At 40.0% G+C, this 57,671-nt stretch carries 61 protein-coding genes and 1 pseudogene (2 of these 62 running past the window's edge); 59 read left to right on the top strand and 3 right to left on the bottom strand.

Going from position 1 to position 57,671, the window contains the following annotated elements; genetic code table 11:
• The 11 genes and pseudogenes from ACQKKK_RS12520 to ACQKKK_RS12470 all read left to right on the top strand — a co-directional run.
• Positions 1-272: the 3' portion of a YpbF family protein gene (locus ACQKKK_RS12520; RefSeq protein WP_427616474.1), read on the top strand. The gene continues 187 nt to the left of window position 1, outside the view; only the last 272 of its 459 coding nucleotides appear in the window; the start codon falls outside the window, past its left edge; the stop codon is at positions 270-272.
• 100 nt (positions 273-372) lie between these two features.
• Positions 373-1,188 carry a metallophosphoesterase gene (locus ACQKKK_RS12515; RefSeq protein ID WP_427616473.1) on the top strand — a complete coding sequence of 272 codons (816 nt, stop codon included), beginning with the start codon at positions 373-375 and terminating at the stop codon, positions 1,186-1,188.
• A 98-nt stretch (positions 1,189-1,286) separates the two neighbouring features.
• Positions 1,287-2,180 (top strand): MerR family transcriptional regulator, encoded by an 894-nt coding sequence (locus ACQKKK_RS12510; protein ID WP_427616472.1) that lies wholly within the window; start codon positions 1,287-1,289, stop codon positions 2,178-2,180.
• Between the two features lie 88 nt (positions 2,181-2,268).
• Positions 2,269-2,844, top strand: coding sequence for a genetic competence negative regulator (locus ACQKKK_RS12505; RefSeq protein WP_427616471.1), 576 nt, complete (start codon positions 2,269-2,271; stop codon positions 2,842-2,844).
• A gap of 268 nt (positions 2,845-3,112) precedes the next feature.
• On the top strand, positions 3,113-4,390 hold the full coding sequence (locus tag ACQKKK_RS12500) for a Glu/Leu/Phe/Val family dehydrogenase (RefSeq protein WP_061463901.1): 1,278 nt from the start codon (positions 3,113-3,115) through the stop codon (positions 4,388-4,390).
• A gap of 150 nt (positions 4,391-4,540) precedes the next feature.
• Positions 4,541-5,509, top strand: a complete 969-nt coding sequence (locus tag ACQKKK_RS12495; protein WP_427616470.1) for a YpdA family putative bacillithiol disulfide reductase — start codon at positions 4,541-4,543, stop codon at positions 5,507-5,509.
• Positions 5,510-5,535: 26 nt separating this feature from the next.
• The gene (locus ACQKKK_RS12490) at positions 5,536-6,501 is read left to right on the top strand and encodes an asparaginase (RefSeq protein ID WP_427616469.1); all 966 of its coding nucleotides are present in this window, start codon (positions 5,536-5,538) and stop codon (positions 6,499-6,501) included.
• Between the two features lie 97 nt (positions 6,502-6,598).
• Positions 6,599-7,285 carry a glutamic-type intramembrane protease PrsW gene (gene prsW, locus ACQKKK_RS12485; protein WP_427616468.1) on the top strand — a complete coding sequence of 229 codons (687 nt, stop codon included), beginning with the start codon at positions 6,599-6,601 and terminating at the stop codon, positions 7,283-7,285.
• A gap of 125 nt (positions 7,286-7,410) precedes the next feature.
• Positions 7,411-8,262 (top strand): spore cortex-lytic enzyme, encoded by an 852-nt coding sequence (sleB, locus tag ACQKKK_RS12480; RefSeq protein WP_427616467.1) that lies wholly within the window; start codon positions 7,411-7,413, stop codon positions 8,260-8,262.
• Positions 8,263-8,276: 14 nt separating this feature from the next.
• The gene (gene ypeB, locus ACQKKK_RS12475) at positions 8,277-9,632 is read left to right on the top strand and encodes a germination protein YpeB (protein WP_427616466.1); all 1,356 of its coding nucleotides are present in this window, start codon (positions 8,277-8,279) and stop codon (positions 9,630-9,632) included.
• A gap of 215 nt (positions 9,633-9,847) precedes the next feature.
• A pseudogene (locus ACQKKK_RS12470) lies at positions 9,848-9,964 on the top strand (IS1595-like element ISSpps1 family transposase); the annotation flags it as partial.
• Between the two features lie 130 nt (positions 9,965-10,094).
• Here the strand turns inward: ACQKKK_RS12470 and ACQKKK_RS12465 are convergent.
• The gene (locus tag ACQKKK_RS12465; protein WP_427616465.1) at positions 10,095-10,940 is read right to left on the bottom strand and encodes a hypothetical protein; all 846 of its coding nucleotides are present in this window, start codon (positions 10,938-10,940) and stop codon (positions 10,095-10,097) included.
• Between the two features lie 687 nt (positions 10,941-11,627).
• On the opposite strand from ACQKKK_RS12465, the gene ACQKKK_RS12460 reads away from it, so the two are divergent.
• The 5 genes from ACQKKK_RS12460 to fni all read left to right on the top strand — a co-directional run bounded on the left by ACQKKK_RS12460 (position 11,628) and on the right by fni (position 15,685).
• Entirely contained in the window at positions 11,628-11,813 is a 186-nt protein-coding gene (locus ACQKKK_RS12460) for a DUF5359 family protein (protein ID WP_427616464.1), read from the top strand.
• A gap of 192 nt (positions 11,814-12,005) precedes the next feature.
• On the top strand, positions 12,006-12,680 hold the full coding sequence (gene cmk / locus ACQKKK_RS12455; protein ID WP_427616463.1) for a (d)CMP kinase: 675 nt from the start codon (positions 12,006-12,008) through the stop codon (positions 12,678-12,680).
• Between the two features lie 2 nt (positions 12,681-12,682).
• A complete protein-coding gene (locus tag ACQKKK_RS12450) occupies positions 12,683-13,264 on the top strand; it encodes a lysophospholipid acyltransferase family protein (protein ID WP_427616506.1) in 582 nt (193 codons plus the stop codon).
• Positions 13,265-13,479: 215 nt separating this feature from the next.
• On the top strand, positions 13,480-14,619 hold the full coding sequence (gene rpsA / locus ACQKKK_RS12445) for a 30S ribosomal protein S1 (protein WP_427616462.1): 1,140 nt from the start codon (positions 13,480-13,482) through the stop codon (positions 14,617-14,619).
• Between the two features lie 19 nt (positions 14,620-14,638).
• The gene (gene fni / locus ACQKKK_RS12440; protein ID WP_427616461.1) at positions 14,639-15,685 is read left to right on the top strand and encodes a type 2 isopentenyl-diphosphate Delta-isomerase; all 1,047 of its coding nucleotides are present in this window, start codon (positions 14,639-14,641) and stop codon (positions 15,683-15,685) included.
• A 62-nt stretch (positions 15,686-15,747) separates the two neighbouring features.
• Here fni and ACQKKK_RS12435 read toward each other — a convergent pair whose 3' ends face one another.
• A complete protein-coding gene (locus ACQKKK_RS12435; protein WP_081108853.1) occupies positions 15,748-15,879 on the bottom strand; it encodes a YpzI family protein in 132 nt (43 codons plus the stop codon).
• A gap of 131 nt (positions 15,880-16,010) precedes the next feature.
• Between ACQKKK_RS12435 and ACQKKK_RS12430 the strand changes: the two genes are divergently transcribed.
• From ACQKKK_RS12430 to ACQKKK_RS12265, 34 genes are all read left to right on the top strand, one after another.
• Entirely contained in the window at positions 16,011-16,628 is a 618-nt protein-coding gene (locus tag ACQKKK_RS12430) for a YphA family membrane protein (RefSeq protein WP_427616460.1), read from the top strand.
• Between the two features lie 519 nt (positions 16,629-17,147).
• Positions 17,148-18,458 carry a ribosome biogenesis GTPase Der gene (der, locus tag ACQKKK_RS12425; RefSeq protein WP_427616459.1) on the top strand — a complete coding sequence of 437 codons (1,311 nt, stop codon included), beginning with the start codon at positions 17,148-17,150 and terminating at the stop codon, positions 18,456-18,458.
• A gap of 16 nt (positions 18,459-18,474) precedes the next feature.
• Positions 18,475-19,527: an NAD(P)H-dependent glycerol-3-phosphate dehydrogenase gene (locus tag ACQKKK_RS12420; RefSeq protein ID WP_427616458.1), complete on the top strand. Its 1,053-nt coding sequence runs from the start codon at positions 18,475-18,477 to the stop codon at positions 19,525-19,527.
• Between the two features lie 397 nt (positions 19,528-19,924).
• A complete protein-coding gene (locus ACQKKK_RS12415; RefSeq protein ID WP_427616457.1) occupies positions 19,925-21,262 on the top strand; it encodes an APC family permease in 1,338 nt (445 codons plus the stop codon).
• A gap of 136 nt (positions 21,263-21,398) precedes the next feature.
• A complete protein-coding gene (locus tag ACQKKK_RS12410) occupies positions 21,399-21,674 on the top strand; it encodes a hypothetical protein (protein WP_427616456.1) in 276 nt (91 codons plus the stop codon).
• Between the two features lie 424 nt (positions 21,675-22,098).
• On the top strand, positions 22,099-24,204 hold the full coding sequence (locus ACQKKK_RS12405) for a sigma 54-interacting transcriptional regulator (RefSeq protein WP_427616455.1): 2,106 nt from the start codon (positions 22,099-22,101) through the stop codon (positions 24,202-24,204).
• A 293-nt stretch (positions 24,205-24,497) separates the two neighbouring features.
• Positions 24,498-25,868 (top strand): putrescine aminotransferase, encoded by a 1,371-nt coding sequence (locus tag ACQKKK_RS12400; protein WP_427616454.1) that lies wholly within the window; start codon positions 24,498-24,500, stop codon positions 25,866-25,868.
• A gap of 339 nt (positions 25,869-26,207) precedes the next feature.
• Positions 26,208-26,369, top strand: a complete 162-nt coding sequence (locus tag ACQKKK_RS12395) for a hypothetical protein (protein ID WP_427616453.1) — start codon at positions 26,208-26,210, stop codon at positions 26,367-26,369.
• A 297-nt stretch (positions 26,370-26,666) separates the two neighbouring features.
• On the top strand, positions 26,667-26,864 hold the full coding sequence (locus ACQKKK_RS12390) for a DUF2768 domain-containing protein (protein WP_284470311.1): 198 nt from the start codon (positions 26,667-26,669) through the stop codon (positions 26,862-26,864).
• Between the two features lie 16 nt (positions 26,865-26,880).
• The gene (locus tag ACQKKK_RS12385) at positions 26,881-27,603 is read left to right on the top strand and encodes a hypothetical protein (protein WP_427616505.1); all 723 of its coding nucleotides are present in this window, start codon (positions 26,881-26,883) and stop codon (positions 27,601-27,603) included.
• A 231-nt stretch (positions 27,604-27,834) separates the two neighbouring features.
• Positions 27,835-29,313 carry a stage IV sporulation protein A gene (spoIVA, locus tag ACQKKK_RS12380; RefSeq protein WP_289315825.1) on the top strand — a complete coding sequence of 493 codons (1,479 nt, stop codon included), beginning with the start codon at positions 27,835-27,837 and terminating at the stop codon, positions 29,311-29,313.
• 500 nt (positions 29,314-29,813) lie between these two features.
• Positions 29,814-30,086, top strand: coding sequence for an HU family DNA-binding protein (locus ACQKKK_RS12375; RefSeq protein ID WP_034308023.1), 273 nt, complete (start codon positions 29,814-29,816; stop codon positions 30,084-30,086).
• A 307-nt stretch (positions 30,087-30,393) separates the two neighbouring features.
• Positions 30,394-30,960: a GTP cyclohydrolase I FolE gene (gene folE / locus ACQKKK_RS12370; RefSeq protein ID WP_427616452.1), complete on the top strand. Its 567-nt coding sequence runs from the start codon at positions 30,394-30,396 to the stop codon at positions 30,958-30,960.
• 21 nt (positions 30,961-30,981) lie between these two features.
• Positions 30,982-31,230, top strand: a complete 249-nt coding sequence (gene mtrB / locus ACQKKK_RS12365) for a trp RNA-binding attenuation protein MtrB (RefSeq protein WP_427616451.1) — start codon at positions 30,982-30,984, stop codon at positions 31,228-31,230.
• A 248-nt stretch (positions 31,231-31,478) separates the two neighbouring features.
• Positions 31,479-32,309 carry a heptaprenyl diphosphate synthase component 1 gene (locus ACQKKK_RS12360; RefSeq protein WP_427616450.1) on the top strand — a complete coding sequence of 277 codons (831 nt, stop codon included), beginning with the start codon at positions 31,479-31,481 and terminating at the stop codon, positions 32,307-32,309.
• 3 nt (positions 32,310-32,312) lie between these two features.
• Positions 32,313-33,023 carry a demethylmenaquinone methyltransferase gene (locus tag ACQKKK_RS12355; RefSeq protein ID WP_427616449.1) on the top strand — a complete coding sequence of 237 codons (711 nt, stop codon included), beginning with the start codon at positions 32,313-32,315 and terminating at the stop codon, positions 33,021-33,023.
• A gap of 34 nt (positions 33,024-33,057) precedes the next feature.
• The gene (gene hepT / locus ACQKKK_RS12350) at positions 33,058-34,020 is read left to right on the top strand and encodes a heptaprenyl diphosphate synthase component II (RefSeq protein WP_061463876.1); all 963 of its coding nucleotides are present in this window, start codon (positions 33,058-33,060) and stop codon (positions 34,018-34,020) included.
• A 96-nt stretch (positions 34,021-34,116) separates the two neighbouring features.
• The gene (ndk, locus tag ACQKKK_RS12345; protein ID WP_307270482.1) at positions 34,117-34,563 is read left to right on the top strand and encodes a nucleoside-diphosphate kinase; all 447 of its coding nucleotides are present in this window, start codon (positions 34,117-34,119) and stop codon (positions 34,561-34,563) included.
• A gap of 183 nt (positions 34,564-34,746) precedes the next feature.
• Positions 34,747-35,520, top strand: coding sequence for a CheR family methyltransferase (locus tag ACQKKK_RS12340; protein ID WP_427616448.1), 774 nt, complete (start codon positions 34,747-34,749; stop codon positions 35,518-35,520).
• Positions 35,521-35,774: 254 nt separating this feature from the next.
• The gene (aroC, locus tag ACQKKK_RS12335) at positions 35,775-36,947 is read left to right on the top strand and encodes a chorismate synthase (protein WP_427616447.1); all 1,173 of its coding nucleotides are present in this window, start codon (positions 35,775-35,777) and stop codon (positions 36,945-36,947) included.
• Between the two features lie 3 nt (positions 36,948-36,950).
• Positions 36,951-38,030 carry a 3-dehydroquinate synthase gene (aroB, locus tag ACQKKK_RS12330; RefSeq protein WP_427616446.1) on the top strand — a complete coding sequence of 360 codons (1,080 nt, stop codon included), beginning with the start codon at positions 36,951-36,953 and terminating at the stop codon, positions 38,028-38,030.
• Positions 38,031-38,055: 25 nt separating this feature from the next.
• Positions 38,056-38,424 carry a chorismate mutase gene (gene aroH / locus ACQKKK_RS12325; RefSeq protein ID WP_427616445.1) on the top strand — a complete coding sequence of 123 codons (369 nt, stop codon included), beginning with the start codon at positions 38,056-38,058 and terminating at the stop codon, positions 38,422-38,424.
• Positions 38,425-38,469: 45 nt separating this feature from the next.
• The gene (gene hisC / locus ACQKKK_RS12320; protein WP_427616444.1) at positions 38,470-39,582 is read left to right on the top strand and encodes a histidinol-phosphate transaminase; all 1,113 of its coding nucleotides are present in this window, start codon (positions 38,470-38,472) and stop codon (positions 39,580-39,582) included.
• A gap of 48 nt (positions 39,583-39,630) precedes the next feature.
• Complete coding sequence (locus ACQKKK_RS12315) at positions 39,631-40,734, top strand: prephenate dehydrogenase (protein WP_427616443.1); 1,104 nt, start codon at positions 39,631-39,633, stop codon at positions 40,732-40,734.
• Positions 40,735-40,756: 22 nt separating this feature from the next.
• Positions 40,757-42,043, top strand: coding sequence for a 3-phosphoshikimate 1-carboxyvinyltransferase (aroA, locus tag ACQKKK_RS12310; RefSeq protein ID WP_427616442.1), 1,287 nt, complete (start codon positions 40,757-40,759; stop codon positions 42,041-42,043).
• A gap of 367 nt (positions 42,044-42,410) precedes the next feature.
• A complete protein-coding gene (locus ACQKKK_RS12305) occupies positions 42,411-43,682 on the top strand; it encodes a tetratricopeptide repeat protein (RefSeq protein WP_427616441.1) in 1,272 nt (423 codons plus the stop codon).
• Between the two features lie 41 nt (positions 43,683-43,723).
• Positions 43,724-44,275: a ReoY family proteolytic degradation factor gene (locus ACQKKK_RS12300; RefSeq protein WP_427616440.1), complete on the top strand. Its 552-nt coding sequence runs from the start codon at positions 43,724-43,726 to the stop codon at positions 44,273-44,275.
• 161 nt (positions 44,276-44,436) lie between these two features.
• Complete coding sequence (locus ACQKKK_RS12295; RefSeq protein ID WP_427616439.1) at positions 44,437-44,898, top strand: YpiF family protein; 462 nt, start codon at positions 44,437-44,439, stop codon at positions 44,896-44,898.
• A gap of 160 nt (positions 44,899-45,058) precedes the next feature.
• On the top strand, positions 45,059-45,565 hold the full coding sequence (locus tag ACQKKK_RS12290) for a ubiquinol-cytochrome c reductase iron-sulfur subunit (protein WP_427616438.1): 507 nt from the start codon (positions 45,059-45,061) through the stop codon (positions 45,563-45,565).
• 3 nt (positions 45,566-45,568) lie between these two features.
• Positions 45,569-46,243: a menaquinol-cytochrome c reductase cytochrome b subunit gene (gene qcrB, locus ACQKKK_RS12285; protein ID WP_034307974.1), complete on the top strand. Its 675-nt coding sequence runs from the start codon at positions 45,569-45,571 to the stop codon at positions 46,241-46,243.
• Positions 46,244-46,299: 56 nt separating this feature from the next.
• Positions 46,300-47,067 carry a c-type cytochrome gene (locus ACQKKK_RS12280; RefSeq protein ID WP_427616437.1) on the top strand — a complete coding sequence of 256 codons (768 nt, stop codon included), beginning with the start codon at positions 46,300-46,302 and terminating at the stop codon, positions 47,065-47,067.
• Positions 47,068-47,247: 180 nt separating this feature from the next.
• Entirely contained in the window at positions 47,248-47,844 is a 597-nt protein-coding gene (locus ACQKKK_RS12275) for a DUF1405 domain-containing protein (protein WP_427616436.1), read from the top strand.
• A 119-nt stretch (positions 47,845-47,963) separates the two neighbouring features.
• Positions 47,964-48,749: a sporulation protein YpjB gene (ypjB, locus tag ACQKKK_RS12270; RefSeq protein ID WP_427616435.1), complete on the top strand. Its 786-nt coding sequence runs from the start codon at positions 47,964-47,966 to the stop codon at positions 48,747-48,749.
• A gap of 85 nt (positions 48,750-48,834) precedes the next feature.
• Complete coding sequence (locus ACQKKK_RS12265; RefSeq protein ID WP_427616434.1) at positions 48,835-49,509, top strand: zinc metallopeptidase; 675 nt, start codon at positions 48,835-48,837, stop codon at positions 49,507-49,509.
• Positions 49,510-49,667: 158 nt separating this feature from the next.
• Here ACQKKK_RS12265 and ACQKKK_RS12260 read toward each other — a convergent pair whose 3' ends face one another.
• Positions 49,668-50,540 carry a YitT family protein gene (locus tag ACQKKK_RS12260; RefSeq protein ID WP_427616433.1) on the bottom strand — a complete coding sequence of 291 codons (873 nt, stop codon included), beginning with the start codon at positions 50,538-50,540 and terminating at the stop codon, positions 49,668-49,670.
• Positions 50,541-50,707: 167 nt separating this feature from the next.
• Between ACQKKK_RS12260 and ACQKKK_RS12255 the strand changes: the two genes are divergently transcribed.
• The 9 genes from ACQKKK_RS12255 to panC form a co-directional block, all read left to right on the top strand.
• Positions 50,708-51,040, top strand: a complete 333-nt coding sequence (locus ACQKKK_RS12255; RefSeq protein WP_427616432.1) for a nucleotide pyrophosphohydrolase — start codon at positions 50,708-50,710, stop codon at positions 51,038-51,040.
• 19 nt (positions 51,041-51,059) lie between these two features.
• Positions 51,060-51,860, top strand: coding sequence for a 4-hydroxy-tetrahydrodipicolinate reductase (gene dapB / locus ACQKKK_RS12250; RefSeq protein WP_427616431.1), 801 nt, complete (start codon positions 51,060-51,062; stop codon positions 51,858-51,860).
• 18 nt (positions 51,861-51,878) lie between these two features.
• The gene (locus tag ACQKKK_RS12245; protein WP_427616430.1) at positions 51,879-52,304 is read left to right on the top strand and encodes a methylglyoxal synthase; all 426 of its coding nucleotides are present in this window, start codon (positions 51,879-51,881) and stop codon (positions 52,302-52,304) included.
• Positions 52,288-53,001, top strand: coding sequence for a bacillithiol biosynthesis deacetylase BshB1 (bshB1, locus tag ACQKKK_RS12240; RefSeq protein WP_427616429.1), 714 nt, complete (start codon positions 52,288-52,290; stop codon positions 52,999-53,001). Before ACQKKK_RS12245 ends, bshB1 begins: the two co-directional genes overlap by 17 nt.
• A 4-nt stretch (positions 53,002-53,005) precedes the next feature.
• Positions 53,006-54,145 carry an N-acetyl-alpha-D-glucosaminyl L-malate synthase BshA gene (gene bshA, locus ACQKKK_RS12235; RefSeq protein WP_427616428.1) on the top strand — a complete coding sequence of 380 codons (1,140 nt, stop codon included), beginning with the start codon at positions 53,006-53,008 and terminating at the stop codon, positions 54,143-54,145.
• Between the two features lie 13 nt (positions 54,146-54,158).
• Positions 54,159-55,352 carry a CCA tRNA nucleotidyltransferase gene (locus ACQKKK_RS12230; RefSeq protein ID WP_427616427.1) on the top strand — a complete coding sequence of 398 codons (1,194 nt, stop codon included), beginning with the start codon at positions 54,159-54,161 and terminating at the stop codon, positions 55,350-55,352.
• Positions 55,337-56,317 (top strand): biotin--[acetyl-CoA-carboxylase] ligase, encoded by a 981-nt coding sequence (locus tag ACQKKK_RS12225; protein WP_427616426.1) that lies wholly within the window; start codon positions 55,337-55,339, stop codon positions 56,315-56,317. The genes ACQKKK_RS12230 and ACQKKK_RS12225 overlap by 16 nt, the downstream gene beginning before the upstream one ends.
• Before the next feature lie 347 nt (positions 56,318-56,664).
• Positions 56,665-57,501, top strand: coding sequence for a 3-methyl-2-oxobutanoate hydroxymethyltransferase (gene panB / locus ACQKKK_RS12220; RefSeq protein ID WP_427616425.1), 837 nt, complete (start codon positions 56,665-56,667; stop codon positions 57,499-57,501).
• Positions 57,498-57,671: the 5' portion of a pantoate--beta-alanine ligase gene (panC, locus tag ACQKKK_RS12215; RefSeq protein ID WP_427616424.1), read on the top strand. It continues 675 nt past the right edge of the window; the window shows 174 of its 849 coding nt (coding positions 1-174); the start codon lies at positions 57,498-57,500; its stop codon lies beyond the right edge, outside the window. The genes panB and panC overlap by 4 nt, the downstream gene beginning before the upstream one ends.

Below are 57,671 nucleotides of genomic sequence, written 5' to 3'. Positions count from 1 at the left end.
ATTCCTATTCCTTTTTTAGTATGTTTAGTGTTTTCGTTGACCATTTTAGCCATTTCTTTTTTTTGGCGGCCGCCATTGGTCTATATGGATATATGATATTAATTAAAAAAAAGCTTGATAAAGCAGAAAAGGAGTTTCAGCTTCTTCGCTGCGAAATTATTAATAAGAGCAAGCAATTATGGGAAAAAGAGGACGAGTGGAAAAATCGACATAAGGTATTTGAAATGATGAAAAAGAATTATGATATTAACTTATATCATGAAAATAAATGAATGATCACGTTAAAAATCATATTTGATTGCGAGTAATTTGGTTTTATGGTTATATGAAGGTAACTCTCGGGATTAGGATGGAAAGAAGGTTTAACGAAGGATGTTATTGATATCTGGATTACTATTAGTCATCATTTTGCTGATAATTGCCACGATTATTTATATGTGGCGTACGGCTAAGCAAGATAGGTTGATTTTTCAAGATTTATATTTCAAAGACTTTCCTGAAGGGTTTGGCGATATGCGGATTTTCTTCATATCCGATCTTCATCGACGAATCATATCGGATAAATTAATTGAGGAAGCCCATGACAAGGCTGATTTGGTAATCATAGGCGGGGACATAAGGGAAAGAGGGGTCCCTATAGAACGTGTGGAAAAAAATATATTAAAATTAAAAGAACTTGGCCCCCTTTATTTTGTTTGGGGAAATAATGATTATGAAGGGGATTTCCATGAGCTGGATGCAACTCTTCTGAAGCATGGAGTGAAAATTCTTGATAATACAGCTGTTTCTTTTGAGTCTCAAAATGGCAGGAAAATCGCTCTTCTGGGCATTGATGATATAACGGAGGAACGAGATAGGCTTGACCTTGCTCTGTCGGATTGCGGGAATGAGACTTTTCGGATTTTGGTGAGTCATAACCCTTTGATAAAGAAACAATTGATTCCGGAACACCAGATAGGTCTCGTCCTTTCAGGTCACACCCATGGCGGGCAGATTCGCATATTCGGATTAGGGCCCTATAAGATAGGCAGCATTAAAAAGGAGGGGGAGTGTTTGTATATGACGAGTAATGGTTATGGGACAAGCACAGTCCCTTTAAGGCTTGAGGCTAAGCCGGAAACACATCTATTCACCCTGAAAAGGGGGATGCGCACGGAGGTTGGCGAAGCGGTGGAAAAGACCTATTAAGCTGCTTTTAATCGAGAATATCTGGATTTTACAGACTTAAAATAATCAACTATAATTTCAACAAATGAACGTACTGTTATTGGAGGCCTTGTAAAACCATGCAAGAAGGTAAATATAATATAAAGGCAGTTTCAAAACTGCTAGACATTCAGCCGGGAACCCTGAGGGCATGGGAAAGGCGCTATAAATTTATCGAACCTGTCAGGAATGAATCAGGGCACAGGCTGTATACAGAAAAACATTTGCAAATCCTAAAATGGCTCATAAATAAAACAGAGCAAGGTTTCACAATCAGCCAGGCCGTTTCACTTCTTGAAAGTACTGGCACTCTAGCGACTGAAGTGCCTGAAACGACCCGTAAGGACGTACAAACGATTAAGTTATCGGATCAATTAATCGAGGCCCTATTGAATTTCAATGAAAATAAAGCCCACATGCTGATAAGCCAAGCATTCAGCATGTATACACTCGAGCATACCGTAGTTGATATACTCGGTTCCATATTGGTTCAGGTAGGGGATAAGTGGGAAAGGGGAGAAATTACTTCCGCTCATGAACACTTTGCTTCGAACATCCTAAAATCCAGGATCAGTTCAGTCATGCATACGATTCCAACTAACGGTTTTCTTCCGAAAGCCCTTACCGTTTGTGCTCCTGGTGAAAAACATGAATTCGGACTGTTGGTCTTTACCGTTTTTTTGAAACATAAAGGATATGAAACCATTTATTTGGGAGAATCCATCGCCGATAAGGATCTTTTTACCGTTTTAAACATCATAAGGCCCTCATACTTATTCATGTCATGTTCATTGAAAGAGAATCTCGATGGAACATTCAGGCTGGTTGAAGCCTTAAGAAAGGATTTTCCGGATTTGAAGGTGGGTCTTGGGGGTGCGGCGCTGAGCCTTATATCTGAGGAAATCCGTACTGCCTTCAGCGGAGTTTTAATGGGGGATACACAATCGGAATGGGAAGTATGGCTGAAAGGTTAGCGACAGGCTTTGGAAAAATAATGGATATGCACTCTAAGACCAAGGCTTCATATGATGTATGAAGATGGTAACCAGGGGGCATTTTTTTATGAAGCTGGAGCGATTAACTAATAATAAAATCAAGATTTTTTTGACCCTTGATGATTTGATTGATAGAGGTATAACAAAAGAAGATATTTTAGGGAATTCCTTAAAGGTCCACAAGTTATTTCAGGATATGGTCGAAGAAGCGTGCGAAGAACTCAGCTTTAAAATGAGTGGTTCCATTGCAATCGAAATTTTTTCCCTGCCTGCTCAAGGGTTGATAATCATTGTAACAAAGGAAGAAGAGGAACTATTGACAGACGAAGAGGAATTTTTGGATTTACAGGTGAAAATTGATGACTTTCCCCATATTCTATATGTTTTCGATGACTTTGAAGATATCGTCCAATTATCTCATAGATTGTCTTTTCAAGGTTTGATAAAGAGTACTCTTTATCATTATGAGGGAAGATACTATTTACTTATCGAAAATGTTAAAGACGCGACATATGACACAATCATCTCTTTAGTGGCTGAGTATGGCCATGCATCTACACTGACACTCTGCCGCATCAATGAATATGGAACATGTATAATCAAAAATGAAGCGATACATGTTTTGATTTCACACTTTAGTTAGATGTAAACCGAAAGAGACAAGGCAGCCACATAATGGAAAAACAGTGCGGTTTGCCTTACTTGTCTCACCTTTCCGAACGAAGAGAATATATGGTAAAAGGGTAAGGTAACAGTTGATATGATAACGTTTTCATTTTTAGAATATTTCCAACTTTTAAATTCCCATTTTAACTCTTGCATAAATATAACGAAGGTGTATACTAGCACATGAAGAGGACTATTTGTACATTATAATTTAATATGGATGAGATTTTCTAGGAGGTACTTTAATGGAATCGGCAAAAGGCAATAGCCATGTAAATGAAGAGGAAAAACACGACGTACTGAGGTCTACCCAAACTGTAATACATAAAGCTTTGGATAAGTTGGGTTACCCGGAAGAAGTTTATGAGCTTTTGAAGGAACCATTGCGTTTATTAACGGTGAAGATGCCAATCCGCATGGATGATGGGTCGGTTAAAATTTTCACTGGTTACCGTGCACAGCATAACGATGCTGTTGGGCCTACAAAAGGTGGTATCCGTTTTCACCCAAATGTAACGGAACGTGAAGTGAAAGCATTATCCATTTGGATGAGTTTGAAATGCGGAATCGTTGATTTACCATATGGCGGGGGTAAAGGCGGTATCGTTTGTGATCCTCGTAATATGTCTTTCCGTGAGCTGGAAAGGCTAAGCCGTGGCTATGTTCGCGCAATTAGCCAAATTGTTGGGCCGACTAAAGATATCCCGGCACCTGATGTATTTACAAACTCTCAGATCATGGCTTGGATGATGGATGAATACAGCCGTATGGATGAATTCAACTCACCAGGATTCATTACCGGTAAACCGCTTGTACTTGGTGGTTCTCATGGCCGTGAATCAGCCACCGCGAAGGGTGTAACGATTTGTATCAATGAAGCTGCCAAGAAACGCGGCATTGATATTAAAGGTGCACGTGTCGTCATCCAAGGTTTTGGTAACGCAGGTAGCTTCTTAGCTAAATTCATGCATGATGCAGGTGCTAAAGTTATAGGGATTTCAGATGCATATGGTGCTCTTCATGATCCTGAAGGATTGGATATCGATTATCTTCTCGATCGGAGAGATAGTTTCGGAACCGTAACGAAATTGTTTAAAAGCACAATTTCAAATAAGGAACTGCTTGAATTGGATTGTGATATTTTAGTTCCGGCTGCAATTGAAAACCAAATCACTGAAGAAAATGCTGCTAATATTAAAGCATCGATCGTTGTCGAGGCAGCAAACGGACCTACAACAATTGAAGCGACACAAATCCTAACGGATCGTGGAATCCTTCTTGTTCCTGATGTTCTTGCTTCTGCTGGTGGAGTAACGGTTTCCTACTTCGAATGGGTACAAAATAATCAAGGATATTACTGGTCTGAAGAAGAAGTGGACGAAAAGCTGGAAAAAATCCTTGTGAAATCTTTTAATAATATATATGAACTTGCACAATCCAGACGTGTTGATATGCGTCTTGCGGCTTATATGATCGGTGTAAGAAAAATGGCTGAAGCTTCACGCTTCCGTGGTTGGATCTAAAGGATTCAGATCATGTATTGTTTATAATTAAAATCATGTTCATTGCTTTATCATTGAAATGATTTGTAAAAACTCCTATCATGTATTGATAGGAGTTTTAATTTTTAGACGAACGAATTACATAGTGAATAGAAAGGCAGTGGAGTAAAGATGAATGTTGAAGAAGTCATTATCATAGGTGGGGGCCCTTGCGGATTGGCTGCTGCTATCGCTCTTAAAGAAGTGGGAATACAGTCCCTGATCATTGAAAAAGGTAATGTGGTGGATTCCATTTACCGTTATCCAACTCACCAAACATTTTTCAGTTCAAGTGAAAAATTGGAGATTGGTGATACCGCTTTTATTATTGAAAATCGTAAACCGGTCCGTAATCAGGCGCTAGCTTATTATAGGGAAGTGGTCAGAAGGAAAGAATTGCGGATCAATAAATTTGAAAAAGTGGAAAAAGTGGAAAAACGTAAAGATGGGAAATTTTTAGTCAAGACGCCAAAAGGTGATTATACTGCTCTACATGTGATCGTATCGACCGGATATTATGATCATCCTAACTATATGTGCATTCCGGGTGAACAGCTTCCTAAAGTGTTTCATTACTTCAAGGAGGGCCACCCCTACTTTAATTGTGATGTTGCAGTCATCGGTGGTAAAAACTCAAGTGTGGATGCGGCGCTGGAATTGGTCAAATCAGGCGCAAGAGTTACAGTCCTTTATAGAGGATCGGATTACTCTTCAAAAATCAAACCATGGATTCTCCCGGAATTTGAATCATTAGTCCGAAATGGAACGATCAAGATGGAGTTTAATGCGAATGTTGATAAGATAACTGAAGATAGTGTCATATATCATGTAGGTGAAGAGGAAAAAGTTGTTAAAAATGATTTTGTGTTTGCCATGACTGGTTACCATCCTGATCATTCCTTTTTAGCTTCAATGGGCATAAATATTGATAAGGAAACTGGAAGGCCCGAATATAACGAGGAAACGATGGAGACGAACGTTAAAGGCCTTTATATTGCAGGAGTTCTGGCAGCCGGAAATAATGCGAACGAAATCTTCATTGAAAATGGCAGGTTCCATGGTGGTTTGATTGCCTATCATTTGGCTGTTAAAGAAAAGTGAATTGAATGAAAAGGAGATGGGTAAGTATGGATAAAATATCATTGATAACTACAGGCGGGACTATTGCCAGTAAAGAAACCATTAATGGTATGTTGGCCTCAGGTGCATTGACTGGCCAGGAGTTGGCATCACTTTGCGAATTACCCAATGATATCGAGGTTAAAGTGGTGGATATTTTCCAGATTTCAAGCATGTCCATGTCCTTTGAGAAAATGCAACAGCTTAAATTAGCCATTCAAAAGGAATTGGAAGATCCGGAAGTTACGGGAATTGTTGTGACCCACGGTACTGACACACTAGAGGAAACGGCTTACTTCCTTGATGTCACGAATAAGGATCAACGACCAATCGTATTAACCGGCTCCCAGCGGTCTCCTCACGACGTGGGAACCGATGTATATTCCAATCTAAGGAATTCAATATTATGCGCTGCGAGTGATTTGCTTAGGGATGTTGGCGTAGTTGTCGTTTTTAATGAGCGGATCTATTCAGCAAAGTATGTTAAAAAAGTCCATGCTTCCAATTTACAGGGATTCGAATCCTTTGGATATGGATATTTGGGGATAATTGATAATGATGTCGTCAGCATTTATCAAAAACCTTTACATAGAGAGTATTATGAGATTCAGAATCGCATTCCCAGGGTGGATATCATCAAGTGCCACACAGGTGCTGATGGCCTCTTTATTGATGCTGCGGTTGCAAACGGTGCAAAAGGCATCGTGCTCGAGGGTGTAGGAAGGGGACAGGGCACCCCTGAAATGGTAACTTCCATACAAAATGCAATCGATAATGGTATTACCATCGTCATGTCTACAAGTGCCGAAGAAGGTAAAGTTTACCCAGCCTATGATTATGAAGGCAGTGCATTTGATTTAAAACAACGCGGGGTGATATTAGGTGCTGATTATGACAGCAAAAAGGCAAGAATTAAGTTAGCTGTCGTGCTGTCAAGCGAAAACTCCATAGACGAAACCTTCTTCAAGTATTGACGGATTAAATAAATGCTGGAAGACTTGATTCTTGGATTCAGTTTTTCTTCATTCCATGGTACGATTAAGGAAAAGAAGAGGAAAAGAGGGTCAGCTAATGCTGGTCATGTTGTCAGCAGCTATTGCGCCCGGGTTGGCGCTGCTTAGCTATTTCTATTTGAAAGATCAATATGAAACCGAGCCGATATCGGTTGTGGTCAAAACATTTTTATTCGGTGTCTTTCTGGTTTTGCCGATAATGTTCATACAGTATGTACTCGAAACGGAAAATATCTTGAATACCGACTTAGCTAATGCATTTTTATGGGCTGCACTGCTTGAGGAATTCTTCAAGTGGTTCATTCTCATTTATGTTATCTATCATCACGTAGCATTCGATGAGCCATATGACGGGATCGTGTACGGCGCTGCAGTTTCCCTTGGGTTCGCGACGATGGAGAATATTTTGTACCTGCTGGCCAACGGGGTGGAACATGCTTTTCTCAGGGCGGTTCTCCCTGTATCCAGTCACGCTTTGTTCGGCGTGCTTATGGGGTATTATTTGGGCAAGGCGAAATTTTCAGCTTCGAATAATAGGTACTATTTATTATTGGCATTGGTCATCCCAATTGCTTTACATGGGGTTTATGACTATATTTTAGTTTCTCAAAAATTTTGGGTATACTTCATTATGCCATTTATGATTTACCTATGGTGGTTAGGTATGAAAAAAGTAAAAAAAGCACGTTTGTTGTCTGACTTTCACGCAGAAAAACTTTCTCAAAAACATTTTATTAGCAAATGACGAATACTTCCAAAACGGAGTGCTGGCATATTTTGCCCGCTCCTTTTTTTTATGGTTTGGAATAAAAAAGCCAGTTAAGAAGAAAATAGTATTACATTAATTCAAGAAAAAGAGGAGTGTTTTTGATGAAAGGAATTTCGTCAAAATGGAAATGGCTTTTGCTGTTTTCGTGTATAACTATTTGTTTCGGAATTTACCCGGAAACAAGAACAAATGCCTTTTCGAACCAAGTCATTCAAAAAGGTGCGGTTGGTGATGATGTAATTGAACTTCAGGCACGATTACAAAACATTGGTTACTATAATGGAAAGATTGATGGAGCCTATGGATGGGGCACTTATTGGGCACTTCGAAACTTTCAACAAGATTTCGGGCTTCCTATCGATGGTTTAGCAGGTACTACAACAAAACAGAAGTTGGTGAATGCGTCTAATTTCAATAAAGCATGGGTTCATGAGCAGATCAATAAAGGGAACGAGTTCACCTATTATGGGGGTGTCCCCATTGAAAAACAGGTGAAAGTGAAAGCAAATGCAAATGGATCCAAGTCAGGTAAAGGCAATGCCCCTTCCGGAAAAGCCCCTTCCAAAACGGCGACATCAGCCAATCTTCCAGGAGGATATTCTCAAAACGATATACAGTTGATGGCCAATGCCGTTTATGGAGAGGCACGAGGGGAGCCATATACAGGTCAGGTTGCCGTTGCAGCAGTAATACTGAATAGGGTGGAAAGTGCAGCTTTCCCGAATACGATTTCTGGAGTAATTTTTGAACCTGGGGCCTTCACGGCTGTTGCGGATGGACAGATTTGGCTGACTCCAAACGAAAGGGCGAAAGAAGCCGTGGTGGATGCCATCAATGGTTGGGATCCAAGCGGTAATGCAGAATATTACTTTAATCCCGATACGGCAACAAGTAAATGGATCTGGACAAGAGAACAAATTAAAAGAATCGGAAAACATATCTTTTGTAAGTAAAGAGGTGAAGGAAAATGATCAGGAATATTGTGATTGCCCTGCTTGTTGTAGTTGTTGCAGGAACTGCATTCTGGGGCTATCAAGAACATAAGGAAAAAAATGCTATATTAATCAACGCGGAAAATACGTATCAACGAGCCTTTCATGATTTAAGTTACCAAGTAGATTTATTGCACGATAAGGTCGGCGGTACTTTGGCGATGAATTCAAGACATTCATTAAGCCCAGCTTTAACAGATGTTTGGCGTATCACTTCCGAAGCCCAAAGTGATGTAGGGCAATTGCCATTGACCTTGCTTCCTTTTAATAAGACAGAAGAATTTTTATCAAAAATTGCGGAATTCAGTTATAAAACAGCTGTACGTGACCTTGAAAAAGAACCATTGAATGATCAGGAATATTCGACTTTGCAATCCTTGTACACCCAGGCAGGGGACATCCAGGACGAGTTAAGAAAAGTGCAGTATCTAGTCCTAAAAAACAATTTAAGATGGATGGATGTCGAAATGGCTCTTGCATCTGGAAAAGAAAATTCGGATAACACGATCATCGACGGATTAAAAACTGTAGAGAAAAAAGTTTCGGGATATGGGCAAGCAAATGAGATGAATCCGACTTTTACTACTGCACAACAGAGGGATGAAAACTTCAAAAATTTGCAAGGTGCAACCATTACAAAACAAGAGGCGATTGCGACAGCAAAAAGCTATGCCCATTCAAAAGGCAAAAATTTGAAGGTGAATGTTGAAGAAAACGGCAAAGGTTCCGATTATGGATTTTATAGTGTAAGCATCCTCGATAAGGACACCGATACCGAATTGAATATGGATTTGACAAAAAAAGGCGGTTACCCTATTTGGTATATCAATAATAGAGATGTGAACAAAACAAATATTGATTTGAATCAAGCCAATAATAAAGCCGTTGATTTTTTAAAGGAACATGATTTCAGTTCACTTGAATTATTTGAAAGTGCTCAGTACGATAATATCGCTTTACTTAATTTTGTATCATCTGAAAAGGGAGTCAAGATTTATCCTGATTCAGTCAAGGTCAAAATCGCATTGGATGACGGATCCGTTATAGGATTTTCAGCTGACGAGTATTTAAAATCACATAAAACCAGGGAAATAGGAAATCCGAAAATATCCGAGAAAGAAGCTAAGGAAAAAATCAACTTGAATGTGAAAATAATGGATGAAGGAAAGGCGTTAATCATCAATGATATTGGTGAAGAAGTACTTTGTTATGAATTTCTCGGCACGATAAAAGAGGATACCTACCGTATTTTCATTAATGCAGATACTGGTCAAGAAGAAAAGGTGGAAAAATTAAAGAATTCCGAACCGGTATACGAAAATTTAATTTAAACTGTCAGGATGATTCATTCATGTAGGGAAATGTGCCCAGCCACTTTCCCTTTTTTTATTTCATGACATTATAAAATATAAGTTTTTTGAATTATATGGGAAAATGCATTGGTGATATTATGTTGTTTCCTTCATTACTGGCTATCATAAAGACCGTGGACAACGATGTTGAATATCGTGGTTTGCGATTCGGAATAACTCTTCGTCCTTTATGGCTTTCTAATTACCACTCCCGTTTAAAGAAATGGATGAGTCGTTTTAATGGTGTTTCTACAAAGTATGGAACTTGGGAAACAGCAGATAAGTTAAGACTGAGAGACTTTGCATTCTAAATACCAAGTCTATTCGTTTATTATAGGAAATAAAAAATGAGCTGGAAAATCTATCTCCAAGCTCATTGTATTTTGATGTCTGTTTTTTACTAAAGCACCCGTTAGTTGAACAATTTTTTTATCCATTACTTTAAGACTTAATATTTGAATTAATCTCTTCAACCATTTTTATAGGTTCGTCAGCCCTAAAAACAACAGTTTGAACATATTTTTTTCTACCATATGAACTTCTCATGAAAGCAGGTTCTTTTAAAAGGATTTCATACTGTGGAGAGTCCATATTCAACATTGCATAGTACGTTTCTTTAGGTATTTTCTCCCCAATTCCACCTTGTTTTTTTGCAATTTGTATACTTTCTATATTTCTAATATCCAATTCAATACTGCTCTGATATCCAAGGCGAATAATGAGCTTATCAAAATAAATTAAATGAGGAAGTAATCTTACAGAATTATATAGTCCTATCATATAAAGCAAAGCGTAAATATTTAGTACCGTAAAAATCCACGCAGCAACGTCACTCCATAACTGGATAAGAAAATGAAATAATATTCCTTCCAATGTAATTAGGATTGAAAATAAGATGACAATAGTCTTTATCTGTGAAGTCTTATGATAAGAATAGATTTTTTTATTTTCATTCAAGGTTCGCTTTCTGAACAACCCTATTATGGAGTAATAGAAAACACTTAGTTCTGTTAAAACCGCTCCTAAAACAAAACCATTTCCCAGTTTGGGTTCAAGTGATATTCTCGCTATTTCAAGAAAATCATTTTCTTGATTTTTATTATTTCTCTTATATCGGATAATGCTTTTAATAATATTATACAAAACTACAATTACGATACTAACTTCCAAAACAGGTATAAGCCAAATCAAAATCTGATTAAAGAATTCCTTTTGCGAAGAAGGGATTATTAAATAGGAAACACCCAAACACACAATAAAAGAAAGATATACTAACAATTTCGGCATTGACCTCGGACGTATCAATAACCAATAGATGCTTGTTGGAGGTAGAATTATTAATGCTAACGTTAATAAAATAACTATGACGTAGCTAATATTATTTATACGTAGGATAAAGTAACTTCCCCCCATAAAACTTAGGTGCAACACAATTAAAATTGGGACAGATATTTTTTTTATTACAAACACCACCCTAAGATTGTAATAATTTTTTCTTCAACTAATCTTTCGCTTTACTTTAATACGTTTGAAACGAATTAAGGTTCCATTATTTAGTAATTTCTCAGTAGAAATTATCAAAAATTCATTGTTCTTATTGAACTAAACTGTTGCGTTAGTTAAGTGTAAACCTTCACAAACTTATTCTCATTTAAATAAAAATATCCAGTTTAGGTGAAAATTATTTAATCTGAAGCAGGGAAGGTGTTACCATACCATTTTACGATAAATCAACCTTTTCCTTTAACATAGCCAAAAGTAAAGACATTCGTGTAACGGAGAAAGAGCATAGAAATATGCTACTGTACGTCCAATTTATTGAACCGACTAAAAATGTAGTACAGACACTAATGAGATTCATTTTTGAAGAGCAGGCCGATTTAAAGAAAAAAGGCTTGTAAGTTTGACATGATTGAATGAAAAACAGCTATTCCATCCATACTGCTAATATAAACAGTATGGAAGGTGCGGCTTATGAAAACATTTGAAAGACTATTAATTAAATTGATCATCATCCAATTGGCCTGCTTATTTTTTTTCCAGTTCCTTTTGAGCAGGGAGGATCAAATCTTTGATTTGACCAAGCTTTCGAGGTATGAAGGTGTAACTAGCAATAATTATACGAAAATCATTGAAACATTCAATGGGACCTCAAAGTAAAAGCGGTGATCCGCTTTTTTTGTATGAAGATTTTCGGGTAAAGGGAAATGATTGATAGATGTATGATCTAGAGATGAACTAAGGTGATTTTGAACGTACACTTCCCTTTTATTAATGATTTTCCCGCTAGATGTGATAAAATATAAGGGTACTAAATAATCAGCATGATTGTAGAGATTCTTGGGAGGATTTATGGAAAAAAAATTATCAGTTGCAATCGATGGACCAGCTGCTGCTGGAAAAAGCACGGTTGCTAAAATTGTTGCAGAAAAGTTCAATTACATATATGTGGATACAGGTGCAATGTACAGGGCCCTTACCTATAAGGCCATTAACCAACAGATTCGACTGAATGATGAACAGGCATTATCCGAAGTTCTCATCAATACAGATATCGAATTAAGACCAAGTGAAAATGGGCAGTTGGTGTTCGTGGATAATGTGGACGTGACAGCCCAAATCAGAAACAATGAAGTGACTGGTTCTGTTTCGGAGGTGGCAAAGCACCGGAGCATCCGGGAAGAAATGGTTCGCAGGCAGCAAATATTTGGGGAAAATGGCGGAGTTGTCATGGATGGCAGGGATATCGGTACGCACGTTCTGCCCAACGCCGAAGTAAAAGTATTTCTAGTCGCCTCTGTAGATGAAAGGGCACAGCGGAGACATCAGGAAAACATATTGAAAGGTTTCCCATCCGATATCGAAAAGTTAAGGGAAGAAATTGCAACAAGGGACAAGCTGGACTCGGAACGTGAGGTATCGCCCCTGAAAAAGGCAATGGATGCCATCGAAATTGATACGACTTCATTATCGATTCAAGAAGTGGCAGAAAGTATCATGTCTTTAATAGAAGAGAGGAAAAGATGACATTGGATTTTTACACATTTGCCAAGAACGTAGTAAAAGGCGTTTTAATGCCATCATATAGGGTTAAAACGCTCGGAAAGGAACATTTCCCTAAAGAGGGCGGAGTATTAATCTGTGCCAATCATATTGATAATTTGGATCCACCCATAGTTGGCATAACTTCTCCAAGGGATATTCATTTCATGGCGAAAGAAGAGTTGTTTCACGCACCTGTTTTAAAGGGGATATTACCAAGAGTGAATGCTTTTCCCGTGAAGCGGGGCAATAGCGATCGGGAATCCCTTAGAAAAGGTTTAAAGCTATTGAAAGAGGGCAAGGCTATTGGGCTGTTTCCCGAGGGAACCAGGAGTAAGACAGGTGAATTGGGAGAAGGTTTGGCTGGTGCCGGATTTTTCGCACTGCGATCTGATGCCGTGATCATACCATGTGCGATAATCGGCCCATATAAATTTTTGCGTCCTTTGAAGGTGGTTTACGGTCCTCCAATAAATTTCACCGAATATCGGGAACGGAAAATATCAGCTGATGAAGCTACTAAAATCATCATGGAACAAATTGGGAAATTGATTTCCGAGCATAAATAGTTCTTGATACTTGACAATTATCTGATTTTGTTAGAATTTATAAAATAAGGGTATTGTTCCTTATTGGGGATAAAAAGGAATATAACCTTATTACTCTAAAAAAAACTGTTTTTATCTTTATTAGGAAAGTGTTTTTATTGAACCACTTTAAATAAAATATGTGGCCGATGAAGAGGAAGTTTGCTGATCAGTCATGGGTTAAGGAGGAGTTAGTAATGACAGAAGATATGAACCAGGTAGAAGTGAACAATTACAAAGTTGGGGATCAAGTTAAAGGTACCGTTTCAAAGGTAGAAGAAAAACAGGTCATTGTCGATTGTGAAAACAGCAAGACAGATGGAATCATTCCTATCAGTGAGCTATCGAGCCTTCATGTCGAAAAGGCGTCAGATGCCGTTTCGGTAGGTGATGTATTGGAGCTGGAAATCATTAAAGTAGAAGAAGAAGCTCTCATTCTATCTAAACGTAAGATTGACGCTCTGAAAGCATGGGATGACCTGGAATTGAAATTTGAAAACGGAGACGTATTTGAGGCTGAAGTTAAAGATGTCGTCAAAGGCGGGCTTGTTGTAGATCTAGGCGTACGTGGTTTTGTTCCAGCTTCTCTAGTAGAAGACTATTTCGTTGAAGACTTTTCTGATTACAAAAACAAAACTTTAACATTCAAGATCGTTGAGCTTGAGAAAGACAAGAATCGCTTAATCCTCTCACATCGGGCAGTCGTCCAAGACCAAAAGGAAAAACAAAAAGCAACCGTTTTGAATAAGATCGAAAGCGGGCAAGTGCTTGAAGGTGTGGTCCAAAGGATTACCGATTTTGGTGCATTCGTGGATATTGGCGGAGTAGACGGTCTTGTCCACATTTCCCAGCTTTCCCATCAGCATGTCGAAAAGGCATCCGATGTTGTTTCCGAAGGGGATAAGGTGCAGGTGAAAGTCCTATCCATTGATCGTGATAATGAAAGGATTTCACTTTCCATCAAGGATACTCTTCCGGGACCATGGGCAGGAATTGCAGAAAAAGCGGCAAAGGGCTCTACACAAGATGGTATCGTTAAACGCCTTGTTTCTTTCGGTGCATTCGTTGAGATTTTCCCAGGGGTAGAAGGTCTTGTCCATATTTCACAGATCTCGCACAAGCATATCGCAACACCACAAGAAATACTTAAAGAAGGCCAGCCTGTCGAAGTGAAGGTCCTGGATGTCAATGAAACGGATCAACGACTATCATTGAGCATTAAAGAACTTGAAGAACCTCAATCCAATTACAACACATCGGATTATGAGCTTCCTGAAGAATCGAAGGGCTTTCAGCTAGGTGAAATGATCGGTGATCAATTGAAAAAACTAAAATAAGATAATAATGGTGATGGCCTTGGAGAGAGAACAACGAAAATTAGATCATATAGAATTTGCATTAAAAACAGGTCAGCAGCATAAAACCGGGCTAGAGGATATATCGTTTATTCACCAAAGCTTACCAGGGATTTCCTTGAATAATGTGAACCTATCAGCAGAAATTGGCGGACTTGAATTAAGTTCGCCAATTTTTATAAATGCCATGACCGGAGGCGGAGGCCTTGAAACTGAAAAATTGAATGGTGACCTTGCCATTGCTGCCCGGGAAACAGGAATCGCTATGGCGGTTGGATCACAAATGGCAGCCATCAAGGATTCTAGCCAGCAAGCTTCCTTTAAAGTGGTGAGACAGGAAAATCCTGATGGGGTGCTGATTGGTAATCTTGGCGGTGAAGCAACAGTCGAACAGGCAAAGCGAGCCAGCGATATGATCGGAGCCAATGCCCTGCAGATTCACCTCAACGTCATTCAGGAATTGACGATGCCTGAAGGGGATAGGAATTTTGCGGGTACCCTTTCGAGAATAGAGAAAATCAACAGAAGTATCGGAATTCCTGTCATCGTAAAAGAGGTTGGATTTGGGATGAGTAAGGAAACGGTGCAGCAATTACATTCCGTTGGTGTATCGATCATTGATGTAGGCGGGTTTGGCGGTACGAATTTTGCTAAAATCGAAAATGAAAGACGAGCGAAAATACTCGGATATTTTAATGAATGGGGCATACCGACAGCTGCCTCGATAGTCGAAGCCGTTAATGTTTCACCCCAGCTTTCAGTCATTGGGTCGGGTGGCATTCAAAGCCCTTTGGAAATCACAAAAAGCCTGGCCTTAGGAGCGAAAGGTGTCGGGCTAGCCGGACATTTCCTCAAGCTGCATAAAGAGTTGGGCCTAGTACAATTGATTAAAGAAATAAACTACATACATGAAGATTTAAAGATCATCATGACTGCACTCGGGTGCGGTAAAATCCCAGAATTAAGGAACGCGAAAATAGTCATCAAAGGCAACACCTATCATTGGTTATCTCAAAGAGGCATTAATTGTTCGGCATATGCTAAATGAATTCCACAAAAAGAAGCATCTCAATTGAAATGATTGATATGCTTCTTTTTGTTCAGGATAACTTAGCTATTCCTTTTTCGTGCCTCTTCAGGACTTTCCATTCTTGTTGCCCCTTTATGACCCAAGGATTGGTCCCTATCGGACTCCACCCGTTTACTTTCTTTCAATTTCTTTTCTTGTCGATCTTTGCCCATGTTTACACCTCCTTTTTAAAATAATAGGGGGACGTTTATGTATAAATATCGCAGCTCCTCATTTAAATCCCGGGCTTTACGTTTATTCTTTGAATAAACAAGCCATAATGTTCCTAAAAGGGGGATGCTGCATGGATGGAATTTTGTTTTATTGGATGTCATGGATAGTTTGGGTCATTGTCATGTATTTTATTCCAAAAACGGTTCCATTTCGTTTTGATTTTCTTTTTCATCTATTAGCCGTAATGATATTAACAGGGTATAAACTGGAGGTTTCCTTATTTTCCATGCATTTGAGCGGTCTATATCTTTTCTTTATACTGTGTGTGTATATTAGGAAACAATCAATCATCAAGGTGATGGAACTGATCTGCGGAAGTTTTATTATCACTCTCGCCTATGCCAGTTTTCAACTTTTTTCTTTACTTGATCCGATATGGCTCATCATGAAACCCTCTTATCTTTTGTGTATTTTCCTGAATTATCTTATCCTATTACTTTTTAAAAATTGGAAACATCGATTGTTCGTCCTTTTAATCGGTTTGATAATGGGTGATATCATATATTCTGGATTGCTTGTTTATCACTCTTTGTCTTATGTGGCCCTTGCATACGAATGGCATGATAATGCAGTGCTGATATTGGGCACGAACATCATGTGGAGAATGTTGGAGCTTGTTGGCCAATACATTTATTCATCATCCCAATCTAGATTGTTATCAAAACAAAGAAAAGAGAATTTTAATTAATGAGGAGTATTGGGAAAGATTAAGGAAAAAAGGTATGGGGTGTTATCCGTTTTTATCCAAAAGGCTGCAGTTTAAGTGGAATCAATTGGAAGTGGAAGGCTTTTATGCATACAATCATTGTTGATTGGCGAGAAATTTGTTACTATAGGATAGTTAGAGGTCTGTAGATAAATCGTAAAATGCTCTAAACAATTAAAAAGGAAGCAGTATGCCGAAAGCTTTCTTCATTTTTTTGGGCTGTTTATAATCACGTTTTAGCATGCTGAGGCTTCAGCTTCACTTCACCTGAGGAACTGGGGAGTAAAGCGGACAAACTGCCTGTAAATACTTGATACGTTTAACTGAACATCAGAAGGGAATTCTCTTACTGATGGAAGTTTCCTTTATATGAGGATGAATACAGCCTTTTCCTTTAAAAGGAAATAATGAAAATCAATAATGCAAAAAGCAACCGTAATAAATGCATTCATGAATTTCGTGACTTTGACAGAGATATAGTAGCAGAAAGGGTGAATAGCAATGCCAAAACCGGTAATTGCGATAGTCGGTCGTCCGAACGTGGGAAAATCGACAATCTTTAATAGAATAGTGGGAGAACGGGTTTCGATTGTCGAAGACGTTCCTGGAGTAACACGGGACAGGATATATAGTTCAGGTGAATGGTTGACACATGATTTTAACATTATTGATACAGGTGGAATTGATATCGGTGATGAGCCGTTCCTAGAACAAATTCGCCAGCAGGCTGAAATTGCCATCGACGAAGCCGATGTGATAATTTTTATGACGAATGGTCGTGAAGGGGTAACGGCTGCTGATGAAGAGGTCGCTAAGATTCTCTTTAAATCGAGAAAGCCAGTTGTCCTTGCGGTAAATAAAGTCGATAACCCAGAAATGAGAGATCAAATCTATGATTTCTATGCGTTAGGTTTTGGCGATCCATTCCCGATCTCCGGGTCTCATGGACTTGGTCTTGGTGACCTACTGGATGAAGCGGCCAAGCACTTCCCTAAATTCAGCGGCCAGGATTATGCTGATGATGTCATTAAATTCAGTTTGATTGGGAGACCGAATGTAGGTAAATCTTCACTGGTCAATGCATTGTTAGGTGAAGACCGTGTCATTGTAAGTGAAATTGAAGGAACGACTCGCGACGCGATTGACTCCCCATATAAATATAATGGTAAAGAATATGTCATTATTGATACTGCTGGGATGCGGAAAAAAGGGAAAGTGTATGAAAGTACGGAAAAATATAGCGTTCTTCGTGCATTAAGGGCAATTGAACGTTCAGACGTTGTTCTTGTGGTCCTGAACGCTGAAGAAGGTATTCGTGAGCAGGATAAAAAAATTGCCGGATATGCCCATGAAGCGGGTAGAGCGATCATCATCGTGGTCAATAAATGGGATGCCATCGAGAAAGATGAAAAAACGATGAAGGATTTTGAAGAAAAGATCCGTGCCCATTTCCTATTCTTGGATTATGCGCCAATCATCTATCTTTCTGCCTTAACTAAAAAAAGGACACATACCTTAATACCAGTCATCGATCAGGCTAGTGAGAATCATGCTATCCGTGTTCAGACAAATGTATTGAATGAAGTGGTCATGGATGCCGTGGCGATGAATCCGACACCGACTCATAATGGCAACCGTTTGAAAATCTATTATACGACTCAGGTTGCGATCAAGCCGCCTACTTTCGTTGTATTTGTTAACGATCCGGAGTTATTGCATTTCTCATATGAGAGATTTTTAGAAAATCGAATTAGGGATGCCTTTGGTTTTGAAGGAACACCGATACGAATTTTTGGACGCCAAAGGAAATAGTAAAGGTGGTTATACAATGATGAAAACAAAAGAAAGTATCGCTGTGATTGGTGCAGGGAGCTGGGGAACTGCTTTAGCGATGGTATTAGCTGATAACCAGCATGAAGTGAGATTATGGGGACATAATCAGAAACAAATTGATGAAATAAATCAAAATCATACGAATGAAAAATACTTGCCGGGGATTGAATTGCCTTTGGGGATTAAAGGATATTCATCCATTGAAGAAGCGTTGAACGGGATTGAAATAATAATCTTGGCCGTTCCGACCAAAGCTTTTCGGGAAGTGCTTAGGCAAATTGAAGAGGCTCATGATAAACCGTTGACAATCGTTCATGTGAGTAAGGGGATTGAACCTGATTCCCTGCTTCGTATTTCTGAAATGATTGAAGAAGTATCTTCGAAGGATTGGCTTAAAGATATAGTGGTTCTTTCTGGACCGAGCCATGCAGAAGAAGTCAGTCTGCGTCACCCGACAACAGTTGCCGTCTCTTCTAAAAATATGAAAGCAGCTGAAAGGGTTCAGGACATCTTTATCAACAATAGTTTTCGTGTGTATACAAATCCGGACTTGATTGGTGTTGAAATCGGAGGGGCATTAAAGAACATTATTGCCTTAGCTGCCGGTATTACGGATGGGTTAGGCTATGGTGATAATGCCAAAGCTGCCTTAATAACACGAGGATTGGCTGAAATATCCCGCCTAGGGGTGGCCATGGGGGCCAACCCACTTACTTTTTCAGGATTAGCTGGGATTGGTGACCTGATCGTCACTTGTACAAGCGTTCATTCAAGAAATTGGAGAGCTGGGAATTTGCTTGGTAAAGGCCAAAACCTTGAAGAAGTATTGGAAAACATGGGTATGGTCGTTGAAGGTGTCAGAACCACTAAAGCCGCCTATCAACTTGCTCAAAAGTATGAAGTGAATATGCCGATTACTGAAGCCCTTTATGATGTTTTATTCAATGGGGAAGAAGTGAAAAAGGCAGTTGACCTTTTAATGAATCGTTCAAAAACGAACGAAATGGAAGAACTTTTTAACATATTGGATAGCAGACAGCAGGATTAACTTCGCATTTGTTGATTTTAATAAAAGAATTTCATTAAATTAGGCATTCGATGATGCGCCTTGCCGTGTATCAGCATACAATGCAACGAAAGTAAACTAGTAATTTGACCTCGGCACGGGGGATTTAGTCAAATGAGCAGAAGATATCTTGATATCTTCTGCTTTTTTTTATGGGCAAAAATCATCGGTTCTCTTTTAGCTAACTTTAGGGATTATGAATAATTGCATAGATTATTCAAATTTGCATGAAATATTCTACTTATTTCCTTGTTTTTTGTTAAATATCGACTATTTTTTTTGGTATGAAAATTGCGAAGTGTAATATAACAAAAAAAATATAAAGGAGGCCGGGAAAGTTGGTTAACTTTTCAGGATAAACAAGGAAGGGGAAGGATACATGCAAACAGGTCAACTGAAAAGGTCTTTAAACTTATGGCATATCGTATTGCTTGGTGTTGGTTATATGACGCCGATGGTTGTTTTTGATACTTTCGGGATAGTTTCAGAAGAAACAGGGGGGCATGTGCCAACAGCTTATGTCATTGCTCTTATGGCGATGTTATTTACTGCAGCCAGCTATGGAAAAATGGTGAAAATTTATCCGCAGGCAGGTTCATCCTATACTTATACTCAAAAAACGATCAATCCACATTTAGGCTTCCTTGTCGGGTGGTCATCGATGCTTGATTATTTATTTTTACCGATGGTGAACGCCATTTTAACAAAAATATACCTAACAGCTCTTTTTCCGGAAGTATACCCGTGGATATGGGTTGTGGCATTTGTCCTATTAATGACAGTGATTAACTTATTCAATGTTAATTTTGCTGCCAACTTTAATAGCTTTCTAGTTTTTTTTCAAATGTTGGTCATCATTATTTTTGTGGCTCTTGTGGTCAAAGGGGTCATGGGTGGAGAAGGAACAGGTGAGGTTTTTTCAATTCAGCCATTCATCGGGCCTCATATGGAAATGTCCACACTCATTACAGGAGCTACAATCCTTTGTTTTTCGTTTCTGGGATTTGACGCTGTCACTACATTATCGGAAGAAACACCAAATCCATCCAAAACGATTCCCCGGGCCATCTTTTTGACTGCCCTGATCGGTGGGGTTTTATTTGTGACGGCTGCATTCTTTACACAGTTATTTTTCCCTGATGTTTCCCGTTTTGGCGATTCTGAGGCGGCTTCCCCGGAAATTGCCCTTTTTGTGGGCGGGAAGTTATTTCAAGCTTTCTTTCTCGCAGGAACTTTATCCGGTACCCTTGCATCCGGCCTTGCATCCCATGCTAGTGTTTCTAGGTTGTTATATGTCATGGGGCGTGACCAAATGATCTCAAAAAAACTTTTTGGGTTTGTCCACCCCAAATACAATACGCCATTTTTTAATGTCATCTTTGTCGGGATCATATCAATGGTTGCCTTATTCCTTGATTTGGTTACGGCCGCTTCCCTCATAAACTTTGGGGCTCTAATTGCTTTTACTTTCGTGAATATTTGTGTAATCGTCCATGCAATAAGAAACAAAAGTTTCCGAACGATAAAAGGATTTCTTACAAATATTCTGTCCCCGGTTATTGGAGGGGCATCAGTATTCATTCTGTGGCTTAATCTTGATATGAGTTCACTGATTCTAGGGGTTGTCTGGGCGGTAATTGGAATTGGTTACCTTCTGTACCGGACAAAATGGTTTACGGAATCCGCTCCGCTATTTCATTTTGAAGAAGCCCAGTGAATCCACTCTGTTCTATATGCCTGATGGGAAAATGGAAAGATCGTTAACTCTACAGCATTTCCTTCTGTATCGGCTTATGCGTGGGTGTTGAATTTACTGATTATTGTGACGGTTATCAATGTTGTGGGGGGTGAAAATGGCTACGAGAGCAAATGTTGTCCTTACGATCACCTCCTTGCATATGGTGAAGTGCATAATGATCAAGATTGGTTCATCGGTACAGGCTGGGATTATATTGCATAGGGAGATAAGGATTTCAATTTCAACAGATCAAATCTTTCAGACACGGGTCGAATTAACCTTTATGGATGGCAAGCAGGTATGGAGCCGTAATAATGGCATGATCCAGGCCAGCAAATCCAGGAGAGGATGGGGACAAAAGATCATCCGCGAATCTTCTCCATCGGGATAAGCAAATGGTCATATTAAATAAGAAAAGGTGAACGTCCCTTTGTCCAATGAAAAAAAGATGTATACCTGATTTTTAGGTAAAAAGGGCATAAAGGCCCCTTCATACTGTAGACAAACTCGATAATAATTGAGTTTGTCTACAGTTTTTTTGAGGGTTTGTAAAATTAGAACGTTGATTGGAACGGGGGCTCCCTTGGAAGTGCTTTTCCCGCAGGAGTCGCGCACACCTGTTCCGATCACTTTGTTTTAACATTTAGATGGAACCCCTTTTGCCTACAAATTGAATGGTCCAATAAAGGACCCTTTTATTATGGATCGAATAAAGGTAAATGTTGGGCATAAGAAACGGAACAAGTTTATTTTTTTATCTTGCAATTCAGAATTGTGTTAAAATATAGGTTAGGTTACAAAAGGAGAGTGAAACTGTGTTATCTATTCCGGATGATAAAATTAGACCATTCATATCTATCACAATTGATCAGCCAACATTTTCAGAGCAAAAAATTGATGAGATACAGGAACCTTTCTTCTTTCTTATGAAGGATAATCAAGTGTTTGCCTATATCCGCATGGATGACCTCCCGTTAAATGAAAGGATAACGACAGTCGATCAGCTTTTACAGTATGCTTTCTCGATTGAAAATGTTTGTAAATTGCATCCTAACATTTCCTTGCCGCTCCTGTTTCAAATTATCGGTGAACCTATCGTACTGATAAAAACGGAGGAAGGCCTGCTTACCGGTTACGCAAAAAGGGAAGATGTGTTAGCTGAATTATTCAAGCAGGACAGCAAACAAAACTTAGACCTGCTGAATGTTATTCTAACTTCCATTCCTATGGGGATTTTTGTGGCTGATAAAGAAAAAAATATCGTGAACTTCAATGAATCAGGCTTGAAAATGATAAAAAAACTTTCAGAACAAGTCCTTAATGAACCTGCTGCAAACATCTTCAATAAGCAGCATATACATAGCGTTTTTGCCAGCGGGAGCAGTATTCTTAATCAGCTGGAGATTACTGATGTCATGAGTGTGCTTGTCGATTATAGCCCGATTCTAAATCATGAAAAAGAAGTCGAAGGCCTGATCATCATCGTTCAGGATTTACCGATGGTTGAGGAAATGGCGATGGAAATAGATTTGATAAAAAGCTCGAATAAAGACTTGAATGCGATTTTAGCGAATATCTATGATGAAATTCTGGTCGTCAATCAAAAAGGGGAGCTATTACGCTATAGTGACAGCATCATCTCAGGTTTCTGGGGAAAGGATTTAAAAGATTATATCGGAAAGAATCTCTTGCAATTAGAAGATGGAGGGATTTTTAATCCTTCGGTCCCACGGTTAGTCCTTGAACAAAAAAAGAAAGTATCGATTGTCCAAGATACGAAAATGAATAAAAAAGTCCTTTCCGTCGGTACTCCTGTATTCAATGAAAAAGGGGATATAGAGCGTGTAGTCATTGCATCAAGGGATATAACGGAAACGGCACAATTGAAATCGGAACTAAATGAAATGAGGAAAGAACTGGACTCATTCAAAAAACAAGATCAATTTTATAAAGAGTTGATTTTTGCCAGTCCAAAAATGGAACAGATAATCAGCCAAGTCCAGAAAATCGCTCATTTTTCATCTACTGTATTAATCAACGGGGAGTCGGGAGTGGGTAAAGAAGTGATAGCCGAAGCCATTCATAAAATGGGGAGGCGGTCCAAGCAACCTTTCCTGAAGATAAATTGCGGGGCGATTCCGGAAAACCTCCTCGAAAGTGAATTGTTTGGTTATACGAAGGGTTCATTTACAGGAGCGGATAAAAATGGGAAGGTAGGATACTTTCAACAGGCCAATAACGGTGTTTTATTCCTTGATGAAGTGGGTGACATGCCTATACATCTTCAAGTCAAGCTGCTGCGAGTCCTCCAGGAGCAGGAAGTGATCCCGATAGGCAGTACGACACCCGTCTCCATTGATGTTCAAATTGTTGCGGCAACGAATAAAAGACTGGAAAAAATGGTCGAGATGGGGACGTTTAGAGAAGATTTATTCTATCGATTGAACGTCATTCCCATACATGTGCCCCCTTTAAGGGAGAGGCCGGAGGATATACCGCCGCTAGCCTTTCATTTTCTGCAAAAACTGAATGAAAGGTATCAACGGAATTACCATTTTTCCCCCGACGCCTTAAATATTCTGGAAGTCTATACATGGCCGGGGAACATTCGTGAATTGCAGAATATGATTGAAAGATTGGTCGTTTCTGCAGATGAAGAGATGATCGATGCCGACTTTATTCAAAGGTTCATTCCGGTCGGCAGTGACTTTAAACAAACAAAACCGATCATTACGAGAATCCTTCCTCTACAGGAAGCCCAGGATCATGTTGAAGAGCAATTGATCATGCTGGCCATGAAACAGTATAAAACTACGACCAAGGCGGCAAAAGCGCTGGGGATAAGTCAATCATCAGTGAGCAGAAAGTATCAAAAAGTCTTAGCTGAACAGAGTAAGAGAGTTGAAAAAAATGCATATTGAATAAAAGCCGTTGACGAGTGATGTTGTTCACTTATCAACGGCTTTTTTTATGAAGGAATTTGGTAAGCTTTTTAACGGTTTTCCAAGGATAATTATGCAAAGTGAAATAAAACTATGCAAATTTGCATAGTTTTAGAGGTGTTTATTAAAAAGAATGCGATTTTATCGGTTAATTATCTTGGCACGGTTCTTGCTTGGTAAGTAAGTATAAGAAAAAAGGGAGGTAAGCATTAAAGATTCAAGCATCCTTAATTAACCATCCATTAAAGTTATAAAAAAAGGGAGAGTATAAAATGTCAATTAACGTAGAAAGTAAAACTCAAGCGAACCAATCAGAAACCCAGGATTATATTAAAAAGGTGCTTCAATTAATCGAACAAAAAGAAATTTCAAAAGAAGATGCCCAATGGGTAACGAAAGAAACGGTCGAGAATTTCCGTAACCATGTAAACCCAGGGTTTTTGGAATATCGGAAGACGGTCACTAAAGACACACAATTCGCTGCGGTGGAGTGGTCTGATCAAGATTCATGTTTTACGGATGTTAATGGAAAAAAATATATTGATTGTTTAGGTGGATTTGGTATTTATAATGTTGGTCATCGTAACCCTAAAGTAGTAAAGGCCGTAACCGATCAATTGCAAAGACAAGCCCTTCATAGCCAGGACTTACTTGATCCATTGCGTGCAATGCTTGCAAAGATCCTAGCTGATATCACGCCGGGAGATTTAAAATACTCATTCTTTACGAATAGCGGTACGGAGAGCGTGGAGGCTGCGCTTAAGTTAGCTAAAATGTACAGTGACAAATACACGATTATTTCCACGACAAAATCATTCCATGGTAAAAGTCTTGGTTCCTTATCAGCAACGGCAAAGGGCATGTTCCGAAAACCGTTCATTCCACTAGTACCAGGTGTGCGTCATGTACCTTTCGGTGATGTGGATATGATGAGAAAAACGTTTGAAAGTTGTGCATTGGTCGGTGAAGACGTAGCTGCTGTGCTGTTGGAGCCTATCCAGGGTGAAGGCGGGGTCATCCTCCCTCCGCAAGATTATTTAAAGCAGGTTCGGGCACTATGTGACGAATATGATGCGTTATTGATATTGGATGAGGTTCAAACAGGAATGGGACGTACAGGTAAAATGTTTGCATCCCAGCTTTATGATGTTGTTCCGGACATTATTTGTTTAGCGAAAGCATTTGGCGGCGGAGTAATGCCTGCAGGGGCCGTTGTAGCTAATGAGAAAGTGTTTAAAAGCTGGTTCGACAATCCATTCATGCACACTACGACATTTGGTGGAAATCCACTCGCATGTGCTGCTGCCATTGCTACGATTGACGTGCTTTTGGAGGAAAAATTACCGCAGCGTGCTGCAGAAGTTGGTGAATACTTCTTAAATGGGTTAAGGGAAGTGGCTAATGAGCACAAAGATAAGGTATTGGAGATTCGCGGACAAGGATTGATGATTGGTATTGAGTTCCATAAAGACGAAGTGGGTTATGAATTTTCTAAAGCCCTCTTTGATAAAGGCATCTTGGTGGCAGGTACGCTAATAAACTCCAAAACAATCAGGATTGAGCCGTCATTGACGATACATTTGGATGAAGTGGATACAGTCATAAAAGCGTTTAAAGAGGTTTTGCCAACGCTTCAATCTTAATTTAAAGCAGTAGAAAAACAGCCTTAGGGGGCTGTTGACAATCTAAAAGGAATTTCTGAAACCTGTAAAGAATTTATTCTGATGCAGGTTTCAGAATGTAGACAAGCTCGGTGAAAATCGAGCTTGTCTACATTTTTTTAGGGCTTGTACAATGTGGCCGTTGATTTCCACTCCAGGTACTCGCTTTCCGCGGGCGGTCCGGGAGCCTCCTCGGCTTACGCCTGTGGGGTCTCCCTTTGACGCGCTTTTCCCGCAGGAGTCTCGCACCTTCCGTTCCAATCAACTTTGTTTTAACAATTAATTTTAAAAATAGAAGAATTAAAACTTGAGGGGATGACGATGTTTTCGAAACATCATTCTATTCAGCGAGATCAACTTGAAATGATAAATACTCTTGAAGAAGAGGCAAAGAAGCTTGAAAAAGAACGGCAGGAGAAATTAGAAAACGGTGGCCAAAAAAAGGCTGGGAGAAAACCGAAAGAGTCTACTACAAAAATATGAAGAAGAATAGTAAATAAACAAGCAATTAAAGATAAAAATCAAAATGGGGAAGGAGCAAAAGTTCCTTCCCCATTTTGTCAACAGCCCCTTAGGGCTGTTTTTTTGCTGTGGAGTGGAGGAGGTATGAAAACCGCTTTACATATTCATGTATATATATCAGGTGACCGCAGCTCCGGAATTTTTTTGCGCGAAAATGATTCATGCAAATTGAGAATTACACAGTTTTGCCAATGATTTAATTCCTTTAACGTAATTTGGTATGTTATAATAATTTCTGGAAAAAGGAGTGATGAAGATATGACACCTGCTCTGCAAAAAATGTGGATATCCTTTATAGCTATGGGCTTTATGGTTATCTCTATATTTCTAATCTACTTAAGCCGTTATAAATTAAAAGGTTTTTGGAGAGGCTTGACAGCAATTATCGCATACATACTCATGATTCTAGCCGGCTTGATCATCCTTATCGTTGTTCTTAGCGGGCCAACCACTTGATAGGTGAGGAGAAATGATGAAAAAATTTTTCAAAATATTATGTTTACTATGCATCTCCGTATCATTATCTGGCTGTTTATATCCAGAGAAGCAAAAAATGCAAAACCAACTGCCTTATAAAGAACAAATACAATCCGTACAAAGTGCAGTCGATCAATTTCAGAAAGATGAAGGCGGCATACTGCCCATCGTTACAAAAGATGCAGAGACACCGATTTATCAAAAATATGTCATAAAGTTTTCTAAGATCTCACCGAGGTATATGGCTGAACCGCCGGACAATGCCTTTGAATCAGGAGGCGTCTTTCAATACATCCTCGTTAATGCTGAAAAAGATCCGACTGTAAAGCTGTTGGATGTCAGGATGGCACAGAAGATTCAGGATGTTTCTCTGAGATTGACTGCTTATCAGCAAAGCAACGGATATCCGCCATATAAGGAAAGGTTATCCGATAATGTCTTTACACTTGATTATGAAAAAATGGGCCTTAAGGAACCTCCTACGGTCACGAGTCCATTCTCACAAAAAGACCTATACCTTGTAGTCGATGGTCAAGGTGATATCTTTGTTGATTATACCCCGGATTTACTTGAGGCATTGAAGAAGCATGATGGGGAAATCAAGCCAGGTGACGATATCCGGGACCTGCTGGTACAGAGTTCGGAGTTCGTACCTGCCTATTCATTGCCATATACAATTGATGAGAAAACAAATAATCCAATATTTCTTAAAAAATAGGCATAACCCTTCTTCTGCAAAATATATTGTAGGGGAAGGGTTATTTCTTTATCTTTATTTCATCTTACTTTTAAAATAACAACCCTTATATAAAATTTCTGGTGGAGGAAGGGATTGAACCAGGGAAATAATTGGAATAAATTTTTAGGACAACATCATAGATATATAGTGTCCTAAATAAAAGCAAATGGATAAACGAAATCCCAAAACTCTAATTCGGGAGGGGATACCTTGGAAAAGGTAGATATTTTTAAAGATATAGCTGAGCGGACCGGTGGCGATATATATTTGGGGGTGGTCGGTGCCGTCAGGACTGGGAAATCCACATTTATTAAAAAATTCATGGAGTTAGTCGTTATTCCGAATATCCCGTCAGAGGCGGACCGTGCCAGGGCACAGGATGAATTGCCTCAAAGTGCTGCTGGAAAGACAATCATGACTACAGAACCAAAATTCGTACCGAATCAGGCAGCATCCATTCAGGTAGCTGAAGGGCTCGAAGTGAACATTCGTTTAGTTGATTGTGTCGGTTATACAATACCTGGGGCTAAAGGATATGAAGATGAAAATGGTCCCCGCATGATTCACACGCCTTGGTATGAAGAGCCGATTCCGTTCAATGAAGCGGCTGAGATAGGTACTCGCAAAGTAATTCAGGATCATTCCACATTAGGGGTAGTCGTTACGACGGATGGATCAATAGGAGAAATTCCGCGCAGTGATTATTTAGAGGCCGAGGAAAGGGTTGTTGAAGAATTGAAGGAGGTTGGCAAGCCGTTTATCATGATTGTCAATTCCGTTCAGCCTCACCATCCAAATACGGTCGCACTGAAGGAATCCCTGCAGGAAAAGTATGATATCCCCGTATTGGCCATGAGTGTAGAAGGAATGCGGGAATCGGATGTTTACAGTGTACTTCGTGAGGCCCTGTACGAATTCCCTGTTCTCGAAGTCAATGTAAATCTCCCGAGCTGGGTAATGGTTCTGCGAGAGGATCATTGGTTAAGGGAAAGTTACCAGGAAGCGGTTAAAGAGACCGTTAAGGACATTAAACGCCTAAGGGATGTAGATCGTGTAGTCGGCCATTTCAATGAATTCGAGTTCATTGACCGTGCCGCGCTTGCAGGCATTGAGATGGGGCAGGGTGTTGCGGAAATCGACCTATACGCCCCAGATGAACTCTATGATGATATTCTGAAGGAAATTGTCGGTGTGGAGATTCGGGGCAAGGATCATCTGTTATCTTTGATGCAGGACTTTGCGTATGCCAAAGCAGAATATGATCAGGTGGCCGATGCATTGAGAATGGTCAAACAAACTGGATATGGTGTCGCAGCCCCTTCCCTTAATGATATGAGTCTTGATGAACCGGAAATCATCCGTCAGGGAGCCAGGTTCGGTGTCAGGCTAAAAGCTGTAGCTCCTTCCATCCACATGATCAAGGTCGATGTCGAATCTGAATTCTCGCCAATTATCGGGACGGAAAAGCAAAGTGAAGAATTGGTCCGTTATCTGATGCAGGATTTCGAAGACAATCCGCTTTCCATATGGAACTCTGATATTTTTGGCAGAAGCCTAAGTTCCTATGTAAGGGAAGGCATACAGGTGAAATTAGCGATGATGCCAGACAATGCACGATATAAATTGAAAGAGACACTGGAGAGAATTATTAATGAGGGCAGTGGGGGATTGATTGCCATCATCTTATAAAAACATTTAAAAGCTGGACCAACTCCATTAATGGATTGGTCTTTTTGCATGCAATGGACGGAAGGGCCAAGTAAAATATCATTACGGAGGCTTATATTTGAAAAAAACTGTTGTTTTTTAGTATAATCTTGAAAAAACCCTGTGGTTAAGCGATTTTCAGTAATATAATAAGTTTAATTTCTATAAAAAAGGGAAATGATGAATAGCGAAAGACAAAATTTATAATATATACAATTATTTATGAAAAGATTCCCATTATTTTTTGAATTCCCTTGCTAAGCTAATAGGATTTGTGATAATCTACATACAGAAAACGCGTTATAACAGCGATTTCAACCTATTTTAAAATTTCCGGATGCATTATTTGGAAATTAATTCGGCTAGGAATCCTTGATTTCGAGGGAATGAAAATTTGTAAACTGAAACTAATATCAAATCACTATTATAGTGTTGTAATAATGATTTTTTATAAAGAATCCTTTTGGGAGGAGGTGAATGGCATGAACAAAACGGAATTGATTAATGAAGTTGTTACAGCAACTGAAATTTCTAAAAAAGACGCTACAAAAGCTGTTGATGCTGTTTTTGATACAATCTTAGAAGCTCTAAAAAACGGTGATAAAGTCCAATTGATTGGTTTTGGTAACTTTGAAGTTCGTGAACGTGCGGCTCGTAAAGGTCGTAACCCACAAACTGGTGACGAAATCGAAATTGCAGCTAGCAAAGTGCCAGCTTTCAAACCTGGTAAAGCACTGAAAGATGCAGTGAAGTAATTCTACCATTACATACGGGTGCTTAACCGAAAAGGGCCGCGTGAAAACGCGGCCCTTTTTTTGCTTCTTAATTTCTATCTGTGATAATATAAAAGACAGTGAATATTTTAGAAACGCTGTAAATGATAAATTTGTCATCAGGAAATAACCATTACGAAAAGACCGTTTCCGGCGAAACTGAGTTTCTTGGGCTCGTCATTGCTGGAGGTAATGGGTCGCTTTAATTATAGGAAATATGGATATCAGGGTGTAATGCCTTGAATTTCTGAATACATAATATTATTGAATTTTTAGGAGGTACTTATAAATGGCCAATGTTAATCATGCCAAAATAGAAGAAGCGGTTAAAATGCTTCTTGAGGCTGTAGGGGAAGACCCTACGAGGGAAGGGCTGCTTGATACTCCTGGCCGTGTAGCCAGAATGTATGAAGAAATTTTTTCTGGACTTAATCAGGATCCAAAGGAATATTTCGATACTGTTTTTGGAGAAGACCATGAAGAACTCGTACTTGTAAAGGATATTCCGTTTTACTCTGTCTGTGAACATCATTTAGTCCCTTTTTACGGAAAAGCCCATGTAGCATATATACCGAAAAACGGGAGAGTAACCGGTCTAAGTAAATTGGCACGGGCAGTTGAGGCCGTATCGAAGCGTCCACAACTTCAAGAGCGCATCACTTCAACAGTGGCTGACTCGATCATGGAAAAGCTTGAGCCTCATGGTGTAATGGTAGTAGTGGAAGCTGAACATATGTGCATGACCATGCGAGGTGTAAAAAAACCGGGATCTAAAACAGTGACTTCAGCTGTAAGGGGAACGTTTGCGAAGGATCATCGTACTAGAGCTGAAGTGCTGGCATTCATTAAAGACTAAGGACTTGGGGGGAAGGGAAAGATGAATGAAAAAAAGATTCTGAATGATTTTGTCGTAATCAAAGCCATTGAGGATAGTGTGAATGTCATCGGGTTAACAAGAGGAACCGACACCAAGTTTCATCACTCTGAAAAACTTGACTCAGGAGAGGTGATGATCGCACAATTCACGGAGCACACCTCGGCGATAAAAATCAGGGGACATGCAAAAGTTTATACTCCATTCGGGGAGATAGAAAGTGATTCTAAAAAGAATGCATTTGACAAATGATAGCTTATCTTTAATGGGTTAAATATTAAATCAATCATCTGATATCGCGTTTAACAAGCTGTAAATTTCCCGCATCCATTTTTTTGAAGAACAAAAGACGATGGTTTCCTTATTTTTGGAAGTTTCTTTTTATAAACGTTGTCCATTTCATCTGATTGTTTTTATGGTATAATAATGTGTATTTTACACAGACAGAAACCAATATGTATGAAAAAAATTATCTTTCGGGGATGCAAGGGTGGTCTCAATTGTTAAACATAACGGACGACATAAGCCAATTAAAACGAGTAATAGAAACGAAAGCTCAACATCCATATTTATTGAAGCATATACAAAAGCCAAGCTTAGACGAAGATAAACTGATATTGCTTTGGGGATTGTTTAGCGATTTGGACGTTTTAAGCGAAAAACGGAATCAATACATCATTTCAACAATGTTAGTGCAAATAGCTCTGGATACCCATGAAATCGTATCGAATTCTGGTGAAGGAGTCGAGTTGCCAGAGGTTTTGAAAAATCGCCAACTACAAGTGCTTGCTGGTGATTACTATAGTGGCTTATACTATCAAGGGCTTGCCAGTGTAGGTAATGTTGATATGATCCGTATACTTTCAAGCGCGATAAAAAAAATAAATGATAATAAAATCATCCTTTATCAACAAGGGTCCATTAATGATGTGCCAACGCTTTTAAAGACGATAAAAGCGATCGAGGCTTCGCTGATTCATAAACTGGCCGATCACTATAATCAGCCTGACTGGATAGACATATCGGAAGATCTGCTGCTTTTGAAGCGGTTGCTTGCCGAGAAGAGGAGTTATCTGAAGTCGGGTCAATCGATAGTTTTTGATGTCCTAAGGGAAATGCCTTTTGATGACTCGATAAGTGGAACCATGCTGATTTCAGAAAAAGAAGAACGGGTACGGACCCAATTCGATAAGTGCCTGAGGGACGCCGGGCAATCCGTGCAGTGCTCGATGCGGAAGCTGGCGAAATTGGATGATGAACTTCAGGAAAGAGTGAATGTCATCTTGGAGCAAACAAAGAGTATAGCAAATTCATATGTGAAAGAAGGGTGAGTCATGGAGCAGTCTAAAGAGCAAAAAGTTCATCATGTCTTTGAAAAGATCTATGGAAACTATGACAAGATGAATTCCCTCATCAGCTTTAAACAGCATCTTAAATGGCGGAAGGCTACAATGGCCATCATGAATGTCCCAAAAGGCGCCCATGCACTTGATGTATGCTGTGGAACAGCGGACTGGACCATTGCCCTTGCTAACGAAGTAGGACCAGAAGGAAAGGTCGTTGGTTTGGATTTTAGTAAGAACATGCTGAAAATCGGCGAACAAAAGGTGAATGAACTCAATTTAGATCAGGTTTCCCTAATGCATGGGAATGCAATGGAAATGCCTTTTGAGGACAATAGCTTTGATTATGTCACGATCGGTTTCGGGCTGCGGAATGTCCCGGATTACATGCAAGTGCTTAAAGAGTTAAACCGGGTAACCAAGCCGGGTGGAATGGTGGTTTGCCTGGATACTTCACAGCCAACGATGCTTGGTTTTAAACAGGGCTATTATTTTTATTTCCGTTTCATTATGCCCATGTTCGGCAAATTATTCGCAAAAAGTTATAGCGAATATTCATGGTTGCAGGAATCAGCTCGAGATTTCCCAGGCATGAAAAAGCTTGAAAGCATGTTCAAGCATGCTGGAATGGAAAATGTCAGTTACAAGGCCCATTTCGGCGGTGTTGCAGCAACACATTTCGGGTACAAGCCTTCAAAATAAGTATAATAGCAATGGACAAAGCTGGGTGGAATGTATGAAATTTAAAATGATGTATTCATTTTTGAATGCAGATTTGCAATTAATAGAAAAAGAACTAGAAGCCGCAATTGAAGCGGATTCCACTGTTTTAAGGGAAGCTTCCCTGCATTTATTGCAATCCGGTGGAAAGCGGATCCGTCCGGTATTCGTCCTATTGGGTGCGAAGTTTGGCAGTTATGATATTCATGTCGTAAAGCATGTCGCAGCGACATTGGAACTGATCCATACGGCTTCCCTTGTACATGATGATGTTGTGGATGATGCGGATTTACGCAGGGGATCTGCAACCATTAAATCAAAATGGGATAATCGTGTCGCCATGTATACAGGCGACTTCATTTTTGCTCGTGCACTGGAAATGATGGCGGTGATCGAGTCTCCTCTTGCGCATCAAATTCTCGCTGATACTATGGTTGAACTATGTCTTGGGGAAATTGAACAAATAAAAGATAAATACAATTTTGAACAGAATTGGCGGATATACCTTAGAAGGATCAAACGAAAAACGGCATTACTGATTGCATCCAGCTGCCAGTTGGGAGCCATTTCAGCGGGGGTTGAAGAGAAAGTTCACCAAAAGCTATTTAAATTCGGATATTATGTCGGTATGTCTTATCAAATTACAGATGATATATTGGATTTTACGGCTTCGGAAGAAGAGCTTGGGAAACCAGCCGGAAGTGATTTGATTCAAGGGAATATCACTTTACCCGTTTTGATTGCAATGGAAGATCCAAAGTTGAAAAAACTTATTGAAACAGTTCGGGAAGATACGCCAAAAGACGAGATGTCGCATATTATCAATGCGATAAAATCTTCCGGGGCCATTGAACAGGCAGCAAGGATCAGTGATATGTATTTAGAAAAGGCTTTTACTGAGTTGAAAGGTCTTCCTGCTATTAAAGCTAGAAAAACTTTATCCGATATCGCAAAAAATATCGGAAAAAGAAAGTTTTGATACTTGGAGTTGCGAAACTCATCAAACAATGGTAATATTCTAAAAGGATTGCCTTATAAAGGCAAATAACAATGATACATATTAGGAGTGACATTCATGGAAAGAACATTTTTAATGGTAAAGCCTGACGGCGTTCAACGCAATTTAATCGGTGAAATCGTTTCCCGTTTTGAAAAGAAAGGCTTCCTTCTTGCAGGAGCAAAATTAATGGTCATTTCTCAGGAATTGGCTGAGCAACATTACGGCGAGCACAAAGAACGTCCTTTCTTTGGCGAATTAGTGGACTTCATTACTTCAGGTCCTGTCTTCGCAATGGTTTGGGAAGGTGAAAATGTAATCACTACTGCACGTCAAATGATGGGTGCTACTAACCCTAAAGATGCAGCAGCAGCAACAATTCGCGGTGATTTTGCCGTAACTGTTGGCAAAAACATCATTCACGGATCTGATTCAGCTGAAAGCGCTGTACGTGAAATTGGTTTATTCTTCAAAGAAGAAGAACTTGTTGAGTATTCAAAACTTGTTAACGAGTGGGTTTATTAATTAATACAATCATTATATAAAAAGCGGGTTCCGTCGACATTATGCGATGGAACCCGCTTTTTTGTATTGCTTTTTTAGAGTAGCAGTCGTAAGGAATTATTTTAGTTTAAAGAAAATATGGCACTCTCCGATATATAAAGAGAAGAACCACTTTAAATAATTATGTACAGGGGAGTCGTAGGAATGCCTCAAGAATATGAAGAGTTTATTCGTAATATCAAAACGTTGACAGGCATTGATTTGGCATCATATAAGGAAGGGCAAATGAAAAGGCGACTAACATCTCTATATGAAAAAAGAGGTTATCATTCATTTCGTGAATACTATAAAGACATTCAAACCTGTCCCGGAGTTTTAAATGAGTTTTTGGATAGAATGACAATCAATGTTTCCGAATTTTATAGAAATCCGAAAAGATGGGAAGTGCTGGAGCGGAAAATCTTTCCCGGGCTATTAGGAAGCAAAAAAAGGTTAAAAATTTGGAGTGCGGCCTGTTCAACGGGTGAGGAACCATACACCATTGCAATGATATTATCCAATCTCGTTCCACTTAGCCAGATAGAGATTTTGGCGACGGACCTGGATGAAAATGTATTGGCGCGTGCGGAATTGGGGATTTATCCTGAACGGTCCTTAACTGAAGTGCCTGAAGAAATAAAAAGGAAATACTTTAAAAAAGAAGAGGATTTTTATCGTGTCAATGATGAAATCAAGAAGAGAGTGACATTTAAAAAGCAAAATCTTCTTGCGGATCGGTTCAATCAGGGGTTCGATTTAGTCGTTTGCCGTAATGTTTTAATTTATTTCACTGAAGAAGCCAAAAGTTTATTATATGAAAAATTCAGTGCGTCTCTAAAAAGCGGCGGGATATTCTTTGTGGGAAGTACCGAGCAAATATTCATCCCGGGAAAATATCAATTTGAAACGATCGACACATTTTTTTATAAGAAAAAGTAAATACTTGTTAAAAGGGGCTGATCCTGCATGGGCATTCAGTCCCTTTTCGTTTGCCATGCAATCAGGCAAATCGCATAGGAACCATGGATCGGAAAGATTAAACTATATCGAAAATGTTGGAGAACATGTAAAATAAAATGAAAAATGATAAAATTCAAACAATATGGTTTTTAAATTTTACATATACCCACAACTCATAAAATTGTGGTATATTGATACATATACACTTTAAAGTGCTAAAAGGGGGCTGGAAGATGAGATATTTAACAGCGGGAGAATCGCATGGTCCGCAACTTACTACTATTATTGAGGGATTACCGGCAGGAATGCCGATTACGACTGAGGATATAAATCAAGAATTAGGACGCCGGCAAAAAGGGCATGGGCGTGGACGAAGGATGCAGATCGAGAAAGACCAGGCTTTTATATCTTCGGGAATCAGACACGGCTACACACTGGGATCACCGGTGGCTTTAGTGGTTGAGAACGACGACTGGAAGCATTGGACGAAGATCATGGGAAGTGAAGGACTTTCAGAGGAAGAAGCTGAAGAAATCAAACGTAAAATCACCCGGCCTCGCCCTGGTCATGCTGATTTGAACGGTGGGATTAAGTACGGGCACCGCGATTTAAGAAATGTTTTGGAACGGTCTTCAGCCCGTGAAACGACCGTAAGGGTAGCAGCAGGGGCTGTCGCTAAAAAGCTGTTGTCTTTATTGGGGATAGAAGTGGCATCACATGTTTTGGAAATTGGTGGAGTGAAGGCAGAACCGCCAAAATACGAAACGATTCAGCAATTGCAACAGGTGACAGAAGAATCATCTGTTAGATGTTTTGATAAAAACGTAGAGCAACAGATGAAGGACGCAATTGATGAAGCAAAACAAAAAGGGGATTCCATCGGCGGTATCGTTGAAGTCATTGTAGAAGGAATGCCGGTGGGTGTAGGAAGTTATGTGCATTATGACCGTAAGCTTGATGCAAAACTTGCCGCAGCGATAATGAGCATCAATGCATTTAAAGGAGTAGAAATTGGTCTTGGGTTTGAAGCGGCCCATCGATTCGGCAGTGATGTCCATGATGAGATCGCATGGGATGAAGAACAGGGCTATTACCGGAAAACCAATCGCCTTGGAGGTTTTGAAGGCGGTATGACTACTGGGATGCCGATAGTTGTGCGGGGTGTAATGAAGCCGATCCCTACTTTATATAAACCTTTGAAAAGTGTTGATATTGATACGAAAGAAGTGTTCGAAGCAAGTGTCGAACGTTCCGATAGTTGTGCAGTTCCTGCGGCAGCAGTAGTTGCTGAGGCAGTAGTGGCATGGGAACTGGCGGCAGCGATCGTTGATCAATTCCCTTCAGATCGTTATGAGCAATTAGCAGAATACATTAGATCATATCGGGAAGAAGTAAAGGGGTTTTAAATCATGGAATCCATCCAAATAAAAACGGTTTCCAAGCAATATCCGGTTTTAATTGGCAAGAAGGCGATAAATGAATTATCCGAATTAATAACACAGGAATTAAATCATATAAACAAGATTCTGATCATAACTGATGAGAAAGTGGCGGAACTGCATTTGCAAACCGTGAAAAACACACTGATCAAGACGGGGAAACCGGTCCTGCATCATGTTGTGCCAGAGGGGGAGCATGCTAAAACATTCGATGTGTTTTATGAATGCCAAAGTTACTGCTTATCACAACAGATTAATCGGAAGTCGCTGATTATCGCCCTTGGTGGTGGTGCAATCGGTGACTTGGCTGGATTTGTTGCTGCTACTTTTATGAGAGGGATTCCATTTATACAGGTTCCGACAACTTTGCTTGCTCACGATAGTGCGGTGGGCGGCAAGGTTGCCATCAATCACCCGCTAGGAAAAAATATGATTGGTGCCTTTCATCAGCCTGAAGCGGTCATATATGATCTTGAATTTTTAAAAACCCTGCCTCTTAAAGAATTAAGGTCAGGTTTTGCTGAAGTCATTAAACATTCCTTGATAGCCGATAATGAGTTTTATCTATGGTTAAAGTCGAATATTATAGATTTGAATGATATAACGGATGAGCAATTCCTAACAATGATTACAAAAGGGATTGGTATTAAAGCTAAAATTGTCGAAAAGGATGAGAAGGAAAACGGCATTCGTGCCTTTTTGAATTTTGGTCATACGCTTGGACATGCAGTGGAAGGTTCAATGGGTTATGGAAACTTTACGCATGGGGAATCCATTTTAATCGGGATGGTATATGCTCTTAAATTAAGCAAAAAGAAAGAGGGTCTCGATTTTAAACTAGAGGAGTTTATTAATTGGGTATCTTCTTTAGGTTATCAAATTACCATTCCACGCCAACTGGAAAGTGCAATTTTACTTGATTTAATGAAAACAGACAAAAAATCAGTCAATGATGCAGCTACCTTTGTCTTGCTAAAGCAAGTGGGTTCACCACTATTAATGGATATAGCCGACTCTGAGCTGATAGAGGAAATGGTTGATATGATATAGGGTTCAGGAGAAGGGGGAACTATGTGTGATAAGAGGAATTAGGGGTGCCACTACAGTAGAAAAAGACTCAGAAATGGAAGTGATTGCCGCTGTCGAAAAGTTGATGGCAGAAATCATTCAGGTCAACGAGATTGATCCCGATATGGTGGCTTCTGTATTTTTTTCTGCTACGGATGAGATTCGTTCTGTCTTCCCTGCCAAAGCCTTGAGGAAATTCGAAGGGTGGACCTATGTACCGGTCACATGCATGAAAGAAATACCGGTGAGCAATTCCTTGCAATTTTGTATCCGGGTTATGATCCATGTAAATACGGCGAAATCTCAAAAAGAAATACAGCATGTATACCAGGCAGGGGCTACCGTATTACGGCCAGATTTAAAACAAAAAAGATAGATATAAGATGATTTTAATATATAAATAAATATAGAGGTGATTGAAATGAAATGGAATGAAGCGGTCCTATCCTTGAAGTCTTATCAACCGGGAAAATCCACTGATGAAGTGAAGAAATTATACGGGCTGGAAACAATAACAAAATTGGCTTCAAATGAAAATCCTTTTGGCTGTTCCGAAAAGGTTAAGGAGTCCGTTAGGAATTCAACCCATTCTTTTGCCATCTATCCGGATGGATATGCAACGATGCTTAGGGAAGCTGTTGCAAAACATACAGGTGTGAAAGAAACTCAGCTTATTTTTGGGAATGGATCTGATGAGAACATTCAAATCATTTCCAGAAGCCTATTGGGAGCTGGAAAGAATACGGTCATGGCAACAGGCACTTTTTCGCAGTATCGCCATAATGCCACGCTAGAAGGTGCGGAAATAAGGGAAGTTTCTCATATAGACGGAGCTCATGATCTAAAAGGAATGCTAAAAGTTATAGATGAAAAAACCGCTGTTGTCTGGCTTTGTACACCCAATAATCCTACAGGTAAATACATTTCCGAACAGGACTTATTATCATTCATCGAAAAAGTGCCGGAAGATGTTCTTATCGTTCTGGATGAAGCTTATTGTGAATATGCAACGGCTGAGGATTACCCGAGAACGAATCAATGGATTAATAAATTTAAAAACTTGATCATACTTCGTACATTTTCAAAAATTTATGGACTTGCAAGTTTTAGGGTAGGGTACGGTTTGGCAGATGAGGATATTATTCAAAAACTAGATCCATCCCGGGAACCATTCAATGTCAACACATTCGCACAGAATATTGCTATCGTCGCTTTGGAAGATCAAGCTTTCATTGAAAAATGCAAGGAAGAAAATCAAAAAGGGCTCAAGCGGTACTATGAATTTTGCAATAAGGAAAATTTAGCTTATTACCCGTCACAAGGTAATTTTATCTTTATCCATTTTAAACAGGATGCCGATGTGGTGTTTCAATATTTGCTTGAGCGCGGATACATTGCAAGATCGGGGAAATCCTTTGGTTTTCCTAACAGCCTAAGGGTAACGATTGGTTCTACTGAAGAAAATGAAGGAATGATTAATGCTATTAAAACTTTCTTGAATGAAGTTGAGGCACCTTCTGATTCGCTGCTTTAACGTTTTTATCAAACCTAGAGGAGCATAAAAGATGCGGGGGAGAGAAGAGTGAAGGGAAAGGTTTTTGTAATAGGTCTAGGTCTAATTGGCGGATCATTGGCCATGGCCGTCCGCCATGCACATCCAAAAGCCGTGATTGTTGGTATGGACCTAAGTGAAAAGAATATTCAACTATCGATGCTATTGGGGATCATTGATGATTCTGTATCATCTCTGGAAGCGGGAGCATGTGAAGCTGATTTGATTCTGCTTGCTGTGCCTGTCAATGAAACCGTCAAGATTTTAGCTCAATTAGCTGATATGGATTTAAAAAGTGATGTCCTCATATCGGATGCGGGAAGTACGAAGGATACAGTGGTTAAGGCAGCAAAACCATTGATAGATAAAGGGGTGGCCTTCATCGGAGGGCACCCTATGGCTGGTTCACATAAAAGCGGCGCCGGGGCAGCTAAATTGCATTTATTTGAACATGCGTTTTATTTGCTGACTCCTGGAGATTCAATTGACGAAGAAAAAGTGGAGCAATTGAAAGAGTGGTTACAAGGGACAAGAGCGAACTTTTTGGTTGTCACCCCTGCTACACATGATAAGCTGACTGGGGTCATTAGTCATTTTCCGCATATTGTCGCATCGGGGCTCGTTAAGCAGGCAGAAAATTACAGTAAGGAAAACAAGTTGATTTCAAGGCTTGCAGCAGGCGGATTCCGAGATATTACAAGAATTGCTTCAAGCAGTCCGGAAATGTGGCGTGACATTTTGTTACATAACCGCGATGTGTTACTTGAATTAATGAATGATTGGCTGAATGAAATGGAGCATATAAAAGGGCTGGTAGCAAATGAAGATAGTGAAGAAATCCTTCGATTCTTTACTGATGCCAAGATTTTCAGGGATGATTTACCAACCCATGCGAAAGGCGCCATACCAGCGTTTTATGATTTATATATCGATATACCGGATTATGCCGGAATAATTTCTGAGATTACAGGATATTTGGCACAAGAAGGTATCAGCATTACAAACATAAGGATCATAGAAACAAGGGAAGAGATATATGGTGTGCTGGTCATCAGCTTCCAAACGGATGTAGATCGCATAAAAGCCGCGGATTGTATCTCAAGACATACAGATTATGAAACGATCCTGGCATAATATAATAAGGAAGGATGGTTGTATGAATACAAAAAAATTACAAACGAACATCCAATCATTGCGTGGTTCGATTGCCATACCGGGAGACAAGTCCATCTCCCATCGTTCGATAATGTTCGGAGCCCTTGCCGAGGGGGAAACGACAGTCACTAATTTTCTTCCAGGTGCCGATTGTTTAAGTACGATTTCCTGTTTTAAGCAGCTTGGAGTCCATATTGAACAAGAAGGCCAGCATGTCAGAATTGAAGGCAAAGGTTTTAATGGATTAAAGGAACCGGAAGAAGTGCTGGATGTCGGAAATTCTGGTACCACGATCAGGTTAATGATGGGGATTTTGGCAGGGCAGGATTTTTCGGCGGTGCTGGCAGGGGACGAATCGATAGCCAAACGTCCAATGACACGGGTAGTTAACCCTCTTCGTCAGATGGGAGCGGTCATTGATGGTCGAAAAGGAGCCGAATATACCCCGCTCTTCATAAGAGGAGGCAAATTACAAGGGTTTCGCTATGAATTGCCTGTGGCAAGTGCGCAGGTCAAATCAGCAATAATCCTGGCAGGCTTACAGGCTGACGGGGAAACGGTCATTATCGAACCGGAAGAGACCCGTGACCATACTGAACGAATGATCCAAGAGTTTGGCGGGAAAATCCAAAAGGATGGTCAAACGATTAAAGTAAGTGGAAGTCAAGTCTTCAAAGGAACCACCATCCATGTGCCGGGTGATATTTCTTCGGCGGCTTTCTTCATGGTGGCTGCAGCGATTACGGAAAATAGTGAAGTGGTGTTAAAGAATGTGGGCCTTAATTCGACAAGGACTGGAATCATCGAAGTCATGAAATCGATGGGGGCGGATATTACGATAGAGAAGAAGACGAGCGAGGGTGAACCGGCAGGAGACATCACTGTCAGAAGCTCCCGACTAAAAGGGACGACCATCAGCGGTGATCTAATTCCCCGTCTCATCGATGAAATACCAGTAATTGCACTTCTGGCAACACAGGCTGAAGGAATAACGACAATCAAGGATGCAGCAGAACTTAAAGTGAAAGAGACCAATAGAATTGATACGGTCGCAAATGAGCTTTCCATCCTGGGGGCAGATATAATTCCGACAGCAGATGGATTGATTATCAATGGACGTAAAGCCCTGAATGGGGGTAAGGTTACAAGTCATGGAGATCATCGTATCGGGATGATGCTCGCTGTCGCAGCTTTAATAACGGATGGGGAAGTGGAACTTGCTGACCCTGATGCCATAGATGTATCATACCCACAATTTTTTGGGCATTTGACGCAATTGATAAAGTAAATATAAAAAAAGTTTACAAACCTTATTTGGTCTGTAAACTTTTTTTTCATGCTTGAAAGTATTGAAAGCACTAACATGCAGGCTTTTATGCCTGTATTATTCAAGGAAATTATGAAAAAGGGATCCCAGATCAAAAAGGAGATTGACCGCAGAATGGAGAATTAACTAGTAACCTTTTTTTAATGAGAATGGAGGGGACTTCATCAATGGAATACAGGGCTACAGTATGGTAAACTAATGAATACTGTTTACTATGCATCTCACGATTACAAGGGTATTTGGTTCTTTATGGCAGAGAAGATGACATAATGGCGTGAGTGTATATGACTAGAGACCAAGTCTATCATGCAAAAGGAAGGAATCAACAATGAACACAGTGGAACAAGTTGTACAGCATTTAAAAAAAGGGGAATTAACAGAAGCTCTTAAACATATAAATCGAATTAAATCATTAGAGTCAGCAGAGGACATTTTGATGCTGGCCGAGGAAATGCTCCAGCTTGGTTTTGTGGAGGAGGCAAAGGATCTTTTTGAACATCTACTGGAACTTTATCCTGATGAAGGAGAATTGATTGTTTCGTTGGCGGAAATCCTGATTGACATGGACCAGGAAGATGAAGCGATGCTAATGCTTGAAAAAGTAAGTGTTGATGATGAAGTATATCCAAGTGCTTTACTTTTGGAAGCGGACCTTTATCAATTACAGGGGATGGATGAGGTCAGTGAACGAAAGTTGCTTCAGGCCAAGGAAATACTTCCGGATGAAATCATCATTGATTTTGCGCTAGGTGAACTGTACTTTCATCAAGGAAGGGATCAGGAAGCCATTGCAAATTACATAAAGGTTTTGGAACAGGAACAAGAAATCGCTGGAGTCAATGTCAATCAGAGACTTGCTGAAGCATTAAGCAGCTCCGGGAAGTTCGAGGAGGCCCTTCCGCACTTTGAAAAGGCTTTAAATGAGGGGCTTGAAATCAATACCCTATTTGAATATGCATTTACAGCATTTCAGGCAGGTCTTTATGAGACAGCCGTTCGTAAGTTTACAGAACTGAAAGAAATGGATCATGAATACCATTCCCTGTATTTATACCTGGCAAAGAGTTATGAACATCTTGAAGATTTGGAAAATGCCTTGAAAGCAGTCAAAGAAGGAATCAAGGCTGATGAATTCAATAAGGAACTTTACTTCTTCGGCGGAAAGATAGCCTTGAAAAGCGGACTTGAAGAAGAGGCGGAAAATCTATTTAAAGAAGCTCTTGCCATAGATCCAGGATACTTAGAAGCTGCACTCACCCTCTTGAAATTGTATATGCATCACGAAAGGTATGAAGATGTATTGGAGTGTATTGGTGAAGTTAGGCGATATGGAGAGGATGATCCGCAGTTTGAATGGATCGCTGCTGTATCTTATCAACACACCGAACAATTTAAAGAGTCATTAACCAGCTATCATAAAGCATATAATTCATTCAAGGACAATCAAGATTTCCTGGAGGACTATGGTTTCTTTTTAATTGAAGAAGGAGACAGAGCCACATCTAGAGAAGTATTTAATAAGCTGCTTGAGATAAACCCAGCCAATGATGAGTATGTAATGATTTTGGAGCGGCTAGGAGAAAGTACAGATGGAATGTAGATAAGGGAAAGAAAACTAAATCTAGACAGAGGAGGGAATTCATGGTGGCTGCCCCTGTTTCTGTGAATGAGAAGAAGGATTTTATTCGGTGGTTTTTAAATCATTATCAACTGAAACGAAGAGAATGCGTGTGGATATTGAATTACTTAATGAGTCATGATCAACTAATGAAAAAAGTTCATTTTGTAGAAAATGCCCAATATTGCCCACGTGGATTAATAATGTCGACACATTGTGTGGATGAGGTCCCTTTCAGGTTCTATAAGTCCAATATCATGACGACCGATGCAGAGAAATCTTTTCACGATATCCGCTTAAATCGGGATGAAGATATTTATATTCAGCTCAACTTTAAATCCGCTTACTCTTCCTATCAATATGCAGCGGTACTGGAAAGCAATCCCTTCATGCCGAAGTCTACGGCAGCGAACGAAAAGGATCAGCTGCTAGCTGAACAGTTTTTAGAAAAAAGCATGTTGTATTTTCAAAGGGACCGCCTGCTTAAGGAAATTGATGAAGCACTTGATAAGCATGATGAACAAGCATTTAAAAACTTAACAGAGCAATTGAATCAATTAAAAGTACTTGGATGAAATAAAATGACCTTTCCGTAATCAGGAAAGGTTTTTATTTTTTATAAAAGATTGATAAAACCTACATTTTTGTAAAGACTATGGGTATATGGTAAAGATGTTATAAAAAAATGGTAAAATGAAAAGGAGTTGATTTGAAAAATCGGGAGTGAAGAAAAAACATGAAGTGGACAGCAAAAGATCTTGACATGTATATGCAGTCAAAAGAGTATGTGGATACAGTTTTAATTCCTTTGGTTCCTTTATCTTTTGGGGGGCAAATGAAGCAAACGGGCTCAATGAATGAATTTCTTACCATTTTAAGCTTGGAAATTGAAAAGCAGATGAAAGGGAGAATTCTTTTATTGCCAACATTCCATTATTTAAGTGATGAAATGGATAAGGTGGAGCGATTAAATCGTTGGGCCAATGAAGTAAAAGAAAAAGATTTCAAGCATATTTTTTTCCTAACATCAGATTTTGAGTGGAAAAAGGAAGAGAGGGAATTGGAAAATAATTTAGTATGGATTCCTGCCATCCCTCTGGAGAGTCTTGAAATTGAACAATCCAGGGAAATGATTAACCAGCAGGTTCTCCAAATCCTTGATATTTTCACTTTTAATTGGAAAAATGAAAAAAAGTAGGATTTTTCGCATTATTTGACACATAGTTGCCACCTTTTGGGTTTTACAAATATTGACCTTGGTAAATTATTGAGATATCATGGAAATGTCCTAGTTTTATAGTGTTGCTATTTATTGGTCCTTTGGGCTCTCAGTATAGTAATAGAGGGGGGGAAAACGCATGAGCAAGCATAATGTTTCACGACGTCAATTCCTTAATTACACACTTACTGGCGTTGGTGGATTTATGGCGGCCGGTATGTTGATGCCTATGGTTAGGTTTGCAATTGATCCTGTATTATCATCAGATAAAGGCGGAGATTTCGTTGCAACTAAACAGAAGGTAAGTGAACTGACTACCGAACCAACCCGTGTCGACTTTAGTTTTAAGCAGGTCGATGGGTGGTATGAGTCTGAAGAAACAAATACAGCTTGGGTTTACAAAATGGATGATGGTACTATCGTTGCTTTATCTCCAATCTGTAAGCATTTAGGCTGTACAGTAGCATGGAATACGGATAAGTCTAATCCGAATCAATTTTTCTGTCCTTGCCATTATGGCAGGTATACGAAAGATGGAGTGAACGTGAAAGGGACACCGCCGGTTTCACCATTGGATGTCTATGCCACGAAAGAAAAAGATGGAATTCTTTATTTGGGTCAACTAAAACCGCATGGGGAGGCGTAAACATTGCTAACAAAGTTATATGACTGGGTGGACGAGCGTTTGGATATTACGCCGTTATGGCGGGATATTGCTGACCATGAGGTTCCTGAACATGTTAACCCCGCACATCATTTTTCTGCATTCGTATATTGTTTTGGTGGGTTAACTTTCTTTATTACGGTCATCCAAATCTTGTCAGGCATGTTCTTGACGATGTACTATGTCCCGGACATTAAAAACGCTTGGGAATCTGTTTATTATTTACAAAATGAAGTTGCCTTCGGTCAAATTGTCCGTGGTATGCATCACTGGGGAGCAAGTCTAGTTATTGTTATGATGTTTTTACATACTCTTCGTGTCTTCTTCCAGGGAGCTTACAAAAAACCGCGCGAGTTGAACTGGATGGTCGGCGTATTGATTTTCTTCATCATGCTGGCATTGGGCTTGACCGGTTATTTATTGCCATGGGATATGAAAGCGCTATTCGCAACGAAAGTTACTTTGACAATCGTCGAATCGGTACCATTAATGGGACCGGCACTCAAGACATTGATAGCAGGAGATCCAACCATCGTTGGAGCACAGACATTGACACGATTCTTTGCAATTCATGTATTCTTCCTGCCTGCAGCATTATTTGCTTTACTAGCGGCTCATTTCCTAATGATCCGAAAACAAGGTATTTCAGGTCCACTATAAAAGAATTATGAACCAAGAACCAAAAAAACCTTTTCATAAAGGAGGGGAATTGTTCAATGCATCGTGGGAAAGGTATGAAATTCGTAGGTGACTCGCGTATCTCCGCGGACCGTAAACCGAATATTCCGAAAGATTATTCAGAATATCCTGGGAAAACAGAAGCATTTTGGCCTAATTTCCTTTTAAAAGAATGGATGGTCGGAGCTGTATTTCTTGTAGGTTATCTATGCCTGACAATCGCACATCCGTCACCATTGGAAAGGATAGCAGATCCTACGGATACAGCGTATATTCCGCTGCCGGACTGGTATTTCCTATTCCTTTACCAATTACTTAAGTATACCTATGCTTCAGGACCTTATAATGCAATCGGGTCCATGGTAATACCTGGTTTGGCTTTCGGGGCATTGCTCTTGGCACCTTTTTTAGATCGTGGTCCAGACCGGAGCCCAGCGAAACGTCCTTTTGCTGTAGGCTTCATGCTATTGGCAATAGCAGGTGTTTTCTATTTAACATGGGAGTCTGCAGCCCATCACGATTGGGAAGCTTCTAAGAAGCAAGGAGCAATCGTGGAAGGTGCAGACATTGATAAAGAGAGCGATGGGTATAAATTGATGGATTCCAATGGCTGCATTAGTTGTCACGGAGCAGAATTAACTGGTGGAGCTGGAGCGCCAAGCTTAATTGACACTGGGTTAACCCCAGAAGAGATTTCCAAAATTGCTGTCAAAGGACAAGGTGCTATGCCAGCTGGTATGTTCAAAGGTTCTGATGAAGAATTGGCAACATTAGCTGAATTTGTATCTGGATTATCAGCAAAATAAAGTATCTATCGACAGCACTTTCCTCATATGCTGCCGAATGGAAAAGCTGACGACTGCGGTTGTCGGCTTTTTTATTGGAAAATTGAAGCGTAAAAGAAAAAAATTTGAAATGAATACTTGGTTTTCAAGTTGATGACCTGTAAAATGAGTATACATGAAAATGTCAGAGAGGGTTAAAGAATGAATGTTATCTACAGCTGGCTTGCGAATCGGCAAATGCTCGTTTTGTTATTAATAATAAATATATTTGGAACCGCTTTTGGATATTATTGGTACGGCAGTCAATTGGAAAATACTCCGGCCATTTTTTTGGCATTTGTACCGGATAGCCCTACAGCTAGCCTATTTTTTGTATTTGTATTATTGGCGTTCCTATTAAAAAGAAATTTTGGTCTTATGGAAGCGTTGGCGATAATAACACTTTTCAAATATGGTATATGGGCAGTTGTTATGAATTTAATGACCTTGGTGACAACAGGATCATTGCCATGGGAAGGCTATATGTTAATGGCTTCTCATTTGGGGATGGCGATTCAAGGGATATTATATGCACCATTTTACCGGATAAAACCTTGGCATTTGATAGTGGCGGGGATTTGGACCATACATAATGACATAATCGATTATGTTTTTGAAATGATGCCTATATACCGTGATCTATTGGTATATATGAATTCGATTGGTTATTTTACCTTCTGGCTCAGCATATTTTCCATTTTTGTCGGCTGGTACTTTGGGTATAGAAAAAAGCGAATCACCCTATCCTTCATTCATTAAAAAGTTAACCCCGCGTATAGCTTTGTAAAAGCGGGGTTAACTTTTTTATGTTGAACGAGGTCTACTCATGTTTTTTCTTTCATATCGTTTTAGTAGAGATATGAGGAGGGACGAGTAGCATGTTGAAAAAATTCATATTAACCATTGCTGTTTTATTTGTCGTCTTACATTTCCCTGTCTATGCAGAATCCTCTTCAAGTTTGGAGCAATTAGATAACATTTCCGACAGAGCCTTGGAAATGACCAAGTTGAAGCGATATGGAGATTCGGAAAGGATGCTGACGTTTTTTTCTGATCGGTTTTTAAAAGAGACAGCGAAAGAGCAGATACTTGACATGGACGAACTTCGAATTATCACTGTAGCTCATAACGAGGCGTTGATGACAATAAAGGATATGAATAAGGGAGACTCCGAAAAGGTTAATTCTGTCACAAAGTTCCGGCTTGTTGTCGATGCCGTCAAGTCTACCCATCAGCCCCTTTGGACAGAGATGGAGGATCAAATGATGAATTCTTTCCAGCAGACAAAGAATGCCGCAATCAATCAAGACACAATTACATTCAATAGCCAATTGAACTTATTCCTTTCACAATATGAAATGATATATCCAAGTTTGAAAGTCGACCTTTCTAAAGAAACGATGCAGCAACTGGACACGAGAATTCAATACATCAACCAATACCGTCCGGAAGTGATCAAAGATGAAGAAAGTCAAAAGGAACTTGAGGCGTTACAAAACGAACTAACCTCCATTTTTGATGATATGGGGGAAGATGATGCCGACCCTTCCCTTTGGTGGGTCATCATATCAACAGGCAGCATCATTATCTTGACGCTTTCTTATGTAGGCTGGAGGAAATATAAAGGTGATAGGGAAAAAACAAGGAAAGGACATAATGATTAAAAAGACATGGGAGGAGAACACTATATTTGACAGGGACGCCTTCAATCCATAGAATTAAGAGTAATAATAGTTATAGGAGGATACCATGTATTTCATTTATTTGGCGATTATCATTTTAATCCCGATTTATGCACAAATGAAAGTGAAAAGCACGTATAAAAAATATTCAAAAGTACCGGCTTCTTCTGGTATGAATGGTGCTGAGACGGCACGGGCCATTTTGGATCAAAATGGACTGTTCAATGTCAGGGTCGAAGAGACACCTGGAATGCTATCGGACCATTATGATCCAAGGGATAAAACGGTGCGTTTATCAACGGATAACTATCACGGCCATTCAGTTGCAGGCGTAGCTGTTGCAGCCCATGAAGTGGGACATGCGATTCAAGATAAAGAAGCATATGCGTTCTTACGTTTCCGTCATGCGTTAGTGCCTGTCGCTAACTTTGGTTCTAATATATCTTGGATTTTAATTTTAATCGGGGTGTTAGCCAGAATTCCAGGCTTATTAATAGCAGGTATCGTATTTATGTCAGCGGCAGTATTATTTCAAGTAATCACTCTGCCAGTGGAGTTCAATGCTTCCTCTCGGGCAATGGATCAACTCGTTTCTGTAGGAGTTATCCGAAATGACGAAGAACGGGAAACGAAAAGAGTATTAAGTGCAGCTGCGATGACGTATGTTGCTGCCGCTCTAGTTGCCGTACTGGAATTAGTTCGTCTTCTGCTTATGTATTCAGGAATGAGAGAAGAGGATTAATTAAAAAGGAGGACGCCATCAATGGCGTCCTCCTTTTGATTAATCTGCGTTTTTAAAAGCTTATAAAAATATTATTGCACTCTGCTTATAAAATTCAGATATTCGGGGAAACATTCAAAAGGATTACATTCCATTCGGTAATGCCCCTAGCCAATCGATTACCTTTCAATTGGGTTCTTATTCCCATCAAGGGTAAAGCCCTCACCTAATACGTCATGCACTTCACTTACAGATACGAATGCATGAGGGTCCACCGATGTTATGGCATTTTTTAAGCGGACAAGCTCATTTTTCCCAACAACACAATAGAGCACTTCCCTGTCATTGCGTGTAAAGGACCCATATCCCCTTAATACTGTTACGCCCCGCTCCATATCATTCATGATTTTTTCTGCAATTTCCTTGTTTTTCTCACTAATGATCATAGCGCCTCTAGCTGCATAAGCCCCTTCTTGCATAAAGTCGATTACTCTAGCACCTATAAATACGGCAACGAGGGTATACATCGCTTGCCGGTAATCCAGGTAGGTAAGGATGGATAGGCCAATAACAACGGCATCAAAGATGAACATGGTCCGTCCCATGCCAATTCCCAAGTACCGGTGGGCAAAGCGGGCAATGATATCTACACCGCCTGTAGTCCCCCCGTAACGAAAGATGATGCCCAACCCGACACCAACAAAGACCCCGGCAAACAATGCCACCAGCATCAAATCGTTTCCGAGATTGATTTCGATTTGGTATCTCTCGAAAACCCATAACCAAACGGAGAGGCCAACCGTTCCGATAATCGTATAAAAGAAAGAAGTTCGACCTAAATATTTCCAGCCTATTGCAAATAAAGGAATATTCAAAACCAAATTAGAATAAGAAGGATTTATCCCAATAAGTTGATATATAATCAAGGTGAGACCGGTGAATCCGCCTTCGGCCAGATGGTTTTGCATGTTAAAATGCACGAGCCCAAAAGCGAAGATTCCAGCCCCAAAAAGGATGAATAGAGTATTTTTCAATTTTAAGCCCAAAAGCATATCCCATACCTCCAAAGGTTTGCATATCATCAATTTACTTATTATAACTAATTAACCAACTATGGGCAATTTTGATTCTCGAACGTATCTGTTGTCATCTGTTTCACTTTTAGCTAACATGGAGAAGGTATAATGTGTGAAAACGAAAATCAAGAATGGGTGACTATATGGAAAATCACAAGACGATCCAACAAATGCAAGCGGAAGTCGACCAATACATAGGACAGTTCAAAGAAGGATATTTCAGCCCTCTGGCTATGCTCGCACGGATGTCTGAAGAACTTGGGGAATTGGCTAGGGAAGTCAATCATTATCATGGTGAAAAACCAAAGAAAGCAACTGAGGAAGAGAATACCGTTGAAGCGGAATTGGGGGACATGCTTTTTGTTTTAATTTGTTTTGCCAATTCTTTAGGGATTGACCTTCAAAGCTCACATGATAAGGTCATGCATAAGTTTACAACCCGTGATAAAGATAGATGGACAAAAAAAGAAGAGTAAATGGAGGGGGAAAGTAAAGATGAATAAAGTAAAAGTGATTGTGGCTGGTCCTCGTGGCAGAATGGGAAATGAAGCGGTGAAGCTTGTACATAGGACAGAAGAATTTGAATTGGCAGCTGTCATAGATCGTAAGCATAACGGGGTAAGCCTCTCCACAATAGAAGGTTTTCAAGGGATTGAAGCACCTGTTTATTCGGATATAAATGAATGTTTTTCTTCTGTAAAAGCTGACGTATTGATTGATTTAACCACACCTGAAGTGGGGATGTTCCATACCGAAATGGCACTTAACCATGGCATCCGGCCTGTAGTCGGAACGACAGGTTTTACAAAGGAAGATTTAGCGAAGCTGGATTCTTTAACAAAAGAAAAGGGCATCGGTTGCATCATCGCGCCAAACTTTGCAATTGGAGCCATTTTGATGATGAAGTTTTCACAAATGGCTGCAAAGTATTTCCCGGATGTGGAAATCATAGAAATGCATCATGATCAAAAACTTGATGCACCTTCGGGCACGGCTTCAAAAACGGCAGATATGATTGCTGCGGTACGTGAAATGAAACAACAGGGGCACCCTGATGAAAAAGAAACTATCCAAGGGGCAAGAGGGGCAAATGTAGATGGCATGCATATCCATAGTGTACGGCTTCCGGGACTAGTTGCTCATCAACAGGTGCTCTTCGGCAGTGATGGAGAGCTATTGACGGTTCGGCATGATTCCTTTAATCGGGCATCCTTCATGTCAGGGGTCAAACTCGCGGTCGATAACGTCATGAAATTGGATATTCTTGTATATGGCCTGGAAAATATTATCGAATAGGGAATGGGAGGATATACAATGAGAATTGCCTTAATTGCCCATGATAAGAAAAAGGAAGATATCATTCAATTTGTAACAGCCTATAAAGCTGTATTCGAGCAGCATGAATTATTTGCTACAGGTACGACCGGGAAACGAATTATGGAAGAAGTATCACTGCCTGTCCATCGCTTTCATTCGGGACCTCTTGGTGGAGATCAGGAAATAGGTGCAATGATTGCACGCGGAGAAATGGATATGGTCCTATTTTTCCGCGATCCATTGACATCCCAGCCACATGAACCTGATGTATCAGCGCTTATACGCCTTTCCGATGTCTATGAAATTCCATTAGCGACAAATATGGGCACGGCAGAAGTACTGATACAAGGTTTGAAACATGGGTATATGGATTGGCTTAAACTACGGAAAAAACAAGGTGAGATAAATGATAAACAAAAGTAATATTGATATCCTGGCTTTCGGCGCACATGCGGATGATGTTGAAATCGGTATGGGAGGCACGATTGCTAAATATGGGCAACAGGGCAGGGAAATTGTCATTTGTGATTTGACAAAAGCTGAAATGTCATCCAATGGAACCGTTCCATTGCGGCAAAAGGAAGCGCGTAAGGCTGCAGAAATCCTTGGGGTAAAGAGGATTTTCCTTGATTTACCTGACCGGGGTTTATATATGAAAGCAGAGTACATAGATCAAATCATTAAAGTGATCCGTAAATATAAACCTGCCCTTGTATTTGCACCTTTTTTGGAAGATCGCCATCCCGATCATGGAAACTGTGCAAAATTAGTGGAAGAAGCAGTTTTTTCGGCAGGAGTCAAAAAGTATATGGAAGAAAGTGGCCTGGACTCTCATCGTGTCCAAAATATGTACTATTATATGATAAATGGTTTTCACAAACCGGACTTCGTAGTGGATATCACTTCTTCAATCACGAAAAAGCTGGATAGCCTTAGAGCATATAGCAGCCAATTCGAAAAAAGTGATGTAACTGTTGAAACCCCGTTGGTGAATGGCTATATCGAGACTGTGGAGGCACGGGAGCGGATGTTCGGAAAAGAAGTGGGTGTCGCCTATGCGGAAGGATTCATGACAAAAAAGCCGTTACTAATCGATTCCGACTTGTTAGGAGAAAAATAATCTTATGAAATTAAAAATTGGAATTACCTGTTACCCTACAGTTGGGGGTTCTGGTGTCGTAGCAACTGAATTAGGCAAGATGCTTGCAGAAAAAGGACATGAAATACATTTCATTTCTTCAAGCCTCCCTTTTCGCTTGAATAAGATGTACTGTAATATTTTTTATCATCAGGTTGAAGTGAACTCGTACTCAGTCTTTCAATATCCACCATATGACCTGGCGCTTGCGAGCAAGTTAGCGGATGTCGTAAAAAGGGAGAAATTAGATATCCTTCACGTTCATTATGCGATTCCGCATGCTGTCTGTGCCATCCTTGCAAAGCAGATGTCAGGTAATGAAGTAAAGATCGTGACCACACTGCATGGTACGGACATAACGGTATTAGGGCATGATCCCTCATTGACCAATTTGATAAAATTCGGGATAGAGCAATCCGATGTCGTTACAGGGGTATCTAATTCTCTTGTGCAGGAAACGCATGATTTAATCTCTCCGGATAAGGAAATAAAAACCGTTTATAATTTTATTGATGAAAGGGATTACCATAAATCGAACTCCGAATACCTTCGGGATGAATACGGTATCAGGGAAGATGAAAAAGTAATCATACATGTATCGAATTTCCGTTCGGTCAAGCGTGTGAAAGACGTCATCCAGGCTTTTAATTTAACTCAAAAGGATATGCCCGCCAAGCTTCTACTCGTAGGAGACGGACCGGAAGTGACAACCGTATTGACATTGGCTAAAGATCTTGGAATCGATGAATCGGTTTTGTTTCTTGGTAAGCAGGATAACCTTGCCGAATTATATTCAATCAGTGATTTGATATTCCTTTTATCGGAAAAAGAGAGTTTCGGACTTGTACTGCTTGAGGCGATGGCATGTGGAGTTCCTTGTATCGGAACCAATATCGGAGGAATTCCGGAGGTCATCGTTGATGGCGAGACTGGTTATATTTGTGAATTGGGAGATGTTAAAACGGTTGCTGAAAAAGCGATTGGGCTTTTAAGCGACCCGGTTTTACATAAACGTTTTTCAGAGGCTGCGCTGGAAAGGGCCAACACCGATTTTCACTCGGATACAATCATGTCAGAATATGAAGCCATCTACATTAAAGCACTTGAAGGAAAATCTATGAAATAGGGAGGGGATGCTGATGGATCAGTTATTCTTAAAATCAGTACCCATTCTTGAATTAATTGAACAAGCAGGATTCGAGGCCTATTTCGTTGGTGGCTCTGTAAGGGATTATATCCTCGGCAGTCCCATCAACGATGTGGACATCGCTACTTCCGCAACACCCCAGGAAATCAAAAGGATTTTTCCTAAAACGGCTGATATCGGGATTGACCATGGAACAGTGCTTGTAATTACGGATTCAGGTACATACGAAATTACGACTTTTAGAACAGAAAGCGAGTATTCGGACTTCCGGAGACCAGATTCTGTGCAATTTGTCCGTTCTTTGACTGAGGATTTACAAAGAAGGGATTTTACAATGAATGCAATGGCAATGGATAAGTCCGGAAATATTATCGATCCATTTAATGGCAGACATGATTTGGCAGAAAAAAGGATTATCACGGTTGGCAACCCGCACGAAAGGTTTCATGAGGATGCTTTGAGAATGATGCGTGCATTAAGGTTCGTCAGTCAACTTGATTTTGAACTGGATCAAGAAACTTTTGATTCCCTTAAAGAGAACGGCCAGATCATCAGTGAAATAGCTGTCGAAAGAATCCTGGTTGAATTTGAGAAGCTATTGACCGGCATCAATAAAAAGAGGGCTCTCTCACTCTTATTAGAAAGTGGACTATTTCAATACCTTCCTCAATTCTCCAGTAAGAAGGATCATTTAGGGAAATTACTCAATCTTCCGCTTCATCAGCTAAAAGCCACAGAAATATGGTCTATAATCATGGTTCATACAAGTGATCAGGACATGGAAGAGGCATTAAGGGCATGGAAGCTGCCATTGAAAACAATAAGGAACGTTCAACGTATCATACAGCTGGTGAAGAAAGAACCATCCTTTGAAAATTCAACCATCGATGTATTTCAGGCAGGTCAGGGCATAACTGTACAAGCTGCTAAAGTCAAGGCAGCCCTGACAGGGGGAAATGTAACGGATGCAGAGGAGAACGCCCAACAACGATATAATGAACTCATTATAAAAGAAATGTCGGATCTTGCCGTTAAGGGGACGGATTTATTAATCTGGCATCAAGAAAAACCGGGTCCATGGGTGAAAGAATACTTGGAAAGAATATTGAAAGCAGTCTTGAATGAAGAATTAAGAAATGATAAAGAAGAAATAAAGAGGTGGCTTGAGAAATGCAATCTGAGTTAAGAACAAAGCTGATGGAAGCCCTCTCTAAAGCAGATGGTGCATTTAAATCCGGTCAGGAAATTGCTGAATATATTGGCTGTTCGCGTACAGCGGTCTGGAAGCATATAGAAGACCTGCGCAGTGAAGGTTATAATGTTGAAGCCGTTAGGAAAAAAGGCTATCGGATCATATCAGCGCCGGAAAAAGTGTCCGAAAGCGAAATACAACTTGGCCTGGAAACAAAAACAATCGGCAAGATGATCCACTATCAGGAAACTGTGGAATCCACTCAAAAAATTGCGCATCAATTAGCGAATGAAGGAGTTCAGGAGGGAACGCTCGTCGTTGCCGAGGAGCAGTTATCCGGAAAAGGAAGATTGATGAGATCTTGGCATTCCCCAAAATTCAGCGGCATTTGGATGAGTCTAATCCTAAGACCGAAAATCCCGATTCATGAGGCTCCTCAACTGACATTAATGGCCGCAGTCGCTGTGGCACAGGCAATAGAGGATACCACTGATTTAAAACCACAAATAAAATGGCCGAATGATATTTTGGTGAATCGTAAGAAAGTGGTAGGCATCCTGACGGAGATGCAGGCCGAATCGGATAGAATCCATTCTGTCATTATCGGGATTGGAATGAATATCAACCAGAAATTGGTGGATTTCCCGGAAGATCTGCACGAAAAAGCGACGTCCCTTTTCATAGAAAGTGGGGAAACTGTTTCAAGGTCCATGGTCATTCAAAGAGCGTTGTTTCGTCTGGAAAATTTGTATGACCTCTATTTAAATGAAGGCTTCATGCCGATAAAGGATTTATGGGAGAGTTATGCGATCAGTCTTGGTCAGGTTATCAAAGCCAGTACCGTCAATGATACGATTGTCGGAAAAGCATTAGGCATAACGGATTCAGGCGTTTTACTCCTAGAAGACGGAAAAGGAACCATACATTCGATTTATTCAGCAGATATTGAAATTCAGTAGATTTTTGTCAAAATCGTGAAAAATAAATAGAATTTTTGAATTTGGCTTGATATAATTCAAGTGGGCAGTATCTCATGTGAACTGCACCCCCATAAATACCAAATTATTTGAAAATCTGCCTTGATCCAGAGAATTGGACTGGGACGGAGGGATGAAACTTCTGATGGAACAAAGGGATTGACTAAAAAGACAAGTGCTGTTTATTGAACGATATGTGGTTTTTAAACCATTTTTCGTTGTGAAACAGTTACTTTTTTAGTCAGTCTTTTTTTTGCGTATGAATGTATAGACACCAGTTTTTATAACGCTGATGTTTTCATCTCCTCCATCAAAAAGGAGGAAACGTAATGAAATTGTCCGGGGATTTTTTGAAAATGAAACAAAATCAAGAGAAAATTGTCATGCTTACAGCATATGATTTTCCGTCAGCAAAGTTAGCGGAACAATCAGGTGTAGACATGATTTTAGTCGGCGATTCTTTAGGAATGGTCGTATTGGGTTATGACTCAACCATCCCTGTTACGGTGAATGACATGATCCATCATACAAAGGCAGTAAAACGCGGGGCCCCAGATACATTTGTTGTGACCGATATGCCCTTTATGAGCTATCACCTGTCTATGGATGAAACACTCAAGAATGCAGCACGTATCATGCAGGAAGGACATGCTGATGCCGTGAAGCTTGAGGGAGCAGGTGATGTTGTTGAAAAAATATCGGCATTGACAAAGGCAGGCATTCCGGTTGTAGCCCATCTTGGCTTAACTCCTCAATCAGTCGGAGTTCTTGGCGGATATAAAGTACAAGGAAAAGACGCCGATGCTGCAGCACAGCTCGTGGAAGATGCGAAAAAGTGTGAAGCGGCGGGGGCGATGGCAGTAGTATTTGAATGTGTACCATATCAAGTGGGAGAACTCGTCACACGGAATTTGGGAATCCCAACCATTGGAATTGGGGCAGGTGCAGACACGGATGGTCAAGTCCTCGTTTATCATGATGTCATCAGGTATGGGGTAGATCGTGTTGCAAAATTCGTAAAAGTTTATGGAGATGCCAATGAACTGATTGGCCAATCAATAATCAGGTATGTGAATGAAGTGAAATCTAAAGATTTTCCGTCGAAAGAACATTCATTTACGATGAAGGAAGAGCAGCTTACAGAGCTTTACGGAGGGAAAAGATGAAAACTTTTACATCAGCAGCTGATTTGCAACAGGCGCTCCAAGAGGAAAAAAGCCATCATAAAAGCATTGGCTATGTGGCGACAATGGGCTTTTTACACCAGGGGCATGCTACCCTTCTGGAAAAGGCGCGCAATGAAAATGATATTGTGGTATTGAGTATTTTTGTTAAT

Source organism: Peribacillus sp. NPDC006672, assembly GCF_050274955.1.
Taxonomy (GTDB): domain Bacteria; phylum Bacillota; class Bacilli; order Bacillales; family DSM-1321; genus Peribacillus.
The sequence above is the reverse complement of the archived record's forward strand: the minus strand, read 5'-3'. Positions and strand labels throughout refer to the sequence as shown.

Excerpts from the sequence above, each read along its gene's own strand:
- ACQKKK_RS12515 (WP_427616473.1), top strand. The coding sequence starts at position 373 with ATGTTATTGATATCTGGATTACTATTAGTCATCATTTTGCTGATAATT.
- ACQKKK_RS12510 (WP_427616472.1), top strand. The coding sequence starts at position 1,287 with ATGCAAGAAGGTAAATATAATATAAAGGCAGTTTCAAAACTGCTAGAC.
- ACQKKK_RS12505 (WP_427616471.1), top strand. The coding sequence starts at position 2,269 with ATGAAGCTGGAGCGATTAACTAATAATAAAATCAAGATTTTTTTGACC.
- ACQKKK_RS12500 (WP_061463901.1), top strand. The coding sequence starts at position 3,113 with ATGGAATCGGCAAAAGGCAATAGCCATGTAAATGAAGAGGAAAAACAC.
- ACQKKK_RS12495 (WP_427616470.1), top strand. The coding sequence starts at position 4,541 with ATGAATGTTGAAGAAGTCATTATCATAGGTGGGGGCCCTTGCGGATTG.
- ACQKKK_RS12490 (WP_427616469.1), top strand. The coding sequence starts at position 5,536 with ATGGATAAAATATCATTGATAACTACAGGCGGGACTATTGCCAGTAAA.
- prsW (WP_427616468.1), top strand. The coding sequence starts at position 6,599 with ATGCTGGTCATGTTGTCAGCAGCTATTGCGCCCGGGTTGGCGCTGCTT.
- sleB (WP_427616467.1), top strand. The coding sequence starts at position 7,411 with ATGAAAGGAATTTCGTCAAAATGGAAATGGCTTTTGCTGTTTTCGTGT.
- ypeB (WP_427616466.1), top strand. The coding sequence starts at position 8,277 with ATGATCAGGAATATTGTGATTGCCCTGCTTGTTGTAGTTGTTGCAGGA.
- ACQKKK_RS12465 (WP_427616465.1), bottom strand. The coding sequence starts at position 10,940 with ATGCCGAAATTGTTAGTATATCTTTCTTTTATTGTGTGTTTGGGTGTT.
- ACQKKK_RS12460 (WP_427616464.1), top strand. The coding sequence starts at position 11,628 with ATGAAAACATTTGAAAGACTATTAATTAAATTGATCATCATCCAATTG.
- cmk (WP_427616463.1), top strand. The coding sequence starts at position 12,006 with ATGGAAAAAAAATTATCAGTTGCAATCGATGGACCAGCTGCTGCTGGA.
- rpsA (WP_427616462.1), top strand. The coding sequence starts at position 13,480 with ATGACAGAAGATATGAACCAGGTAGAAGTGAACAATTACAAAGTTGGG.
- ACQKKK_RS12435 (WP_081108853.1), bottom strand. The coding sequence starts at position 15,879 with ATGGGCAAAGATCGACAAGAAAAGAAATTGAAAGAAAGTAAACGGGTG.
- ACQKKK_RS12430 (WP_427616460.1), top strand. The coding sequence starts at position 16,011 with ATGGATGGAATTTTGTTTTATTGGATGTCATGGATAGTTTGGGTCATT.
- der (WP_427616459.1), top strand. The coding sequence starts at position 17,148 with ATGCCAAAACCGGTAATTGCGATAGTCGGTCGTCCGAACGTGGGAAAA.
- ACQKKK_RS12420 (WP_427616458.1), top strand. The coding sequence starts at position 18,475 with ATGATGAAAACAAAAGAAAGTATCGCTGTGATTGGTGCAGGGAGCTGG.
- ACQKKK_RS12415 (WP_427616457.1), top strand. The coding sequence starts at position 19,925 with ATGCAAACAGGTCAACTGAAAAGGTCTTTAAACTTATGGCATATCGTA.
- ACQKKK_RS12410 (WP_427616456.1), top strand. The coding sequence starts at position 21,399 with ATGGCTACGAGAGCAAATGTTGTCCTTACGATCACCTCCTTGCATATG.
- ACQKKK_RS12400 (WP_427616454.1), top strand. The coding sequence starts at position 24,498 with ATGTCAATTAACGTAGAAAGTAAAACTCAAGCGAACCAATCAGAAACC.
- ACQKKK_RS12395 (WP_427616453.1), top strand. The coding sequence starts at position 26,208 with ATGTTTTCGAAACATCATTCTATTCAGCGAGATCAACTTGAAATGATA.
- ACQKKK_RS12390 (WP_284470311.1), top strand. The coding sequence starts at position 26,667 with ATGACACCTGCTCTGCAAAAAATGTGGATATCCTTTATAGCTATGGGC.
- ACQKKK_RS12385 (WP_427616505.1), top strand. The coding sequence starts at position 26,881 with ATGAAAAAATTTTTCAAAATATTATGTTTACTATGCATCTCCGTATCA.
- ACQKKK_RS12375 (WP_034308023.1), top strand. The coding sequence starts at position 29,814 with ATGAACAAAACGGAATTGATTAATGAAGTTGTTACAGCAACTGAAATT.
- folE (WP_427616452.1), top strand. The coding sequence starts at position 30,394 with ATGGCCAATGTTAATCATGCCAAAATAGAAGAAGCGGTTAAAATGCTT.
- mtrB (WP_427616451.1), top strand. The coding sequence starts at position 30,982 with ATGAATGAAAAAAAGATTCTGAATGATTTTGTCGTAATCAAAGCCATT.
- ACQKKK_RS12355 (WP_427616449.1), top strand. The coding sequence starts at position 32,313 with ATGGAGCAGTCTAAAGAGCAAAAAGTTCATCATGTCTTTGAAAAGATC.
- hepT (WP_061463876.1), top strand. The coding sequence starts at position 33,058 with ATGAAATTTAAAATGATGTATTCATTTTTGAATGCAGATTTGCAATTA.
- ndk (WP_307270482.1), top strand. The coding sequence starts at position 34,117 with ATGGAAAGAACATTTTTAATGGTAAAGCCTGACGGCGTTCAACGCAAT.
- ACQKKK_RS12340 (WP_427616448.1), top strand. The coding sequence starts at position 34,747 with ATGCCTCAAGAATATGAAGAGTTTATTCGTAATATCAAAACGTTGACA.
- aroC (WP_427616447.1), top strand. The coding sequence starts at position 35,775 with ATGAGATATTTAACAGCGGGAGAATCGCATGGTCCGCAACTTACTACT.
- aroB (WP_427616446.1), top strand. The coding sequence starts at position 36,951 with ATGGAATCCATCCAAATAAAAACGGTTTCCAAGCAATATCCGGTTTTA.
- hisC (WP_427616444.1), top strand. The coding sequence starts at position 38,470 with ATGAAATGGAATGAAGCGGTCCTATCCTTGAAGTCTTATCAACCGGGA.
- aroA (WP_427616442.1), top strand. The coding sequence starts at position 40,757 with ATGAATACAAAAAAATTACAAACGAACATCCAATCATTGCGTGGTTCG.
- ACQKKK_RS12305 (WP_427616441.1), top strand. The coding sequence starts at position 42,411 with ATGAACACAGTGGAACAAGTTGTACAGCATTTAAAAAAAGGGGAATTA.
- ACQKKK_RS12300 (WP_427616440.1), top strand. The coding sequence starts at position 43,724 with ATGGTGGCTGCCCCTGTTTCTGTGAATGAGAAGAAGGATTTTATTCGG.
- ACQKKK_RS12295 (WP_427616439.1), top strand. The coding sequence starts at position 44,437 with ATGAAGTGGACAGCAAAAGATCTTGACATGTATATGCAGTCAAAAGAG.
- ACQKKK_RS12290 (WP_427616438.1), top strand. The coding sequence starts at position 45,059 with ATGAGCAAGCATAATGTTTCACGACGTCAATTCCTTAATTACACACTT.
- ACQKKK_RS12280 (WP_427616437.1), top strand. The coding sequence starts at position 46,300 with ATGCATCGTGGGAAAGGTATGAAATTCGTAGGTGACTCGCGTATCTCC.
- ACQKKK_RS12275 (WP_427616436.1), top strand. The coding sequence starts at position 47,248 with ATGAATGTTATCTACAGCTGGCTTGCGAATCGGCAAATGCTCGTTTTG.
- ypjB (WP_427616435.1), top strand. The coding sequence starts at position 47,964 with ATGTTGAAAAAATTCATATTAACCATTGCTGTTTTATTTGTCGTCTTA.
- ACQKKK_RS12265 (WP_427616434.1), top strand. The coding sequence starts at position 48,835 with ATGTATTTCATTTATTTGGCGATTATCATTTTAATCCCGATTTATGCA.
- ACQKKK_RS12260 (WP_427616433.1), bottom strand. The coding sequence starts at position 50,540 with ATGCTTTTGGGCTTAAAATTGAAAAATACTCTATTCATCCTTTTTGGG.
- ACQKKK_RS12255 (WP_427616432.1), top strand. The coding sequence starts at position 50,708 with ATGGAAAATCACAAGACGATCCAACAAATGCAAGCGGAAGTCGACCAA.
- dapB (WP_427616431.1), top strand. The coding sequence starts at position 51,060 with ATGAATAAAGTAAAAGTGATTGTGGCTGGTCCTCGTGGCAGAATGGGA.
- ACQKKK_RS12245 (WP_427616430.1), top strand. The coding sequence starts at position 51,879 with ATGAGAATTGCCTTAATTGCCCATGATAAGAAAAAGGAAGATATCATT.
- bshB1 (WP_427616429.1), top strand. The coding sequence starts at position 52,288 with ATGATAAACAAAAGTAATATTGATATCCTGGCTTTCGGCGCACATGCG.
- bshA (WP_427616428.1), top strand. The coding sequence starts at position 53,006 with ATGAAATTAAAAATTGGAATTACCTGTTACCCTACAGTTGGGGGTTCT.
- ACQKKK_RS12230 (WP_427616427.1), top strand. The coding sequence starts at position 54,159 with ATGGATCAGTTATTCTTAAAATCAGTACCCATTCTTGAATTAATTGAA.
- ACQKKK_RS12225 (WP_427616426.1), top strand. The coding sequence starts at position 55,337 with ATGCAATCTGAGTTAAGAACAAAGCTGATGGAAGCCCTCTCTAAAGCA.
- panB (WP_427616425.1), top strand. The coding sequence starts at position 56,665 with ATGAAATTGTCCGGGGATTTTTTGAAAATGAAACAAAATCAAGAGAAA.